We start from the raw sequence: 55254 nt of genomic DNA on the forward strand, positions 1-55254 counted from the left end.
CGCCGACCAGCCGCTCGGCGTGCAGCAACGGCAGGTTCACCCCTGGCCGCACCCCGCGCAGGCAGGCGGCGGCCTGCTCGTCGATTTCCACCACCCGCCGGTTGGCCAGCACCAGTTGCGCCCCTTCGTGGCGGGTATGCAGGCGCGATGGATCGCCGCTGCCGATGATCATGCCCTGGGCATCCATCACATTGATGTTGTGCGGCAGGATCGCCATCGCCCGATCGACGATGTGCTGCGCCAGCGTCGAATCCAGTTCGAACATGGAGGACTCAGGGCGCCAGGCGTTCGCGCGACCAGCCGCCGTCCTGGCGTCGATAGTCGAGACGGTCGTGCAGGCGGCTCGGCCGCCCCTGCCAGAACTCGATGCGCTGCGGCAGGAGACGGTAGCCGCCCCAGTGCTCGGGACAGCTCGGCGGCTGGTCGGCGAAACGCCGCTCGGTGTCCGCGAGCAGCCGTTCCAGCTCGGCGCGATCGGCGATGACCCGGCTCTGCGGCGAGGCCCAGGCGCCCAGGCGACTGCCCAGCGGACGCACCTGGTAGTAGGCGTCGGATTCCTCGGGAGTGACCTTCTCGACGTTGCCTTCGATGCGCACCTGGCGCTCCAGCGCCGGCCAGAAGAAGGTCATGGCCGCCCGCGGATTGGCCGCCAGTTGCTGGCCCTTGGCGCTTTCGTAGTTGGTGAAGAAGGTGAAGCCGCGCTCGTCGAGGCCCTTGAGCAGGAGGATACGGCAATGCGGATAGCCGTCGGCGTCGACGGTGGCCAGGGTCATGGCGTTGGGTTCGACCGGCAGGCGCTCGGTCTTCACCGCGTCGTCGAACCACTGGCGGAACAGGCTGAAGGGATCGCTAGGGGCGTTGGCCTCGCTGAGGCCATCGCGGGTGTACTCGCGGCGCATATCGGCCAGGGACTGGGTCATGGCGCATCTCCAGGGGGAAATGCGCCATAGCTTAACCGCAGACTCCGCCTCGCGCTTGATCCGGGACAATGGCGCCAAGCGCCCTGCCCCGGTTCGGCTCAGTTGCCCTGGGCCAGGGACAGCAGGCTGGCGCGCTGGGTATAGAGCACTTCGACGCGACGGTTCTGGGCACGGCCGGCGGCGCTGGCGTTGTCCGCGCGCGGCATGTCGGAACCGACCCCCTTCAGGCGCAATTGGTCGCCTTTCAGGCCGCTGAGGCGGAAGATCGCCGCCACCGACTGGGCACGCTCGAAGCTCAGCTTGTCGTTGACCGCCTTGCTGCCGGTGCTGTCGGTATGGCCGAGTACCAGGATACCGCTCTGCGGATCGGCCTGGGCCATCTTGGCGACCTTGCCCAGCGGGTTGAGGGTGATCGGCATCAGCATGGTGTGGCGCTTGGGATTGAACGAGTAGTCGGCGGGGGCGATGACGATCAATGCGTTGTCGCGGCGTTCGAGGGTGAACTCGCTACCGGCGATCGCTTCGCGCAGGGCTTTCTCATGAGTATCCAGCCACTCCTTGGTGACCTTCTGCTGGACCAGTGCCGGCTTGCCCGACGCCTTGCTCGCCGAGCTGGCGCCGAACGGCCACCACCAGGGGTTGGCGGCCTTCGGCTCGGCTGCGGCGGCGACTTCTTTCTTCGCCGCGGCGATCTCGGCCTTCTGCTCCGCAGCCTTGGCGGCTACGTCCCGACCGCCTTCGTCCTTGCCGAACGGCCACCACCAGTGGCTGGAGCCGACATGCTCGGCTTCGGCCTTCTGTTCCGTGGCCTGCTTGGCGACGGTCTGTCCGTCGTCCTTGCCGAACGGCCACCATGAATGGCTGGAAGCCTGCTCGGCCGGAGCCTTGGCTGGCTGCGAGGAAGCATCCTGGGTCTGGAAATAGCTGCAGCCGGAGGCGGTCATGCAGAGAAGAAGCGTCGAGGTCTTAAGCAGTTTCATACGTCGGGGTCCGTTGGAAGTGAAAGAAGGCGAGCCCGATGGAACATTCGGCTCAACCGCCGGTCACATCGCAGCGATGCCGGAGTCGATCCACTGCCCCGGCAACGCCCTATCTCATACGACGCTTTAGATTGTGTCGCTAAGCCATTATTTGGCAATGAAATTTAGCGTCGAGCCGACAAGCGGTTAAAAGTTAACCAACGGATTACAGACACTCCCCCGCGACACGCGCCAGCTGTTGCGCCCGCGGATCCATCAGCACGTACGGCCCCAAGGCGTTGCTGACAAAGGAAAAAGCCAGGTCGCGCTCGGGATCGGCGAAGCCGATCGAGCCACCCGCCCCAGGGTGGCCGAAGGCCTTGGGGCCGAGTCCGTAGGTCGCATTGGCCACGCCCGGTTGGTCGAGCATGGTGCCGAGGCCGAAGCGGGTCCGGGTCAGCAAGGTCCGATCCTCGCCTACCGCGTGTTCGTGGGCCAACTGGCCCAGCAGTTCATCCTCCAGCAAACGTCCCTGCAACAGGCCGCTATAGAAGCCGGCGAGCGCGCGCGCGTTGCCATGGCCATTGGCGGCCGGCTGCTGCATGCGTCGCCATTCCGGCTTGTTGGTGCTGGTGAGGATCGACGGCGGATTGGTGAAGGCGCGGGTGGTCAGCGCCAATGGCTCGCTCATCATGGTCTTCAGCATGCGCTGGGCGGCAGCGTCGCCGAGGCTGCCCTTGCTCCGCGCCATGTGGGCGACGCGGCCGAACTGGCTGTCGTCCAGGCCGATATGGAAATCCAGGCCCAGCGGTGTCGCGGTACGCGCCACGATGGCCTCGCCCGGCTCGCGGCCGTCGACCCGGCGGATCACCTCGCCGAGCAGCCAGCCGTAGGTAATCGGTGCATAGCCGTGCGCTTCGCCGGGCGTCCACCAGGGCTCCTCGACGGCCAGTGCCGCGGTCATCGCCTGCCAGTCGTAGAGTGCCTCGGGCGGCATCTGCTTGCGCAGCGCCGGCAGGCCGGCGCGATGGCAGAGCAACTGGCGCACGCTGATCGCTGCCTTGCCGGCCGCGGCGAACTCGGGCCAGTAGCGTGCCACCGGCGCGTCCAGTTCGAGCTTGCCCTCGGCCACCAGTTGCAGCACGGCAACGGCGGTGAAGGTCTTGGTGCAGGAGAACAGATTGAGGATGGTGTCGCGCTGCCAGGGCTGCTCGCCGTCCTTGTCCTCGACGCCGCCCCAGAGGTCGACCACCGTCTCGCCACCGACCTCCAGGCACAACGCCGCGCCACGCTCCTGCGGATTGTCGAAAAGCCGGGCGAAGGCCTCGGCAAGCGGGGCGAAACGGCTGTCACAGTGGCCTTGGGGCGTCATGGGCAAGTTCCGGTGGGAAAGTGGTCGGAGCATTCTTCCAGCCCTCGGCGGCCTTGTGAACCCTGACATAAGAGGGGTTCGCCGCAAGCGGGCGGCGGTGAATGCGCGCTCATGAACCGGCTGAATCCTCGCGCGGCGGCGGAGGCTCGACGGCAGGCATGGAGCTGGCCATCGCCGACAGTCGCGACAAGGCGGCAAGGTTGCTTCGGCGCACCGTGTCGACGAAACCGGCGAACGGCAAGCCCGTGATCCCGACCAGGCCAATATGACCGTTCTCGCCGTCCAGCAGGCGCCCGCTGGCCGGTTGGTCGAGGTACTGGAACCAGTGGGCGCCGACGATATACGGACTCTTCAGCGCCGCCTCCAGGAACGTTCGGTAGGAGTCGCCGCGCGCCCGCTCATTGGCCGCCTCGCTGACGCCACCCCAGAACGGACCGCGATCCCGCGAGCCGAAGTGGAACTCGCTGATCAGCACCGGCTTGTCCAGCCGCGCCAGCAGGGAGTCGTCCAGGCCCTGCCCGGGCAACGGCGTATAGAGGTTGAAACTGAGCAGGTCGCAATACCGGGCGCAGGAGGTGATCGCCTCGGGATTGCTGACGGCGAAGCGGCCGCCGAGCAGGAGGTGGTTCGGTGCGTGCCATTGCAGGGCGTCGCGCAGGGTCTTGAAGTAAGCGTCGGCATACAGCCGGAGGAAGGCGCTGTAGTCCTCGGCGATGGCCGGATGCCCCTCGCCCGGCAGCGGAGCCGCGTAGCCCGGCGCCTCCAGGGCCTCCCAGGCGGCCAGCTCGATGCCCCAGGCCTGTGCCAATGCCTCATGGCGCAGGTACTTGGCTTTCAATTGCTTGACGAAGGCGCGCTTCGCCGGACTGTCCATGGACAGCCTCAAGGCTCCGAAAGCGAGGCCGTAGCGCGCCTGGGCCGAGCCGTCGCGCCCGGCCCAGGCCAGTTCGTTGTCGGCGTAGTAGCCGAGCAGCCAGGGATCGTCGCGGTGGTCGCGAGCAGCGATGGCGATGACGCGCTCGGCGGCCATGGCGAAGCGCGGGTCGAAGGGATCGGGCATGGCTCCCCACCAGTCGAAACCGCTGCTGACCGTGGCGTAGTCGCCGGCGATCGACAGCGGCAGGCTGTAGGGCATCCGCGCCTGTGCGGCGAGCGCCGGATCGCTCCAGTTGCCGAGGCTGTTGAAACCCCATGCCGAGAGGCGCTCCAGGGTGCGCTGGCGCCATTCGCCGGCGAGCTGGTCGGCGCTCGCCTGGGGAGCGATGCGCTGGCGATTGGCACCGAGGAAATCGAACCAGCGGCCATGCCCGAAGCGCCGCCCGGCCTGCGCGGCGACGCCGCGGCGGTCGTCGCCCTCACCGAAGAATGCGGCCAGCGGCTCACCCTCCGCCGGCAGTTCGGCGAACATCGGCTCGCGTCCTTCGACGTAGGTCCGGCTGCCGTCGGCGGTCACCGCATTAACGCCCAGCGACCAGAACGGATGTCCTTCCGGAGTAACCAGCCACCAGCGCCCGCCACGTTTTTCCGTGCGGAAGAAGCCGCTGGCTTCGAACACCGGCCCACCCAGCAGGCCGCCGAAACGGTCGCGCGCCGGTGTCTCCCGTTCCCAGTCGCGGAGCTGTGCGGCCTCGGCCGCATAGGCGCTGCGCAACTGTTCGTCGGAACGAATCTTTTCCGGCCAGTCGGCGCGGCTGTACTGGCCATAGCGATCGATCAGGCCGGTCAGGATGCTCCGCTCCACCGCCCTCCCTGCGCGTATGCCGAAACGTCCGAGCAGGATGCTCTGGGGAGCTTGCGGCGAGCGCAGGGACAGGCTCAGCGCCCCGACCCTGGCGCGGTCCAGCGAGCCCTCCACGCGTGGCGCCAGCAGCATCCGCTGGCCTTCGACCATCTGCGGCATCGGCGGCCCCGCACGCATGCCCAGAGCCTCTGGCGAAACCGCCCGCAACGGCACCAGCAGGGTCTGCGGCGGGCCTGCCGGAAGCTCTATGGATGCCTGCAACCCCGGCGCGCCCTGCTCGCCCTCGATCGCGACCTCCAGGGTCATGTCCCAGCTCATGGCGTTCTGGATGCGCAGGCTCACGTAGTCCGCTGCGGACCAGTCCCAACGGCCCTGCGCCGGACTCATGCGCAAGGTGGGCCGTTGCGCCGGGCTGAAGGTGACGCGACGGAGAATGTCGCCCTCCGGGGTGGCCTCCGCCGTCACGCTGGGCAGGTCGGCATCCTCCAGGGTGATGCCGACCACGGCCATCGGCTTGACGAAGTTGAACAGCACCTGCTGGGTGTCGTTCGCCGCCAGCGGCGCGGCCACCGCGAGCAGGCCGAGAAGCAGGGGAAGATGCCAACGCGAACGGATCATGAAGCCTGTTTTCCTTAACTCCATCCCGGCATGGACAAATGCCGGGAATTTCCCGATGCGGCTCGGACGTGAAGGCTGGAGCCCTCCGCGCAGATCAGCGCGTCAGGCGATTTCCCGCCGGAACGGCGGCAATGCATTGAGGATAGCCTTGCCGTAGCGCTGGGTGACCACTCGGCGATCCAGCAGGGTGATGGTGCCGCGGTCCTGCTCGGTGCGCAGCAGCCGCCCGCAGGCCTGGACCAACCGCAGCGAGGCGTCTGGCACGGCGATCTCCATGAACGGATTGCCGCCGCGCGCCTCGATCCACTCGGCCAGCGCCGCCTCCACCGGGTCGTCGGGTACCGCGAAGGGAATCTTGGCGATCACCACGTGTTCGCAATAGGCCCCCGGCAGGTCCACGCCTTCGGCGAAGCTAGCGAGGCCGAAGAGCACGCTGTCCTCACCGTCGTCGACTCGCGACTTGTGCTTGTTCAGGGTTTCCTGCTTGGACAGGTTGCCCTGGATGAACACCCGCTTGCGCCAGTCGCGGTCGAGACCATCGAAGACCTCCTGCATCTGCTTGCGCGAGGAGAACAGCACCAGGCTGCCGCGCGCGCCCTTCACCAGTTCCGGCAGCTCGCGAATGATCGCCGCGGTGTGCTCGGCGGCGTTGCGCGGATCCGCCTTGAGGTCGGGAACCCGCAATACCCCGGCCTCGGCATGGTGGAATGGGCTCGGCACCACCGCGGTGACCGCGTTGCGCGGCAGGCCGGCGCGCATGCGATAGCGGTCGAAGGTGCCCAACGCGGTCAGGGTCGCCGAGGTCACCAGCACGCCATAGGCGACGTTCCACAGGTTGCGGCGCAGGGTCTCGGCGGCGAGGATCGGGCTGGCGTTGGCTTCGATGTCGTAGAAGCTGCCGCTCTCGGCGAGGGTCAGCCAGCGCGCCATCGGCGGGCTGTCCTGCGGGTCCTCGCAGGTGAAGGCGGTCCACAGTTCCCAGTTGCCCTGGGCGCGCGCCAAAAGACTACCGAACAGCGGGTACCACTCCTCCGCCTGGTGGCTGGCGATGCCGCCGGCGCCTTCGCCGTCCATCGCCTCCTTGAGGATATCGGTGAGGCGGGTGAACAGGTCGGTCAGCTTGGAGAAGCCTTTCTTCAGCTCGACGCCCATCTCGCGGATATGCTCGGGGACCACCCCGCCGACGAAACGGTGACGCGGCCGCTCGCGACCTTCCATATCCTCGCCGGCGCGGAAATCGCCGATCTCTTCGCAGGCGGTGAACATGAACTGCTGCTGGGTCTTGATCTCCCGGGCCAGCTCCGGCACCTGTTCGATCAGGCGGCCGAGGTCACCCGGCAGCGGGTGCTGGGCGAGCAGCTTGGTGAGGTTCTTGGCGATCTGCTCCAGCCAGTCGGCGGTAGCGCGCAGGCGGGTGAAATGGGCGAAATGGCCAATCGCCTTGTCCGGCAGGTGATGGCCCTCGTCGAACACGTAGAGAGTCTCGCGCGGATCGGGCAGGATGGCGCCGCCGCCCAGGGCCAGGTCAGCCAGGACCAGGTCATGGTTGGTGACGATCACATCGACCTTGGTCATCCCTTCGCGCGCCTTGTAGAAGGCGCACTGCTGGAAGTTCGGGCAATGTCGGTTGGTGCACTGGCTGTGATCGGTGGTGAGCTGCGCCCAATGCGCGTCGTCGATCGCCTCCGGCCAGCTGTCGCGGTCGCCGTCCCAGCGGTTGCCGGCCAGGCGTTCGATCATCTGGTTGAACAGCTTGCTGCTGGTCTCGTCGACGTCGATGTTGAAACCGTCGTCGGCGAACAGTTGCGCCGTCGCGCTTTGCGCCTGGCCTTCCTGCAGCAGCACGTCGAGCTTGGACAGGCACAGGTAGCGCCCGCGGCCCTTGGCCAGGGCGAAGCTGAAGGCCAGCCCGCTGTTGCGCAGCAGGTCGGGAAGATCCTTGTGGACGATCTGCTCCTGCAGGGCGACGGTCGCGGTGGCTATCACCAGGCGCTTGCCACTGGCCTTGGCGCAGGCGATCGCCGCCAGGCTGTAGGCCACGGTCTTGCCGGTACCGGTTCCGGCCTCCACCGCGACCACCGCCGGCTCGCCCTCGCGGTGCCCCTCCTCGTCCTCCTTGATCGCGCCGAGGGCCTTGGCCACTTCGGCGATCATCAGGCGCTGGCCATAGCGAGGCTTCAGCTCCTTGGCTTCGAGAAAGCGGGTGTAGGCACCCTGGATCTGGGACTTGAGTTCGGCGCTGAGCATGGAGTTCCTGGGCCCGGCGCGCAGCGGAAGGCGAATCCGCCGGCGCGCCATAGCTGGATAAATTTTCAGTGGTTCGACAGGGCGGCTATGATAACGCGCTTCGTCACAACCGCCAGCGGAGATCGCCGAATGACCCCCTACGCCCTCGTCTACGCCCTGCATGTTCTGGCCGCCCTGGTCTGGGTCGGAGGCATGTTCTTCGCCTGGACGATTCTTCGTCCGGCGGCCGTCGCCGCGCTGGAGGCCCCAGCCCGCCTGGGCCTGTGGCTGGAGGTGTTCCGCCGTTTCTTCCATTGGGTCTGGGCGGCGGTGATCCTGCTGCCGATCAGCGGCGTCGGCATGCTGCACCTGAGCTTCAACGGTTTCGCCGGCGCGCCGCGCTACGTACAGGTAATGATGGGACTCTACGTCGCCATGCTGGCACTGTTCCTGCGGGTGCAGGCGCTGCAAGTGCCGGAACTGCGCCGCGCGGTGCAGGCCCAGGACTGGCCGGCGGGCGGGCAGGCGCTGGGGAAGATCCGCCGCACCGTCGGCTTCAACCTGTTCCTCGGCCTGTTGCTGATAGCCCTGGTAGCGGCACGCCCGAGCCTCTGAACCGGCGATGCGCCGGCAGCTGTGCTGCCGGCCTCTCCTCAGAAGCGCACGACGTCCAGGCTGCCATCACTGCCGTTGGTGCCGTTCGCGCCGTCCTCTCCGCTGCGCCCCGCACGACCGGCATCCACCGAGTAGATCCAGCAACCGGTGGCGTTATCCGCCGCACCCGGTTTGCCGGCCTTGCCTCCGGCGCCGCCGACGCCGCCTTGCAGACGGGTTTGCAAGCGCTCCAGAGGAAAATCGCCCGGCACTTCCAGACGAATCCGACCACCCGCCCCGCCCGGACCGCCGTCGCTTCCGGATTGGCCGTCGCCACCTTTCAGCGCGCTGCCCCAGAGGCAGCCGGAGGCCTTGCCGGAAGCCCCGTCCAGGCCATCGTAACCCGGCGCGCCGACGCCGCCGCGGGCATCCAGCAGCAGGCTTTCCACCTCCACCGCCTGCAGGCGCAAGGTCAGGTCGCGGCCGTTACCGGCGCTTTGCCGGAAGGTGCCGGTCGCGCCGGGCGCGGAAATGATGCTGCCATCGGCCAGGCGGCCGCTGACGACTTCGATGCTGATTCGCTCCTCGCCCGGCGCCACGCCGATCCGGGCGTTCTTCGCCATGTGCAGTTCCTCGATGCGCAGGACGCTGACCTCCAGCGGAATCAGCAGGGCGGCATCCTCGCCGATCTCCACTCTGCGCAGGCGCAGCTCCTGAGCCCGCTTGGGCAGGCGCATCACCGAGTTCGCCTGAACCTTCACGGTTCCGCCGATACCCTGCTGGCGTGCCGACGGCGCCTCGGCCGAAAACGCGGCGCCAGCCCAGGCCAGGGGAACGACCAGGAACAATCCGAGCATGGCCTTACGCATGATCGTCCTCCTTGTCCTGCGGCAACTCGCTGGCCGGGCTCAGCGCCGGCAACGCAAGCATGTGGAAGACCCCGAACAGCAGGACCTGGAGACGATCCAGCCAGGGATGCGCGCGCGCTTTCAGGCGTCGTCCGAGGACGAGAATCTCGATCAGGTGGATCAACAGGATCAGGCCGCCGGCTATCGACAACAGCCAGTTCAGCGGATAGGCGAACGGATGCAGCAGATTGACCAGCACCGCGCCCCAGAACACCAGGGTCACGAGCTTGCCCAGCCCGAGAAACGCTTTCATGGAACTCCCCCCAAGACATCGTGTGCGGGGGAACATACTCGCCAGCCCGCCGCGGCGCCAGCCATGAACGAAAACGGGGGCTTCGACGCCCCCGTTCTGCTCCGCGCCGCCAGCGTCATTCGCGCTTGATGAGGATTTCCACCCGGCGATTCTCGGCCCGCCCTTCGCGAGTCTTGTTGTCGGCGACCGGCTGGCTTTCGCCCAATCCCTGCACGCCGACGATGATGCTCGAAGGCACCCCGGCATCGATCAGATAGTTCGCCACGGCATTCGCGCGCCGTTCCGACAGCTTCTGGTTGTAGGCATCGGAACCGACGCTGTCGGTATGCCCGGTGATACTCAGGCGCGTACTGGCCGCCTCGCCTTTCAGGCGTTCGGCGATGCCGTTGAGCTTCTCGCTGTCGGCGGCGTCCACCTTCGACGAATCGAAGGCGAAGTGCAGGTCGCGCACGACAATGGTTTCTTCCTTGACGACAGGAGGCGGCGGCGCGACTTCCTCGACCGGCTGCGGAGGCGGCGGTGCGACCTGTTCGCCGGCACCGTGCACCCAGCAATAGGCAGCACCGACGCCACCACCGATCAAGGCGCCCCAGCCGGCCCAGCTGCTGCTTTCGATCGCGCCCAGGCCGGCGCCGGTAACACCACCGACCGCCGCACAGGTCGGCCAGTCGCTTTTCTGCAACCCTGCGCAACCGGTCAGCAAGCCGCTGACCAGAATCAGGGGTAAAGCGGTCCTCGTGATGCTCATTGGAACTCTCCTCGTGGATCGGTTGTAACCGACAAATAGGGAGTAAAGACCCCAGCCGAAAAAAGCGCCAGCACTAGGCCATGCAGGCGCTTCAGGCTAGTCTTGGCGAATCCCAGGAGAGTGTTTTCCCATGAGCGAACCGATTTCTCCCCGCACCCCGCAGCAGGCCCTGGCCGCGTTGCTCGCCCGCTACGCGCCGAAGCGCTTGCTGCTGGTCGGCGCCAGCCGGCTGCCGGCGGTGGAGGCCTTCATCCACAACCATCCGCAGTGCCAACTGGCGCACAGCCCGGCGGCGGCATTGCCCGCCGAACTGGCCGGCCAGCGCTTCGACCTGGCGCTGTTCGTCGATTGCCTGGAACACCTGCCGCAGCGCACCGGTCTGCAGTTGCTCGCGGGCGTGCGCAACCTGAACGCCAGCCGGGTCGCCGTACTGGTCGACCTCGAGGCCAGCGACTGGCAGGAAACCGACTTCTTCGCCCTCGCCATGCAGAACAGCGAACGCTTCCAGCGCGAAGGCCAGACGCTGACCCTGTACACCTACGACCTGTACGAATACAAGCAGGTCCCCGATTGGCTGAACGCCAAGTTCTGGGCCAACCCGGAAAACTTCGGCAAGTACTGGTGGTAACCATGACCCAACCCTCCTGTCCCTGCGGCAGCGGCGACCCGCTCGACGATTGCTGCGGCCGCTATCACCAGGGACATCCCGCGCCCACCGCGGAAGCCCTGATGCGCTCGCGCTACAGCGCCTATGCCCTCGGACTGGTGGACTACCTGCGCGACACCACGCTGCCGGCGCAACAGGCCGGCCTCGATCTCGACGGCATCCGCGCCTGGAGCCACGGCAGCACCTGGCTCGGCCTGGAGGTGGAAAACCACGAGGTGCTCGGCGGTCAGCCGGAGCATGCGCGAGTCACCTTCGTCGCGCGCTGGCACGACGCCGACGGGGAACATGCCCATCGCGAATGTTCCGGCTTCGTCCAGCGCAACGGTCGCTGGTACTTCCTCGATCCGACCGTGGCCCTGAAACTCGGCCGCAACGATCCCTGCCCCTGCGGCGCCGGCGGCAAGCTGAAGAAATGCTGCGGTCCATGGATCACCTGATGCATTCGCTCGCCAGCTATATCCGCGCCATCCATGCCCTGCCCTCGCCAGTCTCGATAAGCGATGCGCAGGTCGAAGAGCAACAGCGCTGCGAGGACGGCGTCGAGATCCACAGCTGCGAAGCGCTCTACCGTTTCGACAACGGCGTGCGCCTGCGCCAGCACTGCGAGCGCGACCTCCTGCCGAGCAGCGGGGCCTGCGAGGAATGCTGGATCGGCTACGAAGTGCTGGATTCCGCCGGGCGGGAAATCAGCCCACGCTACAAGCACTTCGTCAACGCCTGCCAGGAACGCTTCTGGTTGCGCATGCACGCCTGAGATGCTGCGCCAGGCGGCGCGGTTTGGGCGTTGACGAGCGCTCGGGTAGAATGCGCAGCCTTTTCATCCGGGCCCCATCCCCATGCTGCTGACCGTGCTCTACATCATCGCCATCACCGCCGAAGCCATGACCGGCGCGCTGTCGGCCGGCCGGCGCAGCATGGACCTGTTCGGCGTGGTGCTGATCGCCTGCGTCACCGCTCTGGGCGGCGGCTCGGTACGCGACATGCTGCTGGGCCATTACCCGCTGACCTGGGTCCGTCACCCGGAATACCTGGCGCTGACCGCAGTCGCCGCGCTGGTCACGGTGTTCATCGCGCCGCTGATGCGCCACCTGCGCTCGCTGTTCCTGGTACTCGACGCGGTCGGCCTGGTGGCCTTCACCCTGATCGGCTGCCAGGTCAGCCTGGAAATGGGCCACAGCCTGCTGATCGCGGCGATCAGCGGGGTGATAACCGGGGTGTTCGGCGGCATTCTCCGCGACATCCTGTGCAACGACGTACCCTTGATCTTCCGCCGCGAACTCTATGCCAGCGTGTCCTTCGCCAGCGCCTGGTGCTACCTGATCTGCGTGGAGCTGGAACTGCCCTCCGAACAGGCGATGCTGATCACCCTGTTCAGCGGCTTCCTGTTCCGCCTGCTGGCCATCCGCTTCCACTGGGAAATGCCCAAGTTCGTCTACCAGGACGATTTCGACCACTGAGGCAAGCGCCTGCCCCTGGTCGACGCGTTCCTCCAACCCCGCGCCTGTCCCCGATGCCACGGCCCGCGACGCGGTTATCCGCCCCACGCCCTGGCTTGTCGCAGGCCGCTGCCCGCCTCAGTCCTGCAGGCGCAGGTGGCTGGTGTCCGGAGCCGGAGCCGCTGGCTCGGAGCGTGCCTGGCCCATGTCGCTACCGACCGGGGCGACGCTGAAGCGGCTCAGGTCGAGTTTCGGCGCCTCGGCTTCGGCCTTGGCGTCCTGTAGGTCGGCGCCTACCGGAGCCAGGCCGAAATCCGGCGCATCGACCTCGGCGAACGCCGCCATGTAGCCGTCCCGCGGCGCTACCTGCAAACGCCCGGAGGGCGCGCTGTCCCGCGCAGCGACGCGGGCCTGTGGGGCTTCCACGGCGGCCTGCTGCGCAGGCGGCGGCGCCATGACCACCTCCTCGATCTCCATCTCGGCGACCACGGCGATCGCTCCCGCTCGCTCCAGCACGCTGCGGTATTTTTCCGCGGAGGCGGCATCAAGGTTGTTCTTGATCACCACCCGGCGGCCGGAGAACAGCAGCTCGATACGCTGCGCGTCGGCCTGGAACAGCTTGGCCAGGTTGGCCTTGACCACCTCGGGCCGGGCGCCGGCGACCAACTGGCCGGAAAAGGCGATTTCAAAGCGGCTCATTGGCATCTCTCCGAGTGAAGGGCCGCTCGGCATGGCGGCCCTGGCGTTTCGTCGAACGATTGTACCCATCGACAGCCACGCGTGGAGTGACTGGGTCCGGCAAATTGGCCGGCGGGTCCGTTCAGGTTAGCCGAGCCGGTCACGCCAGCCGACGGGAAGACTTGCACGGGCGTACGCGCTTCTCCATGCTCCCCCGACTGCGCTACGGGAAACATATGGACACAGGCCTGTACCTGAAACATCTTTCCTCTATACAACAATAAGTTGCAGCACAATCACTGCTTGTTAAACTGGGGCGTCTCGGGGGGAATAGCATGAATTACCAGGCGCAAATGATAAGAATTATCAGCCTAATAATGGCGTGGGGAGTTCTCTCCAATCTCTCGGGCTGCAGCTGGATGACCGGCAGCTTCGAAGACCCCGACGTCAAGCTGCTGAAGGTGGAAGTGGTCAAGGCACGCTTGCTGGAACAGGAGTTCGTGATGCGCTTCCGCATCGACAACCCCAACGATTTCAGCCTGCCGGTACGCGGCCTGCAGTACGCCGTGCAACTGAACGACATCCAGCTCGCAGAAGGCGAGTCCGGCCAGTGGTTCACGGTTCCCGCCCACGGCCACGAGGTATTCGACGTGCCGGTGCGAACCAATCTCTGGCGCCACATGAAATACATCGTCAAGCTCCTTGAACGTCCCGAGGAGCCGATCCGCTACCGCCTGCAGGGCGAAGTGAAGACCGGACTGATGTTCGGCCGCAGCGTGCACCTGAGACGAAATGGCGAGATAATTCCCGGCGATTTCATCCCAGAATAGGTCCACCATGAGTCAGGAACCCCACGTACACGGCCCGAACTGCAACCACGACCACGATCATCATCACGATCATGGCCATGGTCATGTCCATGGTCCGCACTGCAACCACAGCCACGAGCCGGTGCGCAATCCGCTCAAGGCCGTAGGCCGCAACGATCCCTGCCCCTGCGGCAGCGAGAAGAAATTCAAGAAGTGCCACGGCGCCTGACCCTTCGCACGCGCCGGCATCCGAAGGCCCGCTGAGCAGCGGGCCTTTTCGTTGGCGCGCCACCAGCCCCGCCGGGGCGTCATGCGCGACAGCGGTTTGCATCGAACCTAGGTTCCTGGCGTAGAGTCTTCCGTTCGTAGCCCATCGACGAGCCGGAGACGCACCGATGATCGACCTGTACTACTGGACCACCCCGAACGGCCACAAGATTACTCTTTTCCTGGAAGAAACCGGCCTGCCCTACGCCATCCATCCGATCAATATCAGCCAGGGCGACCAGTTCCAGGCGGATTTCCTGAAGGTGTCGCCGAACAACAAGATTCCCGCCATCGTCGATCGCCAACCAGCCGACGGCGGCGCTCCCCTGTCGCTGTTCGAGTCCGGCGCCATCCTGCTCTATCTCGCGGAAAAGACCGGACGCTTCCTCGCCAAGGACCTGCGCGCGCGCCAGGAAACCCTGCAGTGGCTGTTCTGGCAGATGGGCGGGCTGGGGCCGATGGCCGGGCAGAACCACCATTTCAACCGCTTCGCCCCGGAGAAGATTCCCTACGCTATCGACCGTTACGTCAAGGAAACCGCGCGCCTGTACGGCGTTCTCGACCAGCGCCTGGCGGACCGCGCCTTCGTCGCCGGCGACGACTACAGCATCGCCGACATGGCCATCTATCCGTGGATCGTCCCGCACCAGTGGCAGGAGCAGGATCTCGCCGACTTCCCACACCTGCAGCGCTGGTTCGAGAGCATTCGCCAGCGTCCGGCGACGCAACGCGCCTATGCTTTGGTGGAGCGCATCAATCCGCCGCAGTAGCGGGTCCCGAGCCGGCCTGCGGACGTCCTCGCGGACGATCGCAGGCGGAGCTTGCGCAGCCCTGCGCTCCTCACTAACGTAGCGCCTCTCGACGCGACCACTCCCGCAGGAGCCCCCACCCCATGGCCTCGCCAGCCTTCATGCGTTTTCTTCCCCGTTGCGGCGCCGCCGCGGCCTTCGGCACCCTCCTGGGCCTGGCCGGTTGCCAGTCCTGGCTCGACGATCGCTACGCCGACAGCCTGCCGCCGACCTCCGGCGTGCAACCGATCAAGGGCCTGGCGCAAAACGTATCGATCCGGCGCAACGCGCTGGGCATGCCACTGATCGAAACCGGCACCTTCCATGACGCGTTGTTCGCCCTGGGCTACGTACACGCCTCCGACCGCCTGAGCCAGATGGTCAGCCTGCGCCTGCTGGCCCAGGGACGGCTGGCCGAGATGGTCGGCCCCGGCGCGCTGGAGATCGACCATTTCATGCGTACCGTGAACCTGCGCCAGGCCGCGGAGATCCAGTACAGGAACGCCTCGCCGCGCCTGCAACGCTTCTTCGAGGTCTACGCGCGCGGGGTCAACGCCTACCTGTATCGCTATCGCGACAAGCTGCCGATGGACCTGGCCCAGTCCGGCTACCGTCCGGAATACTGGAAGCCCGAGGACTCGGCCCTGGTCTTCGCCCTGCTCAACTTCGGCCTGGCGGTGAACCTACAGGAAGAAATCGCCTCGCTGACGCTCGCGCAGAAGGTCGGCAGCGACAAGCTGGCCTGGCTAACGCCGACCTATCCCGACGAAAACCTGCCGTTCGACGAGGCGGAAAAGCTCAAGGGCCTGCGCCTGGACGGGCAGGTTCCCGGCCTCGCGGGCGTCGAGGGCGCGGCGCGGCAGGTCGCAGCGCTGAGCATGCTCGGGGTCGCCGCCTCGAACAACTGGGCTATCGCGCCACAACGCAGCCGCAGCGGCAAGAGCCTGATGGCCAACGACACCCATCTGCCACTGAGCATGCCGTCGGTGTGGAACTACGTACAGATCCGCTCGCCCAAGTACCAGGCCGCGGGCGTTTCCATCGCCGGTCTGCCGGGCGTGGTGGCGGGCTTCAACGGCAAGCTGGCCTGGGGCATGACCATGGTCCTGGGCGACAACCAGGATCTCTACCTGGAACAGTTGCGACGCCAGGGCAACCGGCTCTATTACCTGGCCGACGGCAAGTGGCAGCCAACCCGCGAACGCCAGGAAACCTTCTTCATCAAGGGCCAGCGGCCGATCCGCGAGGTCATCCACGAAACCCGCCATGGCCCGCTGCTCAACAGCGCCCTGGGCGAACGCAAGAACATCCTCCAGCCGCTGCCGCTGAAGAGCGGCTACGGACTGGCCTACCGGAGCATCCAGCAGGAAGCCGACAAGACCCTGGACGGCTTCTTCGACCTGTCGCGGGCCAAGACCATCGAGCAGGCCTTCGACGCCACCCGCGAGATTCGCGCGATGCCGCTGAACATCGTGTTCGCCGACGAAAAGCACATCGGCTGGCAGGTCACCGGACGCTATCCGAACCGCAAGGAGGGTCGCGGCCTGCTACCCTCCCCTGGCTGGGACGGCCGCTACGACTGGGATGGCTATGCCGACCCGATCCTCCACCCCTCCGACCAGGACCCGCAGCAGGGCTGGCTGGGTACCGCCAACCACCGCACCGTGCAGCCCGGCTACGGCGCCCAGTTGTCCAATTCCTGGTACTACCCGGAGCGCGCCGAGCGCATCGCCCAGCTCGCCGGTGCCAGCAAGAGCCACGACACCCAGAGCATGATCCGCATGCAGTACGACCAGACCTCGCTGTTCGTCGCCAAGCTGCAAGCCATGTTCGACAATCCCGGCATGGCGGCGCCGCTGCGCCAGGCCATCGACGCCTTGCCGGAGGCGCAACGCAGCCGGGCGCGGGAGGCCTACGACCGGCTGATGGCGTTCGACGGCAAGCTGACAGCCAGCTCCAGCGACGCCGCGCTGTACGGCGCCTTCCTCCACGAGAGCGCCAGGCAGATATTCCTCGACGAGCTAGGACCGGAAGACGGCCCTGCCTGGAAAGCCTTCGTCGAGACCGCCAACCTCTCCTACTCGGCGCAAGCCGACCACCTGCTCGGGCGCGACGACAGTCCGTTCTGGGACGATACCCGCACTCCGCAGAAGGAGGACAAGCCGGCAATCCTCGCGCGCAGCCTCGCCGCCGCCGTGGAGTTCTGCGAACAGCGACTGGGGAGCGAGCGCAAGGCCTGGCAATGGGGCAAGCTGCACACCTACGAATGGCGGAGCGACAGCTCGAAAATGGCCCCCTACCTGGGCGCCGGCGAGCGCGCCGGACTCGGCGCGATCAAGGGCTATCTCGATCGCGGGCCCTATCCGGCCGGCGGCGACCACACCACGCTGGACGTATCGGCCTACGGCTGGGGCCAGGACTTCGACACTTGGCTGATCCCGGCGATGCGGCTAATCGTCGACTTCGGCCAGAGCGAACCGATGATCGGCGTGAACAGCAGCGGCCAATCCGGCAATCCGGCCAGCCCGCACTACGCCGACGGTATCGACGCCTGGCTCAAGGGGCGCTACGTCAGCTTCCCGTTCCAGCCACAGAACCTCGATCGCGTATACGGCAACAAGCGGCTGACGCTCACTCCCGCTCGCTGAACGGACGGCGCGGAACTTTCCTCCGCGCCGTGGCTCTGAACAGCCGACTTACTCCATGATCATCTTCAGGGCGTCCTTCCGGACGCCCTTCTTTTATCCCCCTCCCGGAAAGCCTCCGTTTTCTCGAAAGCCCGGGCACGGGATCGAACTGATCTCACTCCTCTCCGGCCTCTTCCACGGGCGCCACCAGCGCCCGGTCCAGCCAGTCCGTCGGCAGGCTCTTGCTGGCGCGGGCACCGAGCAGCTTGAGTTGCTCGCTGCGACTGATCAGGTTGCCACGTCCCTCGGTGAGCTTGTTGCGCGCCGCGGCATAGGCCTTGTCCAGTTGCTGCAGGCGCGAACCGACCTCATCGAGGTCCTGGACGAAGAGCACGAACTTGTCATACAGCGAACCGGCACGTTCGGCGATTTCCCGCGCATTCTGGTTCTGCCGCTCCTGGCGCCAGAGGCTGTCGATTACCCGCAGGGTGGCCAGCAGGGTGGTCGGGCTGACGATCACGATATTCTGCGCGAAGGCGTCCTGGAACAGGTTCGGCTCGGCCTGCAGGGCCGTCGAGAAAGCCGCCTCGATCGGCATGAACAGCAGGACGAAGTCGAGGCTGTGCAACCCTTCCAGGCGTCGATAGTCCTTGCCGGAGAGGCCTTTCACATGGTTGCGCAACGACGTTACGTGCTGCTTCAGCGCCTGCTGGCGCAGCAGATCGTCGTCAGCGGCGATGTACTGCTGGTAGGCCGTGAGACTGACCTTGGCATCCACCACCACCTGCTTGTCGCCGGGCAGGCGGATCAGCACGTCCGGCTGGAAGCGTTCGCCCTCGGCGCCCTTCAGGCTGACCTGGGTCTCGTATTCCCGGCCTTTTTCCAGGCCTGCATGCTCGAGCACCCGCTCCAGCACCAGTTCGCCCCAGTTGCCCTGGGTCTTCTGGCCCTTGAGCGCGCGGGTCAGGTTGGTCGCTTCCTCGCCCAGGCGCAGGTTGAGCTGCTGCAGACGCTCCAGTTCCTTGCTCAGGGAGAAACGCTCGCGCGCTTCCTGCTGGTAGCTTTCCTCCACCCGCTTCTCGAACGCCTGGATGCGCTCCTTGAGCGGATCGAGCATCTGCCCCAGGCGCTGCTGGCTGGTTTCGGCGAAACGCTGTTCGCGTTCGTCGAAGATCTTTCCCGCCAGTTCGGCGAACTGTGCCCGCAACTCGTCGCGGGCCGACTGCAGGTCGGTCAGGCGCTGCTGGTGGCTTTCCTGCTGCTCGCGCAGTTCCGCAGCCAGCGCAGCCCGTTCGGAAGCCAGGCGACGCAATTCCTCTTCCCGGCCCTGGCGCTCGCTGGCCCAACGTGCCTCCGCCTGGGACGCCCGTTGCCGCTCCTCCCCCATCAACTCGGCTTCCCGACGCAGCGCGGCGACCTCGCCGGCGAGCCTGGCATGGCGCTCGCCGAGTTGCTGGTAAGCCTCCCTGCTGGTCTCCAACTGCGCATTCAGCCCGTCCTGGGCCAGTTGCGCGGTCGCCAGTCGCTCGCCGAGCAAGGCTATCTCGCGCTCCGCCAGGCTGGCCCTTCTCTGTAGCTGCCATGCCAGGCCGGCCAGGGGAATCGCGGCAGCCAGCAGGCCAAGCAACAGGTTCGGTAGATCGACGGGCATGGGGCACTCCAGCGGAAAACGACGCAACACCCGCCTGGCAGGCGCGCGTGCAGCGGATTCTAGGTTCTTGGGAAAAGACCGTCGAGCGAATAGCGCCGCGCCGAACGAGCACTCCGCTTCCGAGCTGTGCGTAACCCCATGCGCAGGACATTTCAGATACTTCCGTAACGGAAGCCATCGCCCTGCGCCCTTCGCCGCCGGGACATTTCTGCTTCCACGGCATTTTTGTCGCGGCTACAGGGCTTGCCTTGGAGCGTGCGATGTGCTGTCGAGCAAGCGCTTGGGAAATCCACAGATCCTGTGGATAACCCAGTGGAAAAGCCCCTAAAAAACTGCCGAACCCCCGATGGAGTGGGGCTATGGGACAGATTGACGATTTTTTCACCAACTATTTTTATCGTTATTTTTCAATAAGTTACGTTTCAAACATGAAAAATCAAGCGTTTAGAGCCTAACGCTCTCAACCCTTGACAAGCTGCTTTCCATTTGTGCACAAATTTTCGCCGAAGCCTCTTGCCGCCCCATTGCAGGGCAATGCCGTTCGAAATCCCCAGCCACTCTTTCCCTCGGGGCATGCAGGCCAGCCCCGCCCAACCAGCAGGTTGCGGCCTCCAGACGGCGAGCCCGGATCGCTGACAACCGTGCGACCCTCCACTCACGCCGGATGCGGCAACTTTCCGTCCACCAGGAACAGCTCCCAGGAGAAGATTTTCGGCGACCCCGGCACATGCGCCGGCTTGAAGGCCACGTAACCGGCCGTGGTTTCGCACAGCCAGGGCGTCAGGTTGCGAGGACGCTTTTCGGTGAAGGCCGCGGGCGTGAACAGGGCGACATTGCAGCCGCGCTCCGGGCAACGCGCCGAACGGTATTCGAATGCCTGCACCCCGGCGCTGCGCATGGCACTCCCCAGTTCCTGGGGAGCGCGGTAGTCGGCGATGTCGGTCAGCGCAGCCTCGTGATCGGAGAAAGGCGGCGCCTGCAGACGGATTCCCCGCTCCACCTTCCAGCCCGCCTCGAACGAAGCGTGCTCGGACAGAATCCTCCCGCTCGGTGGCGGCACCGCCATGCCACTCCACAGGACACAACGGTAATACGCGCTTTCGGCCATGGCCGTTTCCAGCTTCAACGCGGCGTAGAACAGGCTTGGCTCGTGACGACGGCCAAACCGCGACCCCCAACGCAAGGGCGGATAACGGAACGGGGTCTTCAACAGGTAATGCAATGGCTCGGCATCCGCCGGCACCGGCGGCTTGCTCGACTCGAGCAGTTCCTCGAGCAACGCCTGTTCTTCCAGGGTGTCGACCAATTGCAGGGTCGCCACCTGCTCCTGGCTCTCCACCAACCGCACCAGCCGCCCCTGGAGCGGTCGGACATGCCGCTCACCCTTGCACTGTCGCCAGATCTCGCTCACCTTCCGCCCCTCGCTTCCTGTGGTGTCGGATGCCAGCGTAGCGGCACCGCAGTCTCCATTCAGCCAGGCGTGTCGCCTCTGGCTGCCAGCCTTTTCCGTGACAGGCGTAGGCCCCCGTACAGGCGCGCCGGGCATCAGACCTTGCCGCGGATCGCATCGAGGTATTCCAGCACATGAACCAGGCCCTGCACCTGTCCCATCAGTGCCAGCGGCTCGCCCGCCAGGTGATGGTTGGGAGTGCGCAGGAAGTGGCGCATGTCCTCCTGCTGCCCGCCGAACAGGGCATACAGTGCGCGATAGACCCGCACCAGCAGCAGAGCCAGCTCGCCGGTCTTGCTGTCCACCCGCAGGCCCTGGGTCTTCCAGCGGCTGATGGCGCTGCGATCGACGCCGACGATGCCGGCCAGTTCGAGCTGCGTCAGCCCCAATTGCTCGCGCGCGGCCAGGACGGCCTTGGCCAGGACAGCATCGGCGCTGGGACGTTCCTTGATGAGAGCGCTCATGACGACCTCCTCATGTGTGTTTACAACAAACTATCATTATTTTGCTGAAAACACACCTTGATTCGGTCGAACCTAGAGAACCACGCGCAAGCATTGACCGGCGTGATAGAGAGAAAAACCCATCTCGTAGGCGCAACTGCGCAGCCTGGCCGCGGGGACGGGCTTCATGTCACTGAACGGCAACGGCAATATCGCTCGCTCGCCGCTCAGCAGGTAGTCGGCGAACGCCTTGCCCACTACCGTACCGGTGGTCACGCCGCGTCCGTTGTAGCCGGTCACCGCCAGCAAGCCTTGCGCAGGCTCGAACAGGCGCATCAGATGATCGGGGGTAAAGGCGATGCAACCCGTCCAGCTGTACTCCCAGTTGACCTGGCCCAGGTCGGGAAAGTAATGGCTCTGGATTCGATCGGCCCATTGCCGCAGGAACCAGGCGGGCTTGTTCGCGCCATTGCCGAGGCTTCCCAGCAACAGGCGGCCCTGGGCATCGCGACGGATGCTGCTGAGCACCGTCCTGGTGTCCCAGGAACCCTGGCCGTGAGGCAGGATGCGCTCGGCCGCGGCGCCGTGCAGCGGCGCCGAAGCCACCTGGTAGTAGTAGCCGGGAAAGAAGTGCCGCCTCAGGTTGGTCCACTCGCCCTCGGTATAGGCGTTGGAGGCGATCACCACCTGTTCCGCCAGTACCGCCCCCGCGGCGCTGCGCACCGCCCACAGCGCGCCCTGCCGCTCCAGGGCGAGCACCGGCGAGCGCTGGTACAGTTGCCCGCCACGCTGTACGACGGCAGTGGCCAGTCCGCGCGAATAGGCCATGGGATTGAGAGTGCCGGCGCGTCGGTCGAGCAACGCCGCGCTGATTCGCCGGGTGCCGCAGGCCTCGTGGCAAGCCGCGCCGGTCAGCAACTCCAGCGGAGCGCCGCGGCGCGTCCACTGCGCGTGACGGCGTTGCAGATCGGCCACGCCGCTGGCGTTGTGCGACATGTGCAGGGTGCCCTCGCGGCGCAACTGGCAATCGATGCCGAGGCGTTCGATGGTCTCCATCACCAGCGCCGGCGCCCGCCCCAGCACGGCGTTGAGCTTTTCTCCCTGCTCGGCGCCGAGGGTGGCGACCACCTCGTCCGGGGGAATCCAGGTGCCGGCGTTGATCAATCCGACATTACGTCCCGACCCGCCGTGGCCGACCTCGTACGCTTCCAGCACGCACACCGAACGGCCCGCCTCCAGCAGGTGGAGCGCCGCCGAAAGCCCGGTGAAACCGGCGCCGATCACACATACGTCGGCGCGCTGCTCGCCGTTCAGGCTCGCCGCTCCGGACAGGCGAGGCGTAACCACTTCCCACAGACACCGTTGCTGCAAACCGCCCATGCGCGACTCCGCTGCCAGCCTCATTGCCATGCGGCGGGAGCCCGCCGCGCCCCGTTCAATCGAAGGTGATGCCCTGTGCCAGCGGCAGCTCGCGGGAATAGTTGACGGTGTTGGTCTGCCGTCGCATGTAGGCCTTCCAGGCGTCCGAGCCGGACTCGCGACCGCCGCCGGTCTCTTTCTCGCCGCCGAACGCCCCGCCGATTTCCGCCCCGCTGGTGCCGATGTTGACGTTGGCGATCCCGCAGTCACTGCCCGCCGCGCCCTGGAACAGTTCCGCCTCGCGCAGGTCGGTGGTGAAGATGCACGACGACAGTCCCTGGGGAACCTCGTTGTTCAGGCGCAGGGCCTCGTCGAAATCGCGGTAGCCGACCACGTACAGGATCGGTGCGAAGGTCTCCGTGCGCACCACTTCGGTCTGTCCCGGCATCTCGACGATGGCCGGCGACACGTAGTAGGCATCCGGATAGCGCTCCTGCAATTGCCGCTCGCCGCCGAACACCCGCCCCCCCTGCTCGCGGGCTCGCGCCAGGGCGTCCTGCATGGCCAGGTAGCTGCGTTCGTCGATCAGCGGCCCGACCAGGTTGCCCTCCAGCGGATGACCGATACGGACCCTGGAATAGGCTGCCTTGAGGCGCTCGACTATCTCGTCCTTCACCGACTCATGGGCAATCAACCGGCGCAAGGTGGTGCAGCGCTGCCCGGCGGTGCCCACCGCGCCGAACAGGATGCCGCGCACCGCCAGGTCGAGGTCGGCGCTTGGCGCCAGGATCATCGCGTTGTTGCCGCCCAGTTCGAGGATGCAGCGAGCGAAACGCGCCGCCACCCGCGGCGCCACTTCGCGCCCCATGCGAGTGCTGCCGGTGGCGCTGACCAGGGCGACGCGACGGTCGTCCACCAGCGCTTCGCCGGCCTCGCGGTCGCCGATCAGCAATTGGCTCAGGTGCGCCGGCGCATCGCCGCCGAAGGCCCGCGCGGCACGCTCGAACAGCGCCTGGCAGGCCAGTGCGGTGAGGGGGGCCTTCTCCGAAGGCTTCCAGACCACGGAATTACCGCAGACCAGCGCCAGCGCGGTATTCCACGACCACACCGCGACTGGGAAGTTGAACGCGCTGATCACGCCTACCACGCCCAGCGGGTGCCAGGTCTCGCGCATGTGGTGGCCGGGACGCTCGGATGCGATGGTAAGACCGTACAACTGGCGCGAGAGGCCCACCGCGAAGTCGCAGATATCGATCATTTCCTGGACTTCGCCGAGGCCTTCCTGGGTGATCTTGCCCGCCTCCCAGGACACCAGTTCGCCGAGTTCGGCCTTGTGCCGACGCAATTCCTCGCCGAACAGCCGCACCAGTTCACCACGGCGCGGCGCCGGCACCTGGCGCCAGGCGCGGAACGCCTGTTCGGCGCGCTCGACCTTGGCGGCAACGGCGGCGCGCCCCTCCAGTCGCACCGCAGCCAGGCGACTGCCGTCGATGGGGGTATGCACGGCAAGCTCGCCATCGCGAAAAGCATTGGGGTCGAGGCCGAGACTGCGCAGCAATCCGTCGATCATGTGAGGTTCTCCTGGCTGTTCGTTTCCGCTCGTTTTAGTCGGTTTGCCCGGGAGCGACAAACGACCTTTATTCGCCACGTCATTCCGAGTTTTCATACTGGCTCCGAGCTGTCGCGATCCGCCGTCTTTCCCGTACCATGCACGCCTTCGCCGGCCAGCCCTCGCCTACCCGACATGGACAAGAAACAGCTGTTGCGCCTGATCACGGAAAAGCTCGCCGCGGACCTGGAAGTCGCCGTCCGCGCCGCGCAGACCGCCCATGAGACGGCAACCCACGAAGAGAACGTCGCCGAGAACAAGTACGACACCCTCGGCCTGGAGGCGGCCTACCTGGCCGCCGGGCAGTCGCGCCGGGTCGAGGAGATCCGCCAGGCGCTGGGCCTGTACCGCAACCTGGTGCTGCGCGATTTCGACGAGGAACAGGGCATCCAGCTCACCGCGCTGGTCACCCTGCTGAACGCCGACGGCAGCCGGCGAACAGTGTTCCTCGGCCCCGAGGCGGCCGGGCTGAAGATCGATTGCGAAGGTCGCGAGGTGTTGGTCATCACGCCTCGCTCGCCACTGGGCCAGAGCCTGATCGGCAGGCACCCGGGCGACGAGACCGGGGCGAAGGACTCCCCCCTTGCGGTGGAAATCCTCGCCGTCGACTGAGGCTACTGCTGCGGCGCACCGCAGGCGCCGCAGAACTTCGCGCCCGCCGCGAGATCGGCGCTGCAGGCGATACAGCGCAGCGGCGCCAGGGCGCCGCCGCAGCCCTGGCAGAATCGTGCCGTCGCCGCATTCGCGGTGCGGCAGGCGGGACAGGCCATTCCCACCGCGACTGGCGCCGGCGGATAGCCGCCCTGACCGCGGTGATGACCGCCGCCGTGATGACCACCGCCCTGTCCATGATGACGCCCACCCATCAACAACCGTTCGAAGAACCCCATGGCACAACCCTCTCGTCTGGATCTGACGGCTTCCAGTGAAAAGGCTGTAGCCACTACAGGGTCAATGGCGCGGAAACATCGGGAAACTCAAGTCCGCTTCACCACAGCGGCAACGCGTAGCTGACGATCAGCCGGGTCTCGTCGATGTCGTTGCCGAAATCGCTGCGGAAGGTGCCGTTGCGCAACTTGATCCCCAGGTTCTTCAACGGCCCCGATTGCACCAGGTAGGCGATATCGGTGTCCCGCTCCCATTCCTTGCCGCGCCCACCGCCGTCCAGAAGGTCGATGTGTTCGCCACGCAGGTAGCGGCTCATGAATGTCAGGCCGGGCAGGCCGATGGCGGCGAAGTCGTAGTCGTAGCGCAACTGCCAGGAGCGCTCGTCCTTGTTGGCGAAATCGCCGATCTGCACGAAGTTGACCAGATACGGATCGGTCCCGCCCAGGTAGGCGAAGCCGGTGTCGCCGGACATGCGCTGGTAGCCGAGGCCGAAGGCGTGGCCGCCCAGGCGATAGGTGAACAGCGCATTCAGCGCGCGATTGTCGACGCGGCTGCCGCCCTCGTCGGTGGAACGCGCCCAGCGGATGTCGGACTTCAGCGACTGGTCATCGGCGAGCGGCAAGAGGTGCTGCACGCCGAGATAATGCTGGCGGTAGAAATCCTCCAGGTTGGCGTAGTGGTAGCTGCTGCTCAGGCGCTCGCTCCAGCGGTAGGTACCGCCGGCGAAGTCGAAGCGGTCGCTGCCGGGGTGCCGGCCCGCCAGTACGTTGCGCTTGTTGCCGCGGGTGATGCCGAGGTCTTCGGCGTTGGTCGAGTCGCGCTGCTTGACCTGGCGCAACTGGCCGAACTGCAGCGCCAGCCCGTCGATCTCGTTCACTTCCAGCAGTCCACCCTGGAAGGTTTGCGGGTGCAGGCGCGTGTCGTTGAACTGCACCACCGGCAGCCTGGGCATCAGGCTGCCGATCTTCAGCGTACTGTGCGAGACCCGTAGTTTGGCGGTCAGGCCCAGGCTGGAATAGTCGTGGGCGGCGCGCCGGTCGCTCGTCGAATACGGCAACAGACCACTACCGGATCGCTCTGGCGAGGAGTCCAGCCTGACGCCCAGCAGGCCCAGCGCATCGACACCCAGGCCGAAGAGCCCCTCGGTGTAGCCGGACTCGTAGCGCAACAGGAAACCCTGCGCCCACTCCTCCGAATAGGACTGGCTGGTGCCGGGCTGGCGATAGTCACGATTGAAATAGAAATTGCGCAGTTCGAGGCCGGCCTTGCCGTCGGCAAAAAACTCCGCCTGGGCGAACGACGGCAGCAACGCCAGCCCCGCGGCCAGCATCGGAACGGGAAGAATTTTCATTGTTGTTGTCTCTTCGTCGTCAGTGGATAGACACGGCGCCGCGGCCACTCCCTGCCGCGACCGCCGTGGCGGAGCGGATCAGACCCCGGCGAGCATGCCCTCCAGGCGTTGACGCACCAGTTGGCGCGCCTGCTCGACGATGTCCCTGAGCAACTCGGCGCAGGCCGGTTCGTCGTCGATCAGGCCCTGGACCATGCCGGCCGACCAGATCCCCAGGTCGGTATCGCCCTGCTGGTACACCTGGTGACCGCGCTGGCCGCTGACCAGCGCGGCGATATCGGCGTAGCCGGCGCCGCCGCGTGCCTCGATCGCCAGTACTTCCTGGCTGATCGCGTTGCGCGCCACCCGCGCGGTATTGCGCAGGGAACGCATGATCAGGTCGGTGGAACGCTCGTCGGCCGCACGGATCGCCGCCTTCACCGCAGGGTGTATCGGACATTCGCGAGTGGCCAGGAAGCGCGTGCCCATGTTGATCGCGTCGGCACCCAGCGCCAGCGCCGCGACCAGGCCACGTCCATCGGCGAAACCGCCGGAGGCGATGATCGGCACGCGTAGCCGGTTGGCCGCGGCCGGCAGCAACACCAGGCCGGGGATGTCGTCCTCGCCCGGATGGCCGGCACACTCGAAGCCGTCGATGGAGACGGCGTCCACGCCCAGTCGCTCGGCCTTGAGCGCATGGCGCACGGCGGTGCACTTGTGGATCACCTTGACGTCGTGTCGACGGAATTCGGCGATGTGCTCGCCGGGGTCGTTGCCGGCGGTTTCGACGACGGGGATTCCCGCCTCGATGATGGCTGCGCGATATTCGGCATAGGGCACCGGCTTCTGCGTCGGCAGCAAGGTCAGGTTGACCCCGAACGGCCGATCGGTCAGCTCGCGGCAGCGGGCAATCTCCGCAGCCAGTGCCTCCGGGCTCGGCTGGGTCAACGCCGACAGCGTCGCCAGGCCACCGGCGTTGGCCACCGCCGCAGCCATCTCGGCACGGCCGACCCACTGCATGCCGCCCTGCATGATCGGGTGTTCGACGCCGAAGGTCTCGGTGAAACGGGTCCTGAACACGCCCATGGATTGCCTCCTCGGTCAAATCGGGTCCCAGGAGAACACGTCCGGGCTGCGCGCCAGGTCCATGAAGCTGCCGCGCAACGCCGGCATGCCGTGCTCGGCGATGCTCTCCGGGGTCCAACCGTGCTCGCTATGCACACTGCGCAGCGGCCGGCTCTGGCTCATCAGGAAGAGTTCGTGGTGACGCGCGGCGAACACCTGGCCGGTGACCTCGCGGGCGGCGTCGGACGCCAGGTAGACGGCCAGCGGCGCGTTCTTCTCGGGGGTCATGCGCTGCAGCTTGTCGACGCGGGCCTTCTGCTCCGGGGTTTCGGCCGGAATCGAGTCGGTCATCCGGCTCCAGGCGAACGGCGCGATGCAATTCGAACGCACGTTGTAGCGCTGCATGTCGAGGGCGATGGATTTGCTCAAGGCGACGATGCCCAGCTTGGCCGCGGAATAATTGGCCTGGCCGAAGTTGCCGATCAGCCCGGAAGTGCTGGTCATGTGTACGAAGGCGCCGGCCTGCTGGGTACGGAAGCGTTCGGCGGCGGCCCGGCTGACGAAGAAGCTGCCGTTGAGATGGACATTGATCACCGACAGCCAGTCGTCGGCGCTCATCTTGTGGAAGATCGCATCGCGCAGGATGCCAGCGTTGTTCACCACGATATCCAGACGCCCGAAACCGTCCATGGCGCATTCGACGATACGCCGCGCGCTGTCCCAGTCGGCGACGCTGTCGGTGTTGATCAGACCTTCGCCGCCTCGCTGGCGGATCAGGCCAAGGGTCTCTTCGGCCGGCGAGGCCGACCCGCCCTCGCCCTGTAGCGATACGCCGATATCGTTGATCACCACCCGTGCCCCGGAATCGGCCAGGGCCAGGGCGATCTCGCGGCCGATGCCGCCGCCCGCGCCGGTAACGATCGCGACCTTGCCTTCATTGAGTCTGCTGCTCATGGGTAATCCTCTTCGTCCCGTGGATGTCGTTCGGTTGCGCTCAGCCCGGCAGGCCGAGGACGCTCTTGGCCAGGATGTTGCGCTGGATTTCGTTGCTGCCGCCGTAGATGGTGGTCGGCCGCGACTGGATGAAGATCCCCGCCGGATGCAGCTCGGGGTCTTCGGCGAAGGGCTGTAGCAGGGCCGAGTCCTCCCCGGCGACCTCCAGGCCCAGCTCGCTGATGCGCTGGAACAGTTCGGACTGGAATATCTTCAGCATGGATACCTCCGGGCCGAGGCTCTTCCCACACCGCAGGCGTTCGGCGAAACGCTCGTAGAGCGCCTTGTGGCTGTCCAGGTCCATGCTCAGCGCGGCGAAGCGGCGCGCGAACAGAGGGTCGTGCCACAGTCCCAGGTGCCGGGCCAGGCGCTCCAGGCGCTGGAGGGCGAAGGTGGACTGCTTGGGCGAACCGAGGAAGATCCGCTCGAAACCGAGCAGCGCCTTGGCCATGCTCCAGCCCTGGTTGATTTCGCCGACCAGGCTGTCGTAGGGCACCCGCACGTCGTTGAAAAACACTTCGCAGAACTCGCCGTGCAGCTCCAGGTTGAGGATCGGCCGCACCTCGATGCCCGGGCTGTCCATCGGCACCAGCAGGAAGCTGATGCCGTGCTGCGCCTTGGCGCTGCGCTCGGTGCGGACCAGCAGGAAGATCCAGTTGGCCTCCGAGCCCATGGTGGTCCAGGTCTTCTGTCCGTTGATCACCCACTCGCCGTTTTCCAGGCGCGCCTCGGTGCGCAGGCTGGCCAGGTCGGAGCCGGCGTTGGGCTCGCTGTAGCCCTGGCACCAGATGTCTTCGCCGCTGAGAATGCGCGGCAGGAAGCGCGCCCGTTGTGCCTCGTCGCCATAGCGGATCAACAATGGGCCGAGCATGGTCACGCCGCTGTCGGGCAGGCGCGCGCAGCCGTACTCCTCCATTTCCTCCATCATGATCAGTTGCTTGCCGGCGCTCAGCCCCATGCCGCCGTACTCCCTGGGCCAGCCGGGACACAGCCAGCCCTGGCGCGACAACAGCAGGTACCACTCGCGGGTTTCCTCGCGCCCCAGGCGACGGGGCGGATTGCGGATGCGCTGCGGATAGTTGGCGGCGATCCACTCACGGACCATCAGGCGAAAGGCGTTGTCGTCGAGACTGTCGTAGTCGGTCATCTCAGTTTCCTCTGAATACGGGGGGACGCTTGGCGAGAAAGGCCGCCTTGCCCTCGGCGTGGTCGGCGCTGAGGAACAACTGGCTCTGCAACTCGCTCTCCCGCTCCAGCAATAGGTCAAGGCCCTCGGCGAGCAACGCCTTGGTCATCGCCAGAGGCAAGGGCGCCTGCTGCTCCACCCGCCCGGCCAGCTCCAGCGCCATCGCCAAGGCGCCGCCAGCGGCGCAGAGGCGGTCGGCCAGGCCGATGCGCAGTGCCTCCTCGGCCTCTACCACCTGGCCGAACATCAGGATCTGCCGTGCCCGCCCCCAACCGATGCGCGCCGGCAAGGTATGCAACTGGCCGAGGTCGGCGAGCAGCCCGACCTTGCCGAAGCCGGCGGCGAAGCGGGCGCCGGCGCCGCAAACGATGCTGTCGCAGGCCAGCGCCACGGACAGCCCGGCCCCCACCGCCCAGCCCTCGACCGCGGCGATCAGCGGCTTGCCCATGCGCACCATCTGCCGCACCAGCCGCGCGTTGTCCTGCATTCGCGCCCTGCCGGCGGCCAACTCGGTCACCCGCATGTCGCCCAGGTCGCCGCCGGCGCAGAACACCTCTTCGCCACCGGTCAGCAGCACGCTGCGGATCGATGGGTCGCATTCGGCCGCCTCCAGGGCACGCAGCAATTCCATGCGCAGCGCCGGCGACAGTGCGTTGCGCCGGGCCGGGTTGTCGAAGCGCAGCAGGCGCACCGTGCCGCGCGTTTCCTGCAACAAACCGCTCATCAGGCCACCTCCCGCTGTAGCAGCGCGGCGTAGCGCGCCTTGTGGAACGCCAGCGAGCCGTGGGCATTGAGCAGTACCATGGCGCGGCGCAGGAACAGGCCGATGTCCGCCTCGTCGGTGTAGCCGATGCCGCCGTGCAACTGGATGGCCTGGCGGGTCACCAGCAGAGCCGCTTCCGAGGCCCGTACCCGAGCGCTGGAGACCTGCCGCTGGCGCTCGCTTTCCGACGCCCCGGCATCGATCGCGGCGGCAGCCTGCTCGACCATGGCGCGCGACAGTTCGATCTGGATCCTCAGGTCGACCATGCGGTGCTGCAGCGCCTGAAAACTGCCGATCTCGCGGCCGAACTGGCGACGTACCTTGAGGTACTCCAGGGTTCGCTCGAAGGCGCCATCCATCAGTCCGACCAGATAGGCAGCGCAGGCCAGCGCTGCCTCGTCCAGAACCTGTTCCGTTACCTCGCCGGACAACCACCGTGCCGGCGCATCGCGGAAACGCAGGCGCGCCAGGTGAGCGCCATCCTGGGTCGCCTCGCAGAGCAGTTCCACGCCACCGGCATCGCGCTCGACCAGCGCCAGGCCCTGCTCGCAGGCCACCAGCCAGGCATCGGCGGCACCAGCCAGATGTACGTGAGCGACTTCGCCGTGCAACCGCCCTTCCTGCATACGAGGGCGTCGCCGCCCATCGGGGTAGGCGATGCCCGCCGGCAGGACCAGCCGCTCGGCGGCCAGCAACGCAACGCGCTCGTCTTCCGGCAGCAGCGGCGCCACCAGCCCGGCCTCGATCAGCGGCTCGGGCAGCAGGCCGCGCCCCAGCGCCTCCAGCAACGCCGCGTATTCGCTCATGCCCAGGGCGCTGCCGCCCAACGCTTCATCCAGGCGCAGCGCCGGCCAGCCCATGGCGCAGACCTCGCGCCAGGCCTGGCGGTCCACCCCGCTACCGGTGAAACGACCGCGGCGCACGCGGGTCAGGTCGCCGTCGCGCGGCACCAGCGAAGCCGCGCTGTCGCGGATCATCCGCAGACGCTGCTCGCGCTCGCCGGCCCACTCGTCTTGCTCACTCATCTGTTCGCCCTCCTGTCGATACGCCGTCCGCCCGTCCGTCATCTGCACGGGCGGCGCCGGCTTGTCCGCGCGGAGCGACCGCGCAGGCCGTGGTCCGGACGCGCGACGGATGGCTCCGCTGCCGCGCCGCCGGAACTCCGCTACGGCTTAGCCGCGCGGTACCTGAAGCTGCCCGAGGCCATGGCGATGACCTCGCCGTCCTCGTTGCAGATTTCCGCCGTGCAGAAGCAGATCGTGCGGGTCCGTCGCACTACCCTGCCAACCGCACGAAGCTCGCCGCGGGCGCTACCCATGAAGTGGGTAGCCATGTCGATGGTCACCATCGAGCAGTCCGGCAGGCAGGCACGGATCGCCTGGGCCATGGCGGCGTCCAGCACCGACATCAACACCCCGCCGTGGAACTGTTGCAGGTAGTTCATCAGTTCCGGGCGATGCCCCAGGCGCACCCGCGCCACCCCGTCGGCATCGGTCCAGCGCTCGAGGCCGATGAACTCCTGGAAGCTGGCGGGCCGCTGCTCCGCCGCTGGCTGTCGTGGAAAAGAACTCATGGATGTGCACTCCTTCCGCAGGATCAGGCCTTGGCCGCGCGCCGCTCGGCGGTATCCACGGCACTGCCCGGCGCTTGCCGTCGGGAAGCGCTCTCGGCATCGCGGGACTCGCGGTTCGGGTCGTAGAGCCGGTCCGCAATGAACAGCGCCGGGATCAGTCCGGTGAGCACGTAGGTGATGCCCATCACCAGGAAACCCGCGCCGATCGACACGTGGGTGGCCAGCAGGCCGATGCCGGCGGGCGCCACCGCCGCGCCGATACGACCCAGGTTGTAGGCGGTGCCCACCGCCGAGCCGCGGACGCGGGTGGAGAAGCTCTCGGTCATGTAGGTGGCCAGCACCCCGACCGGAACGCCGTAGATGAAGCCGAAGGTGATGAGGATCCAGAGGATGTTGGAGGGCGAGTGGTAGAACACGATCAACGGCATGAAGGCGGCGCTGCCGATGGCCCCGGCGGCGAAGGTCAGGCGCCGGCCGAAGAGATCGGCGCAGACACCGGCGGCGACCTTGCCGAGGATCATCGCGCTGTAGGTGCCGACCATGTAGCCGGTCATCGACTTGAAATTCATCCCCAACTCGCTCTCCAGGTAGGACGGCATCCAGTTGTTGGTGCCGTAGTAGCCGAACAGCAGGAAGCAGGAGGTGAGGCTCCAGAGCAGGAACATGCCGCGCGTTTCCGGATCGCCCAGCATCCGTCCCAGCGGGCCGGCGCCGCCAGCCTCGGCGTGGCTCTGCGGAGCCGCGCCGGGACGCTGGCGCCCGGCCTGGGCCGCGAGCCAGGACGGCGACTCCGGCACCCAGGGCCGCAGGGCCAGGCAGACCAGCGCCGGCGCCACGGCGGTGAAGAACAAGGTGCGCCAGCCGAACTCGGGGATGATCTGCCCCGCCAGCAGGGTCGCCACCAGGTAGCCCACGGTCCAGCCGGCCTGCATGGCGGCGAGGATGGTGGTGCGGTACTTGGTTCCGACGCACTCGGACATCAGGATGTTGCAGGCGACGAACAGCGAGCCGAGGCCGAGCGAGGCGACGAAGCGGATCAGCGCGAACTGCCAGTAGTTCTGGGTCAGCCCCAGCAACGCGGTACCGATGGAGAACAGCACGATGGTCCAGGTCACCACTCGCACCCGGCCGAAGCGGTCGCAGCACCAGCCGCCATAGATACCGCCGACGGCCATGCCGGCGAGAGTCAGGCTGCCGAGGGAGCCGGCTTCGAAGTTGCTCAGGCCGAATTCGGCCTTCAGGCTGTTGAGGCTGTAGGCCAGGAACATCAGGTCGACACCGTCGGCGAGCAGGCCGAGGAAGCAGAAGACGAAGGCGATCAGCATGGTGCGCCGGGAAATGGCCGGCGCCGGGTTCGGGGAAAGCGCGGTTGCATTCATTATTCTTGTTCTCGCAAGCAGGATTTCGGTTGATCTTCACGGCAGCCCGACGGTCGTTCCCTCGCGCCACCGCCCTTCGCTTCAGTCCGGCCGCTCTGGCGGCGGACCTACCCGGCCGTTGTCCAGCACCACCACATCGCGCTCGACGACGCGAGTGCGGAACGAGCCGTCGCTCCACATCTCGGTACGCAAGGTCTCGCCGGGAAACACCGGAGCCGAGAAACGCACCTGCAGATGTCCCAGTTGCTCCGCGCGGTAGTCGGCGAGCCCGCGCAACACCGCGTGGAATGCCACGCCGAGGGTGCACAGGCCATGCAGGATCGGCCGCGGGAAGCCGGCCCGCAGCGCTGCCGCGGGCTCCGCGTGGAGCGGGTTGTCGTCGCCGTTGAGGCGGTAGTACAGGGCCTGCTCCGGACGGGTCGGCAGGTCGAGTCGCAGGTCGGGTGACCGTTCAGGCAAGCGATGCGGCGTTTCCGGCACCTGCCGGGAACCACCGAAGCCGCCGTCGCCGCGAAGGAAGGTGGTGCTGCGGGCGACAGCCAGCACCTCGCCGCTGAGCGCGTCGCTGAGCACCTTCTCGCTGTAGAGCAGCGCGCCCTTGTCGGCGCCCTTGTCTACCAGACCGGTGACCCGGGTCCGACCGATCACCTCGCCTTCCGCCGGCAACGGCCGCCGCCACTCCAGGCGCTGCTCGCCGTGAACCAGGCGCAGCGCGTCCACGCCAGTCGCCGGATTGCCCAGCCAGAAGCCCGGATGACCGAGCACCAGGGCCATGCACGGCAATGCCTGGAGATCGCGGCACGGATCGACGTAGACCAGTTGGCGCTCGTCCAGCGGGTCGCCGCCCAGACCGAGGGTCAATGCATAGAAGGCGCTGTCGCGCCGGCTGTAGCGCTGGCGTACTTCGGGGATCGGGTAGTTCAGGAGCACCTCAGGATCGAGCGCCATCGGCCACCTCCTCGACTTCCAGCACCGCATCCACCGCCCAGGCGCCCTGGCCCTCCGGCAAGGCGATGACCGGGTTGAGGTCCACCGAGCGCAAGCGCTCTCCCGCCTCCCAGGCGAACCGCGAGAGATTCGACAGCAGCCGTGCCAGCGCCGCGACGTCGGCCCGCGGCCGGCCACGCGCGCCGAGCAGGAGCGGCGCGCCTCTGATGCTACGGATCATCGCCTCGGCTTCGTCGACCTCGAACGGGCAGCGGCGGAACACCACGTCCTGCAGCACCTCGACGAAGATCCCGCCCAGGCCGAACAGCGCCACCGGGCCGAACAGCGGATCGCGCTGGATCCCCATGAAGCACTCCACCCCACCCTGCAGCTGACGCGCCACCAGGACGCCATCGAGACGCGCCTGCGGCGCCTTCTCGGCGGCCCGGCGCAGGAGCAGTTGGAAACCGGCGCGTACCGCGTCCGCATCGCTTACGCCAAGCAGCACGCCGCCGATTTCCGACTTGTGCTGGATGTCCGCCGAGGCGAGCTTCAGCACCACCGGGTATCCGATGCCCTCGGCGAAGGCAACCGCCTCTTCGGCACTGCCCAGCACCGCCTCGGCGGCGGACTCGATACCGGCGCGCGCCAGCAGGCGCTTGGCCTCGGCTTCGCCGGGCGTGGAGGCGGGCAACTGTAGCCCGCCGGCAGGCCGGCGCAGGCGCAACGGCCGGGCGAAGGCTTCGCCGAGCCGCCCCATGGCCTGGATCGCCACTACCGCCCGGGTGGGGTCTTCGAACAGTGCGAAGCCGGCCTCCTCGTAGGGTGCCAGCTCCTCCCCCTCGCCCATCACCGAGACCACGAACAGACGCTCGGGATGAGCCTCCTTGATCCGCCGGAACTGCTCGGCCAGACGCGCGCCGATGGAGGCGGCGGTGCCGGCCTGGGTGAAGAAGGCGAGCAGCGAACGGTAGCCACCGTCGACCACCATCGACTCGGTAAAGTCGCGCACCAGCGTCAGATCGTTCAGGGCCTGCGCGGTGCAGTCCACCGGGTTGATCGGCGACGCGAAGGACAGCCGTGCCTTCAGCCGCTCCTGGGCCATGTCCGGCATCGGCGGCATCGGCAGGCCGACCTCCTCGGCGGCATCGCTGACGATGATCCCGGCGCCGCCGCTGACGGTGATCATGCCGAGGCTGTTGCCCACCGGATAGATACGCCGGGTGGCGAGGTAGGCGATGTCCATCAGTTCCTCGGTGGTCCTGGCGCGGATCACCGCATAGTCGCCCAGCACGGCGTCCAGCACCTTGTCGTCGCCGGCCAGCGAAGCGGTGTGGGACAGCGCCGCGCGGCTACCCAGGGCGCTGCGCCCGACCTTGTGCAGGATCACCGGCTTGCCGGCGCGATGCGCTGCCTCCAGGGCGGCGAGGAAGCTGTCGACGTTGCGGATGGATTCGGCGTAGGCCATCACCACGTCGATCTCCGGCGACTCCACCAGCCAGCCGATGCTGTCGCCCAGGGTGACGTCGGCCTCGTTACCGGTGGCCACGCAGATAGGGGTTCCCAGGCGGCGCTGGCGCGCCATGCCGAGCAGGTGCGCGCCGTAGGCGCCGGACTGGGTGGCGATGCCTACCCGGCCGGGCAGCGGTACGCCACGTTCCAGGCTGGTGGAGAAGAACGCGTAATAACCCAGGTTACTGTTGAACGCGCCGAGCGCATTCGGACCGAGCAGGCGCATACCGTGCTCGCGGGCAGCGGCTACCACCGCATCCTGCATCGCCGCGCCGGCCTCGCCGACCTCGCTGAATCCGGAAGAGAACACGATGGCACTGCGCGCCCCCTGGCGGCCTAGCGCCCGGACGGTCTCCAGCACCTGAGGCGCAGGCACCGCGACAATCGCCACGTCCGGTGCCTGCGGCAGCTCCGCAACGCTGGCGAAGGCCGGCAGCCCCTGGATTTCAGCACGATTCGGATTGACCGGGAGGATTTGCCCGGCATAGCCATGGCGCAGCATGTAGGCGATGGGACGGCCACCGATGCGGGTCGGGTCGCTGGAAGCGCCGATCACCGCGACCGAGCGTGGTTCGATCAATGGAGTAAGACTGGCGAAACGGGGAGCGTCGATGAGCTGTTGCGAGTGGTTCGCTGACATGGGTTCACCTGATCCGTTTGTCTGTGGCCGGCACGACAACCTTCTCGCGGGCGAGCGCGCCCGCGGGACGCCGCCACGGCAGCGCCCGGAAGGACTGTCGGCCTGGGGTCTAGAGCGTGTCGCCGGTGCCAAGCAACGCGGTTACCTGGCTGGACAGCGTGCCGCCGTTGCCGTGCAGCAACGCCACGTCGGCCTTGGCCAACTGCCGCTCGCCGGCCTGGCGGCGGAGCTGGGTCACCGCCTCGATGATCAGGAACATCCCGTACATCCCCGGATGCACGCAGGACAGCCCGCCACCGTTGGTGTTCACCGCCAGCTCGCCGCCGGGCGCGATGCGTCCGCCCTGGACGAATGGGCCGCCCTCGCCCTTGGCGCAGAAACCCAGGTCCTCGAGGAACAGCAGGGTGTTGATGGTAAAGGCGTCGTAGAGCATCACCAGGTCGATGTCGGCGTGCCGCACACCGGCCATCTGCATGGCTCGCGGACCGCTTTCCGAGGCCGCCGTCACGGTGAGGTCGGGCATCGACACGATCGAGCGATGCCACTGCGCTCCGGCCGCGCCAAGGAAGTACACCGGCGCATTGGGCAAGTCGCGGGCGCGCTCGGCGCGCACTACCACGCAGGCGCCACCGCCGTCGGTGACCAGGCAGCAGTCGGCGGCGCTCAGCGGGTCGCTGACCATCCGCGCGGCAAGGACGTCATCGACGCTCAACGGCCCGCGGGCGAACGCCTCGGGATTCAGGTTGGCCCATTGCCGGGCAGAGACCGCCACCTCGGCGAGCTGCTCGCGTGTGGTGCCGTACTGGTGCATGTGCCGGCTGGCCGCCAGGGCATAGGCGGTGATCGGGTGGCGCGGCTTGTAGGGCGTCTCGTGCCATTGTGGCTCGCTCATCGATACCAGGCGGCCGCCGGCGCTTCGCTGGTTGGAGCCGTAGCAGATCAGCGCAGCGTCGCAGAGACCGGCCTCCAGTGCCAAAGTGGCCTGCAGCAGGTGCAGCTCGAAACTGGAGCCGCCGATATTGGTGCCATCCACGAATTTCGGGCGGATGCCGAGGTATTCGGCGACCGACAAGGTGGGAAAGGCATGGGAGTTGGTGGCGGCGAAGATCGCGTCGATGTCGGAAAGCTTCAGGCCGGCATCGGCAATGGCCTTGAGCGACGCCTGGCCGAGCAGTTCGACGGCGCTGTAGCCCGGCGCCTCGCCGACGCCGGCGCTACCGATGCCGACGATGGCGGTCTTGCCACGGATGGCCGCGCTCATGGTCGTCCCTCCTGGTGGGGAACGAACACCACGACATTGGCACCGTCCTGCTCGACGATGCGCGCCTGCACACGGGTGCCGATCGGCAGGCTCTCGTGCCCGTCGATCCGCGACATCATGCGCACGCCCTCGTCCAGGTCGACCAGCGCGACATTGTGATTGCCGCCGCGGGAGCGATTGACAGTGATCGCGTAGAGCGTACCCAGGCCGCTGGCGGGAACCCACTCGAGATCAGTCTCGCCGCTACCCGGCACCAACTGGCGCGGGTAGAACACATGGCGACCGCTGGAACGGCTGCGCTGCAACATGAAACGGCCCTGGGCGAGAAACGCAAGGTACTGCGCCTCAGGTCCCGGAGTACTGCCATCGGGAAGATCTGCCACGAGGTTTCTCCTTTGTTCTTGTCGACCTTTGTTGCAAAGTGCATCGCGCTGGACGCCGAACCGGATACTGCTTCCGTCCCCGGTTGTACGTTCCGGAAAGCCAGAATATATTCACTATCGTGAATGTCAATCACAATACTGAATGAAAAGAGGAAAAATGACCAAGGACGCCACAACCAAAGGCACCAGCAGCAAAGATGTCGGCGCGGTAGTGAACGCCATTCAGATACTTCGCCACCTGGCCCACGCCGACGGACCGCAAGGCGTGGCCGCCATCGCTCGCGCCACCGGCATCAGCCCGAGCAGCGCCTTCAATATCCTGCGCACCCTGAGCAACGAACGGCTGACCTCCTTCGACGATGCGGGCAAGACCTACCAACTGGGCCTTGGCCTGTCGGAACTGGCCGTAGGATTCGTCGGACGCAGCTATGCCGACCTGATCCAGCCAGAGCTGGAGCGACTGAGCCTTGCCCACCACATCCTCATCGCCCTGTGGCAAGTCACCGACGATGCGCACATCCGCGTCATCGCCCTTGCCGCACCGCCCGTCGCCCACGTCAACGTCGCCGTCGGCACGCGCCTGCCGGAACTGGTCGGCGCCGCCGGGCGTTGCATTGCCGGCCTGCGCGAACTGCCGGAGGACGAACTGCGCCGCCGACTGACCCGCGTGCGCTGGGAAAATCCGCCGAGCTTCGAGCGCTACCAGGCCGAAGCGTCCGAGGCCGTCGAGCGCGGCTGGGCTATCGACCAGGAACACCTCTACCGCGGCGTGAGCATGGTCGCCAGCGCCATCACCGACCGCGACGGACAACCGCGCTTCGCCATCTCCGCGATCGGCATCAGCGCCCAGCACCAGCCCGACGACCTGGAACGGATCGGCACCAGCCTGCGGGATACCGCGCGCTTCGTGAGCCGCGCGCTATTTCCCCAGGGCGAGGCACTGAAGGAGAAATTCTGAAATGACATTCAACCCAATGAAAGATTAGCCGGCCAGCCGTCATCGACCCTCGACGCCGGTACCACCTTTCAACCCGAGGACCGGCAGATAACGGAGAAAGCGCCAGAATCGCTTCAGCGTCACCCGGTCCCACGCCCGCAGCGGCACCGAGCGGAACAACTGCCAGGCATATCGCCCATCCTGGACAACAGCCTTCTTCAGCGCCTTGTTCAGGATCAGTTGCCGGGCCCGGCGATAATTCGGGTGAGCCCGATAAGGCTCGATGGCTTGCATATCCGCCTCGTAATTGAGCTTGTACCTGCCGGACAGACCGCTTCCATGCCGGCGATAACGCCCCATGTAGGCCGGCAGTCGATGAATTTCATAGCCCTGCGCCGCGATCCTTAGGGTGATCTGGAAATCCTGCACGCGAATCGACGGGTCGAAGAAATCCGCCCGCTTCATCGCTTCCATGCGGTAGAGCGCCGTCAGCGGCATGACCACCAGGGTCTCGGCCAATGCTGCATCGAACCCCCAACGCTCCACACACCCCTCGCTGAAACCGTCTCGCGCCACTTCGTTACCGGCACTGTCGATACAGATATTGAAACCGCCCACGCACCCGACCTCGGGGTGCGCAAGCAAGTAGTCGACGCGCGTGTCGAGCGCTCCAGGCAGGAGAATGTCGTCCAGGTCGGGAGTCATCACGAACTCGCCCCGCGCATGACGCAAACCGTGATTGAGCGCGTCGCTCACCCCTCGGTTAGCCTGGCGGTAGAGCTGGAAACCGTGACGCTCGCGGAGCATGGCGAGACGCTCATAGGTGTCGTCCGTGGATCCGTCATCCACCACGATCAACTCGAGATTGGGATAGCCCTGCGCGTAGATGCTGGCGATCGCCTCGTGCAGATACTTCGAGATATTGAAACAGGCGCAAACGACGGAAACGAGCGGACGCATTTCTTCCTCCCCAGCCCCGTCTCCGGGACTCGGCACAAACCGATATCTTGGCTGTCCGCCGGAGGGAAACCGTGCCATGCAGCTCGGCCACACATCCGCGGCGCCTTCAAGCGCCGGGATACTAAGAAGAACCGCACCGACCATCGAAACCGGCAGGTCGCCCGACCCGGCGCCCGAAGGACAGAAAATCGGAAGCGGTGGAGAAATGCGCGCTCAGCGCACCCACGAAACCCAGGCAGAGCGGGACGACCACCCAGAGGAGAAGGAAGGGCAGAACCAAGGAAGGGCCCGCAGCATTCCTAGGAAAGCTGCACGACCTGGCCGGCACCCGAAACCATGGCACGGCTTTTTCGCCCGCCCGGCAGAGGGGATGCCCGAACGCTCGCCAGAAAAGACAAAGCCCCCGGAACGCCAGGCATTCCAAGGGCTTTGCTCATATGTAATGGCGGAGAGATAGGGATTTGAACCCTAGGAGCCATTGCTGACTCAACGGATTTCGAATCCGTCCCGTTCGACCACTCCGGCATCTCTCCGTGCGGCGCGCATGATACCAGCTTGTACAAAGAACGCGAAGCTTTCTTGAAGATTTTTTCGCGTTCTTTCAGATGGTTGCGCGCGTTCGGAGGTTAAAGCGGCACGCCCAGGCGCTTGGCCACCTCTTCGTAGGCTTCGATCACATCGCCGAGGCCCTGGCGGAAGCGGTCCTTGTCCATCTTCTTGCGGGTTTCCTTGTCCCACAGACGGCAGCCGTCCGGGCTGAACTCGTCGCCGAGGACGATCTGGCCATGGAACAGGCCGAACTCCAGCTTGAAGTCCACCAGCAGCAGGCCGGCGTCGTCGAACAGCTTGTTCAGCACTTCATTGACCTTGAAGGAATAGGTCTTCATCTGCGCCAGTTGCTCGGGAGTGGCCCAGCCGAAGGCCTGGACGTGGGATTCGTTGATGAACGGATCGCCCAGGGCGTCGTTCTTCAGGAACAACTCGAAGGTGGGAGGAGTCAGGGCGATGCCCTCTTCCACGCCGAGGCGACGCACCAGGCTGCCGGCGGCAAAATTGCGCACCACGCACTCGACCGGGATCATGTCGAGCTTCTTCACCAGGCACTCGGTATCCGACAGCAGCTTGTCGAACTGGGTCGGAATGCCAGCAGCTTCCAGCTTCTGCATGATGAAGGCGTTGAACTTGTTGTTCACCGCGCCCTTGCGATCGAGCTGTTCGATGCGCTTGCCGTCGAAGGCGGAGGTGTCGTTGCGGAACAGCAGGATGAGACGATCGGCATCGTCGGTCTGGTAAACCGACTTGGCTTTGCCGCGGTAGAGTTCTTCGCGTTTTTCCATGATGGGCTCCGCTTACGGGTAATAGGGCCTAGGCGATCTCGCGCCAATCCAGGCCTGAATGCTGATCGGCCACCTGCAGCCAGTCCGGATCGCACCCGAGGGTGTCGACGAAGGTTTGCCGGGCCAGCTGCGGCGAGTTGTTCTTTTCGCTGAGATGGGCCAGCACCAGGTGCTGCATGCGGCCCCAATCCAGCTGCTTCACCAGTTCTGCGGACTGATGGTTGTTCAAGTGCCCTCGCGAACCGCCTACGCGGGCCTTGAGAAAATAGGGATACGGGCCACCGGCAAGCATCGTGCTGTCGTGGTTGGCCTCGACCACCAGAGCATCCACCGCACGATAGCACTCCAGCACCTCGGCCGTGGCCATTCCCAGATCGGTGAGCATGCCGAAGCGCCGCTGCCCATCGGACAGCACGAACTGGGTAGGCTCGCGGGCGTCGTGCGAGACGCCAACCACCTGCACTTCCAGCCCGCGGATCGCCAGGCGCTGGCCGGCCCTCAACAGCTCGGCGGGGTGCACCGGGCGGCGCATGCCGCTCAGGGTACCCGCACTGAGATAGACCGGGATTTGGTAATGCCGCGCCAGCAGTTCGACGCCATGGATGTGATCGGCGTGTTCGTGCGTGACCAGGATCGCGTCCAGCTGCGCGGGGCTCAGCCCCAGGCGCGCCAGACGCTTGATGATTTCACGCAGCGGGAAGCCGCAATCGATCAGTATCCGGGTGTCAGAACTGCTCACCAAGGCCGAATTGCCCCGGCTTCCGCTGCCCAGAACCGCGAACCGCATTGCGCATGCTCTCCTGGAGTTTTTCCAGTACGTTTTGCGCGACATCGGCCGGCGCAGAGGTGTTGATGTCCTTGTCGACGGTGACCTGCACGGCGTCGCTGACGGTGGTCAGGCGGACCTGGTAGCGCTGCGCCTTGGCGTCTTCCTCTTCCTTGGTCTTCTCGCCGCCGCCGAACAGGCGACTGAAGAACCCGGGCTTGTCTTCGTCGGGTTTCTTCGCCCCTTCGGCGATGTTCACGTAGTACACGCCAAGGCTGCGGTTGAGGTCGTCGACGCGGATATCGGCGTTATCCAGGGCACGCCCGACGCTGACCCAGGAGCGGTCGAAGTCGGATTGCAAGGTCAGCACCGGGTTGCCGCTGCCGTCCTTGCTCAACTCGAAGGTGCCGGGCGTGTCGTAGATCGAGTTGGCTGCCAGCAGGGAGACCGAGCCGCCCTGCTCGGCGCTGCGCGCCATGCTCGCGACCATCTCGTCGAGCAGCGCCGCGTCGAGGCTCGGCGCCACCGACTTGCTCGGCCAGCTCGGGCTGCTGGTGTCACCGGCAGCGCGGGTCTGGCTGAGCACGTAGACCTCGCTGGTATTGCTTTGCACGCCGGGCTCGATACGCACCCGAACCCGTGCCTGGCCGTCCGGCTCGACGCCGCTCACGCGGCTGCTCAGGCGGCGTGCCAGCGGCGCGGAAAGCTGCGACAGCGATTGCCAGTCGGAACTGAACTCGCCGGTCTGCGGGCGCTCGTCGGCGATGCGGAAACCGTTCTCCTCGAAGAACTGCCGGGCCACCGGCCAGACTTCCGCCGGCGGACGCTGGGCCACGACCCAGCGGCTATCGCCGCTGCGCTGCAGGCTGTAGTCGCTGATGTCGCCGGCGTTGGCCAGCGGCTGCGGACGCGGAACCTCGTACTCACCCTCTTTTTCGTGGGTGGTGGCGACGTTCAGCGGAATCGGCAGCAGCGGATCGAGCGGCTTGCTGTGCACCCCTTCGGGCAATTGCATGGGAGGCGTCTCGCGGGCGCCGAGGTAGTCGTCGCCGCGGTCGCGGAAATAGCCCTCCGGCCCCCACAGCCAGCCGCAGCCGGAAGTGTTGCCGATAACCAGGGCGAGGGCGGTCAGTCCAGCCAGTCGCTTCATTGCGTGGAGCTCCTTGATCAAGCCAATACGCCGGTCTGGCGCATGGCCTGACGCAGCGGCTCGTGGCAACGCGGGCTGAGCCAGGTCAGGGGCAGGCGGATGCCCTCGGGGATCAGACCCATCTCATGCAGGGCCCACTTCACCGGAATGGGGTTGGATTCGATGAACAGCGCCTTGTGCAGCGGCATCAGGCGATCGTTGATGGCGCGCGCGGCTGCGGCGTCGCCGCGCATGGCGGCGGCGCACAGGTCGCTCATGGCGCGCGGCGCGACGTTGGCGGTCACCGAGATGTTGCCCTTGCCACCCAGCAGCATCAGCTCGACGGCCGTGGCGTCGTCGCCGGAATAGACGAGGAAGTCCTTGCCGACGCGCTCGATGACTTCCTTGGCGCGTTGCAGGTCGCCGGTGGCCTCCTTGATGCCGATGATGTTCGGCACCTTGGACAGGCGCTCGACGGTCTCCGGAAGCATGTCGCAGGAGGTGCGGCCCGGTACGTTGTAGAGGATCTGCGGGATCGCAACGGCTTCGGCGATATGGCGGAAGTGCTGGTACATGCCTTCCTGGGTCGGCTTGTTGTAGTACGGCGTCACCAGCAGGCAGGCGTCGGCGCCGCCGCTTTTCGCGGCCTCGGTCAGCGCCACCGCCTCGCGGGTGGAGTTGGCGCCGGTGCCGGCGATCACCGGGATGCGGCCCTTGACCTGGTCGACCACGCGACGGATCACCTGGATGTGCTCTTCCACGTCCAGCGTGGCCGATTCACCGGTGGTGCCGACGGCGACGATGGCGTTGGTGCCTTCCTGCAAGTGGAAGTCCACCAGCTTGGCGAGGCTGTCCCAGTCCAGTCGACCCTGAGCATCGAAGGGGGTGACCAGTGCCACCATACTGCCCGCAATCATGCAACCGCTCCTGCCGCGAAATTAAAGCGGTAATGGTACTGTCGGCGGCAGGCCTTGCACAAGACGAGCGCCACCTCGTCGGAAGCCGCTGACAGGCGGCAGACGTTTCCCTCGGCGGCGCTTTTCGCTACCCTTCCCGCTTTAGGTACGGCCCGTGCCGCCAGCGTATTCCAGGAAAGTTGAATGTCCACCAGCCAACCCCGCGAACAATTCCTTCTGATCAGCGCCCTCGGCCCCAATCCGATGGAGCTGACCACCCTGCTCTGCCGCGCCTGCGTCGAGAGCCGCTGCGCCGTGGTCAGCAGCCGCCTGACCCGCCACGGAGAGTTCAGCGCCCTGGTGCTGCAGATCTCCGGAAGCTGGGATGCCCTCGCCCGCCTCGAGGGCAGCCTGCCGGCCCTCACCAAGCGCGGCGACATCACCCTCAGCATGACCCGCAGCAACGCCCACGTGACCCGCGCCCAGGCGTTGCCTTACGTGGCCTATGTCAGCGCGGTGTATCGCCCGGACATCCTCAACGAACTCTGCCAGTTCTTCATCGACCACAACATCGAGCTGGAGAACCTGACCTGCGACACCTACCAGGCGCCGCACACCAACACCACCATGCTCAACGCCACGATTACCGTGACGCTGCCCGCCGGCACCCAGATCAGCTGGCTGCGCGACCAGTTCCTGGACTTCGCCGACGCCCTGAACCTGGATGCCCTGATCGAACCCTGGCGCCCCCAACACCCCTGAGGAGCCGAGCCATGCCGGTCGCAATCGACAAACCCGTACCCGACTTCACCGCCCCCGCAACCAGCGGCAAGGAGGTGACCCTGTCCGCGCTGAAGGGCAAGCAGGTCGTCCTGTATTTCTACCCGAAGGACAGCACCCCCGGTTGCACCACCGAGGGCCAGGGCTTCCGCGACCAGTACGCGGCGTTCCAGAAGGCCAATACCGAGGTCTTCGGCATCTCCCGCGACGGCCTGAAGTCCCACGAGAACTTCAAGTGCAAACAGGAATTCCCCTTCGAGCTGATCAGCGACAAGGATGAAGCGGTCTGCCAGCTGTTCGACGTGATCAAGCTGAAGAAGCTCTACGGCAAGGAATACATGGGCGTCGACCGCAGCACCTTCCTGATCGACAGGGACGGCGTACTGCGCCAGGAGTGGCGCGGCGTGAAGGTGCCCGGGCATGTCGACGCGGTTCTCGCCGCCGCCCAGGCGCTCAACGGCGCCTGAGCCCCGCCCCGAAAAAAAAGGCCGCATCCGCGGCCTTTTGCATTTTTCATGCGGCCGATGCTATCGCGTGGCTGCCGGAGTCTCGGGAAGGTCCTTGGGCCAGGCATCCAGCACCGCTTTCACCAGGGTCGCCAGGGGGATCGCGAAGAACACGCCCCAGAAGCCCCAGAGCCCGCCGAACAGCAACACCGCGCAGATGATCGCCACCGGGTGCAGGTTCACCGCCTCGGAGAACAGCAGCGGCACCAGCACGTTGCCATCCAGCGCCTGGATGATCGCGTGGGCCACCATCAGGTAGATGAACTGGTCGCTCCAGCCCCACTGGAAGAAGGCGATCATCGCCACCGGTACGCTCACCACCACCGCGCCGATGTACGGCACCACCACCGACAGGCCGACCAGCAGGGCCAGCAGCGCTGCGTAGTTGAGCCCCAGGTAGGCGAAGGCGATGTAGGTCACCGCGCCGGTAATGACGATCTCGATGACCTTGCCGCGAATGTAATTGGCGATCTGCTGGTTCATCTCGGCCCAGACCTGTTTCATCAGCCCGCGCTCGCGCGGCAGGTAGCGGTGGAACCAGGTATGGAAGCGCTTCTTGTCCTTGAGGAAGAAGAACACCAGGATCGGCACCAGCACCAGGTAGATCATGACGTTCACCACCACCGGCAGGCTGGCCAGCGACGAGGTCAGCGCCCACTGGCCGATCTGGCCGAATTCGCCGCGCGCGGTCTCGATGGCCTTGAGCACCTGCTCTTCGCTGATCAGGCTGGGATAGCGCTCGGGCAGCATCAGCAGCACGCTCTGCCATTCGCCGAGCATCCGCGGCAGTTCGTTGAACAGGGTGAACAATTGCTGCCAGAGCAGCGGCAGCAGGACCACCAGGAACAGCGCCAGCAAGCCGAGGAACAGGCTGTAGACCAGCCACACGGCGAACAGGTGCGGCACCCGGAAGCGTTCCAGCATGCCGACCACGCCCTGGATCAGGAAGGCGATCACCATCGCCGCCAGTACCGGCGCGAGCATCCCGCCGAAGGCGAGGATGACGCTGAAGCCGAGCACCAGCATGATCGCCAGCACCACTGCCTCCTCGTCGGAGAAGTAGCGCTGCATCCAGTCGCGTAACACCTTGATCATCGGAAATCCTGAATCGGAACGGCGAAGGCTCCGCTAACGCTTGCGCAGCCAGTATCGATAGACGCCTTCGGCGGCCTCTTCGCGCAGCAGTTCATGGCCGGCGAGCTGGGCGAAGGCCCGGAAGTCTCGCTGCGACCCGGCATCGGTGGCGATCACCTTGAGCACCCCGCCGCTGGGCAGGCGGTTCAGCTCTAGCTTGGCCTTTAGCAGGGGCAGCGGACAATTGAGACCACTGGCATCCAGCTCCGCGTCACATACCAGGGGGGATGAATCGTTATCCGTCATGACAGCCTCTCCCGAAGGGCCGACAAGCATACCCAAGCCTATCCGCCGCTGGCCAGTTGAAACGGCGCTCGAAGTCCAACAGCTTCGGGTCTCGGGCAGATACCTAGGCAGTGCCGATAACCAACGGCTAAAGTAAGGCCTTTGCCAACCTGAGCCTCCTGCATGAATGTACTGCGCCCTGCCCTGTTGACGCTCGCCTGCATGCTCGCCTCGCCGGTCATGTCGGACGATCTGCCCTCCCTGGGCGACGCATCTTCCTCGATCGTTTCGCCGGAGCAGGAGTTCCAGCTGGGCCGCGCCTGGCTGAGCATGCTGCGCAACCAGGTCGATGCGATCTCCGACCCGCAGCTCAAGGACTTCGTCGAAAGCAGCGTCTACCGGCTGGCCGAAACCAGCGACCTGCAGGACCACCGGCTGGCCTTCATCCTCATCCGCGACGCACAGATCAACGCCTTCGCCGCGCCCGGCGGCGTGATCGGTGTCAACGGCGGGCTACTGCTCAACGCCCAGACCGAAGGCGAGTATGCCGCGGTGCTGGCCCACGAACTCGGCCACCTGATCCAGCGCCACTTCGCCCGCGGCATCGAGGCACAGCAGCGCATGCAACTGCCGGTGATGGCGGCGATGCTCGCCGGCATCGTCGCCGCAGCCGCCGGCGCAGGGGATGCGGGTATCGCGGCGATCGCCGGGACCCAGGCGGCGGCGATCCAGAACCAGTTGCGCTTTTCCCGGCAGAACGAGCAGGAAGCCGACCGCGTCGGCGTCACCAACATGGTTCGCGCCGGTTACGATCCGCGCTCGATGCCGAACATGTTCGAGCGCCTGGCGCGGCAGTATCGCTACGACGGCAAGCCGCCGGAGTTCCTCCTCACCCACCCGGTCACCGAATCGCGTATCGCCGACACCCGCAACCGCGCCGAACAGTATCCCCAGGGCGGCAAGGAAGACAGCCTGCGCTACCAGCAGATGCGCGCGCGCACTCAGTTGCTCTTCGAGGAGACCCCGGGGATGGCCGGCAAGCGCTTCCGCGCCATGCTCAACGACAATCCCAAGCTGGATGCCGCGCGCTACGGACTGGCCATCTCGCAGACGCGCATCGGCCAGCTCAACGATGCCCGTGACAACCTCAGGCAATTGCTGGCGAAGGCACCCAACGACGTCGCCTACAACCTGGCCCAGGTCGAGCTGGACATCACCGCCAACCGCCTGCCGGATGCCGACCAGCGGTTGAAGAAGATGCTCGCCCAGTTCCCCAGTAGCTACCCGCTGAAACAGGTGCGCGCCGACCTGATGCTGAAGATGAGCAAGCCGCAGGAATCGGAGAAGATCCTCGACGACCTGAGCAAGGCGCGGCCGCTGGACCCGGATGTCTGGAACCGCCTGGCCGAGGTGCGCAGCCTGACCAACAACGCCATCGGCGTGCACCAGGCCCGGGCCGAGTACCTGTCTCTGACCGGCGACTACCAGGCCGCCATCGAGCAGCTCGATTTCGCCAAGCGCCGCGCTGGCGGCAACTTCCAACTGGCTGCGCGACTCGACGCCCGCCAGCAGGAAATTCGCCAGCAGGAAAAGATGGTCAAGGAAATGTTCCGCTGAGCGGCATATCCGAGGAAAAACGCCCGACGATGCTCGTCGAAACAGGGGGTTGGGCGAACAACCGCACCGCGCTTACTCACCCTACGCAGCGGGACGCCCTCGCCAGGTTCAGGCGTTCCCGGCCTGGCGCAGGCGCGCGGCCTGGGTGAAGTCGAGCATGCGCTTGAGCGGACGGACCGCCCGCGGGATCAACGCCGGGTCGACGAAGATTTCCCCGCTGCCCTCGCGCAGGCAGGCCAGGGTCCGCTCGAGCGTGTTCATCGCCATCCACGGGCAGTGCGCGCAACTGCGGCAGGCGGCGCCGTTGCCGGCGGTGGGGGCCTCGATGAAATCCTTTTCCGGGCACAGCTGCTGCATCTTGTAGAAGATGCCGCGATCGGTGGCGACGATGAAGGTCTTGTTCGGCAGGGTCTGCGCGGCCTTGATCAACTGGCTGGTCGAGCCCACGGCATCGGCCAGCGCGACCACGCTTTCCGGCGATTCGGGGTGGACCAGGATGGCGGCGTCCGGGTAGAGCGCCTTCATGTCTTCCAGCTGCTTGGCCTTGAACTCCTCGTGGACGATGCAGGCGCCGTCCCAGAGCAGCATGTCGGCCCCCGTCTCGCGCTGGATGTAGCGTCCCAGGTGCTGGTCCGGTGCCCAGAGGATAGGCTCGCCGTTGTCCATCAGGTGTTCGACGATCTCCACCGCGCAACTGGAGGTCACGACCCAGTCGGCGCGTGCCTTCACCGCCGCGGAGGTGTTCGCATAGACCACCACGGTCCGTTCCGGGTGCTGGTCGCAGAATGCCGAGAACTCATCCACCGGGCAGCCCAGGTCGAGCGAGCAGGTCGCTTCGAGGGTCGGCATCAGCACGCGCTTCTCAGGGTTGAGGATCTTCGCCGTCTCGCCCATGAAGCGCACCCCGGCCACGACCACCGTCTGCGCCGGATGCTGGTTGCCGAAACGGGCCATCTCCAGCGAATCGGATACGCAACCGCCGGTCTCCTCGGCCAACGCCTGGATCACCGGATCGCAGTAGTAATGCGCCACCAGTACCGCGTTCTGCGCCTTCAGTTCGGCCGCGATCGCCGCGCGATGCTCGGCGCTCTCCTGCTCGCTCAACACGCGGGGTTGCTTGGCGGCCAGGTGGGCCTGGACCAGGAGTCGTTCGGAAATGTGCGTCATAGTCGCTACACCTGAAGGCGCAACAGCGCGTCTCTCGATTTTATACCCGGCGGCAGGCTGGACCGCCGGGAGCTGACGATTGCAGGTTTCGGGCACGGCACCCGCGACACCCTCGAGCGAAGCTCGGGGTATCCGCCTGCAAGGCCGCGGATTCTAACCGCATAGGTCGCGCCAGGGCCATCCCGGCGTCCGTACCGGCCTGGCCGGTGGCTACGCTAACAAAAGACATAGGTTTCGGTCGTTAGACCTACGCGACATAATTTTTTCGTTTCTTAGAACCGTCCCTAGCTCGGCTCGCTCCACGACCGAACACGACATGCCGGCATGCCAGCGTTAATACTTTGGTATTAGGCCCTTGGTATTAGCGTTAAATAACCGGTAAATATCCGGATTTTCTTTTCGTCGAATTTACGAGCAATATGAAACATATTTCGTTGAAATAAGCTCTTCTTTCACATAATTATAAAAATATCCTGAAACAGAGCCGTCATCCCTCACCTCCAAAACGACGACTCCCCGTGCCGTGCGCCCGCCGCGCAGAAAGCGAGCCGGCGGCCGATTCCACCCTCGCACGCCAGCCCTTGCGCTTCACTGACCGACGGGAGGTTTCCCCGATGAAAACGTCATCCAGAAGACAAGTTGAAACACTCGGGCGCTATCTATCGAGTCCTCGACGCTTCTTCCACAGTAGCGGCAACCTGACCCGATCAAGGGAAGCGGCACGCGCCACCCAATAAAAGGAATAAGGGATGCCTATTCATAACCTGAATCACGTGAACATGTTCCTCCAGGTCATCGCCTCCGGTTCGATTTCCTCCGCTGCGCGGATCCTGCGCAAGTCGCACACCGCGGTCAGCTCGGCGGTCAGCAACCTGGAAATCGACCTGTGCGTGGAGCTGGTCCGTCGGGACGGCTACAAGGTCGAACCCACCGAGCAGGCGCTTCGCCTGATCCCTTACATGCGCAGCCTGCTGAACTACCAGCAGCTGATCGGCGACATCGCCTTCAATCTCAACAAGGGTCCGCGCAATCTCCGGGTGCTGCTGGACACCGCCATCCCGCCGTCGTTCTGCGATACGGTGAGCAGCGTACTGCTCGACGATTTCAACATGGTCAGCCTGATACGCACCTCGCCCGCCGATAGCCTGGCGACGATCAAGCAGGACAACGCGGAAATCGATATCGCCATCACCATCGACGAGGAACTGAAGATCTCCCGCTTCAACCAGTGCGTGCTCGGCTACACCAAGGCGTTCGTCGTCGCCCATCCGCAGCACCCGTTGTGCAATGCCTCCCTGCACAGCATCGCGAGCCTGGCCAATTACCGGCAGATCAGCCTCGGCAGCCGCTCCGGGCAGCATTCGAACCTGCTGCGGCCGGTCAGCGACAAGGTGCTCTTCGTGGAAAACTTCGACGACATGCTGCGTCTGGTGGAAGCCGGCGTCGGATGGGGCATCGCGCCGCATTATTTCGTCGAGGAACGCCTGCGCAACGGTACCCTGGCAGTCCTCAGCGAACTCTACGAACCGGGCGGCATCGACACCAAGGTGTATTGCTACTACAACACCGCGCTGGAATCCGAGCGCAGCTTCCTGCGCTTTCTCGAAAGCGCCCGCCAGCGCCTGCGCGAACTCGGCCGCCAGCGTTTCGACGATGCGCCGGCCTGGCAACCGAGCATCGTCGAAACGGCGCAGCGCCGCTCAGGCCCGAAGGCGCTCGCGTACCGCCAGCGCGCCGCACCAGAGTAGAGCGTTCTCCAGCAGACGCTGGCCGTGGGTGGTGAGAATCGACTCGGGATGGAACTGCAAGCCCAGCTGTCGATTGCGCGGATCGGCCATCGCCATGATCTCACCATCGGCATCGGCCAGGCAGTCGAAACCTTCCGGCAGGCGACTGACCACCAGCGAGTGGTAGCGCGCGACGCGCAGGTCAGCGATGCCGTCGAACAGCGGGTGACGCTGATCGAAACGCAGGGACGTGCTCTTGCCATGCAGCGGTTTCCTCGCCTCGCCCACCGCGCCACCGGCGGCCAGCGCCAGCGCCTGGTGGCCGAGGCAGACGCCGAGCACCGGCAAGCGCCCGCGGGCCCAGGCGAGCAATTCCAGCATGCAGCCGGCGTCTTCCGGCCGACCGGGCCCCGGCGACAGCACCAGCAGTTCGCAACCGTCGGCCAGCAATGCCGCCTGGATCGTCGGCAACGGCGTATCGTTGCGCATCACCCGGACCTCCGCGCCGAGCAGGCAGAACTGCTCAACCAGGTTGTAGGTGAAGGAATCGAAGTTATCCAACAGCGTGATGCGCATCGCGCTCTCCCCTTTCGCGTTCGGCAGCGGCCACGGCGGTCAGCACCGCCAGCGCCTTGTTGCGGGTTTCCTCGGCCTCCAGCCGTGGATCCGAATCCAGCACCACGCCGGCGCCTGCCCGGACCCGCGCGATACCTTCGCGGACCTCGGCGGAGCGGATGACGATGCTGGTATCGAGGTTGCCGGCGCTGTCGAGAATGCCGATCGCGCCACCGTAGCTGCCGCGATAGCCATCCTCGTACTGCCGCAGCAACTGCATGGCACGGACCTTCGGCGCACCGACCAGGGTGCCCATGTTCAGGCAGGCACGGTAGGCATGCAGCGCATCCAGTTCGCCATGCAGTTCGCCAGCCACGCGCGAGACCAGGTGCATCACGTGGCTGTAGCGATCGACCTTGAGCATATCGCGCACCTGCCGCGTACCGCTGCGGCAGACCCGCGCCAGATCGTTGCGCGCCAGGTCGACCAGCATCATGTGCTCGGCGATCTCCTTGGCGTCCAGGCGCAACTCCGCTTCCAGGCGATTGTCCAGTTCCGCATCGATGGCGCCCCGGGCATCGCGTCCGCGCGGGCGAGTGCCGGCGATGGGGTAGAGTTCCACCTCGCGACTCTCCGCGTCGTACTTCAATGCCGACTCCGGCGAAGCGCCGAACAGGCAGAAGTCCCCCGCATCGAGGAAGAAGCGGTACGGGCTGGGGTTGCGCAGGCACAACTGGCGATAGGCCCGCCAGGGGTCCGCGCACGGCATGCTGAAGCTGCGCGACGGTACGATCTGGAACACGTCGCCGGCCCTCACGTGGGCCTGCAGGCGCTCTACCTGGCGGGCAAAGCTCGCATCGTCCAGGTCGACCTGGTAGTTGCCGGCCCGTACGCCTGCCACCGGCGACTCGGAAGCCTCCTCCACGGCGCCATGGAATTCGTCGGCACACTGGCGCAGGCTGGCGGCCAACCGGTCGTGCCCGGCCGGATCGTGGACGAACGCCTGCAGCGAAGTCCGGCGCGCCAGGTGATCGATGTCCAGCAGCAACTCCGGCACCAGGAACAGGTAGTCCGGGCAATGCCGCGCAGGTTCGGCCGGCGCCGGCAAGGGTTCGAACTGCTCGGCCAGGTCGAAGCTGAACAGGCCGCCCAGCAGCGCGGGCCCCTCCGCGTCGCCCAGCGTTCCGAGCACGCGGCGCAGCGCCTCCAGGCTGGACAGGCCATGCAGGCGTCGCCACTCGTCCGCATGCGACTCTTCCTGGGGGAAGCGCCAGTGCAGGGTGTCGCCGTCACGCAAGCAGGTGACCTGGGCCGGACAGGCCTCGCTCAACGGTGCCAGCAAGGCGCGTCCGTTGGCGTTCAACGCCCGCAGCACTACATCGCGCCCCCAGCACTCGATGCGCAGGCAGCTGGAAAGGATCGCCACGCTACGCCGCGCAGCCTTGCTGTCCACGTCGAAGCAGTCGAACAGCATCCGGTTGGCGCCGGCCATGCGCCAGATCGACAGCGCCTCCGGCACCAGCGTGCGGTACTCCAGACTTTCTTCCAGTCGATAGCCAACCCCGCTCACGAGCCATCTCCCTGCGCCCATGGGCGACTGGCCTGCGCGACGCTAGCGCGCAACGGCATGTTCATCATCGATAACCCCCTTTTCCCCCAATTGCGACCGCTGCCGTCGGCGGCGATCGCCGCAATGGATGTCCCGCCTCAGTCCAGAGGCAGCGCCTGGCGGGAGAGAATCTCCAGCATCCGGCGCATGCTCCCCAGGTGCAGTTCGCCGGGCAGGAAGTCGACGCTCTGCCCACCCCAGGCGCAGTGCAGCTCCTCGCTCAGTTCGTCGAGGGACTCGCCCATGGACTGGCGCCAGAGCAACCGCCGGCACAGGCGCAGACACTCGGTATAGGCCGACTCGGCCCCATCCGCGGCCAGCCGCCCCCGCAGCAGGCCGCCGTGTCCCGGGATCAGTTGCAGCAGGGTCGGCAGACGCTGCAGACGTTCCAGGGACTCCAGGTAAGCCTCCATGTCGTCGAACACCAGCGGCCGCCACACCCCCTCTGCCTCGTCGAACTCGCCCAGGGCATCGCCGCAGAACAGGCGTCGGCGTCGCACGTCGTAGAAAACCACGTGATCGTCGCTGTGGCCGTGGGCCTCTATGACCTGCAGGCGATGCCGCGGTCCCAGCTCCAGCCACTCGCCGTCGGCCACCGCGCGAACCGGCAGAGCGTCCCAGGCACAGGCCTCGGGCAACCGCTGCTCCGCACGCAACAGTTGCCGGTTCAAGCGCTCGACCACCCGCACCGCGCTTTCCGACTTCCAGGCCTGGCAGGTCCGCTCGGACGCCAGGACCTGTACGTTCGGCAGCCGCGGACACAGGTAGGGCAGCAGGCCGCAGTGGTCGTAGTGCTTGTGGGTGATCAGCCAGTAGTGCACCTGGGACGGATCGGCGACCCAGCGGCACAGGTCCGCCCAAACCAATTCGGCATCCCGGCTGATCCCTCCTTCAACCAGCGCCCAGCTCGCCTCACCGAGACGCAGCAGAAACACCGGCACCTGGACGTCCCCCAACAGGCACAGGTCATCATCCAGTTGACCGGGAGCCGAAAGCCTCAACATGGCCGGTTCACCTCCTCAGGTTTACGGTACAGCGCCGCGCCCCAGGTCGCGCCGGAACCGTAGGTCAGGACCAGCACCCGCTGTCCGGGCTGGATGTCCGGCCAGAACATCGCCAGCGTGACCGGGGTCGAGGCCGAAGCCATGTTGCCCAGACGATCCACGGTCACCGCGAACTTGTGCTGGGGAATGCCCAGTTGCTCCTGCACCGCATCGAGGATGCGCAGGTTCGGTTGATGGCAGATCACATGGTCGATGTCGTCCAAGGTCAGCTCATGGGCCACGAGCATTTCGCCGGCGATCCGTACCAGGGTCTGGCTGGCATGCTCGAACATCGGCCGGCCGCGCATGAGGAACTCGCCCCCGCCCTCGCGCAGGACGTTCTCATCGAGGAAGGTCGGCGAGGCACTACCCGGCGCCGCGGTCATCAGCAGGTCGAAGTAGTTGCCGTCGGCGCCCAGGCGCAGGTCCAGCAGTCCGTCTTCGAGACTCTCGCCGGCGCTGACCACCACCGCGCCGGCACCGTCGCCGAGCAGGATCGACAGGTTGCGGCCGCGGTCCGAACAGTCCATGCGCTTGGACAGCACCTCGCCGCAGACCACCAGGACATGCCGTGCCAGCCCGGCGAGGATCTGCCCGCGAGCCATCTGCAAGCCGTACAGCAACCCGCTGCACTGTGCCCGGATATCCAGCACCGGGATATGCCGCAGGCCCAGCAGCGGCTGGATCAGGCAGGCCTGGGACGGGTCGTGGTGGTCCGGCGACAGGGTGTTCACCAGCAACAGGTCGATGTCCTCCGGCAGCAGCCCGGCAGCCTCGATGGCCTGGCGCGCCGCCGGTACCATCAGCGCGCTGACCGCCTGTTCCGGCTCGACGTGATAGCGG

At 66.2% G+C, this 55254-nt stretch carries 55 protein-coding genes and 1 tRNA gene (2 of these 56 running past the window's edge); 15 read left to right on the plus strand and 41 right to left on the minus strand.

The features are described 5' to 3' along the window. The 6 genes from VQ067_RS20800 to dinG all read right to left on the minus strand — a co-directional run. Nucleotides 1-265, minus strand: the beginning of a protein-coding gene (locus VQ067_RS20800; RefSeq protein WP_003108676.1) for a CdaR family transcriptional regulator. Its footprint begins 848 nt before the window's first position; only the first 265 of its 1113 coding nucleotides appear in the window; it begins with the start codon at nt 263-265; its stop codon lies off the left edge, out of view. A gap of 7 nt (nt 266-272) precedes the next feature. After that, nucleotides 273-920, minus strand: a complete 648-nt coding sequence (gene pdxH, locus VQ067_RS20805; RefSeq protein WP_003108674.1) for a pyridoxamine 5'-phosphate oxidase — start codon at nt 918-920, stop codon at nt 273-275. A 98-nt stretch (nt 921-1018) separates the two neighbouring features. Beyond that, nucleotides 1019-1900 (minus strand): OmpA family protein, encoded by an 882-nt coding sequence (locus VQ067_RS20810; RefSeq protein ID WP_003108672.1) that lies wholly within the window; start codon nt 1898-1900, stop codon nt 1019-1021. 205 nt (nt 1901-2105) lie between these two features. Then, nucleotides 2106-3251 (minus strand): EstA family serine hydrolase, encoded by a 1146-nt coding sequence (locus tag VQ067_RS20815; protein ID WP_033990289.1) that lies wholly within the window; start codon nt 3249-3251, stop codon nt 2106-2108. Between the two features lie 109 nt (nt 3252-3360). Then, a complete protein-coding gene (locus tag VQ067_RS20820; protein WP_074241291.1) occupies nt 3361-5634 on the minus strand; it encodes a beta-agarase in 2274 nt (757 codons plus the stop codon). 78 nt (nt 5635-5712) lie between these two features. Then, nucleotides 5713-7857 (minus strand): ATP-dependent DNA helicase DinG, encoded by a 2145-nt coding sequence (gene dinG / locus VQ067_RS20825; RefSeq protein WP_033990293.1) that lies wholly within the window; start codon nt 7855-7857, stop codon nt 5713-5715. Nucleotides 7858-7986: 129 nt separating this feature from the next. Between dinG and VQ067_RS20830 the strand changes: the two genes are divergently transcribed. Beyond that, the gene (locus tag VQ067_RS20830) at nt 7987-8451 is read left to right on the plus strand and encodes a CopD family protein (protein ID WP_003086349.1); all 465 of its coding nucleotides are present in this window, start codon (nt 7987-7989) and stop codon (nt 8449-8451) included. A gap of 38 nt (nt 8452-8489) precedes the next feature. Here the strand turns inward: VQ067_RS20830 and VQ067_RS20835 are convergent, their stop codons facing one another. The 3 genes from VQ067_RS20835 to VQ067_RS20845 form a co-directional block, all read right to left on the minus strand. Next, the gene (locus VQ067_RS20835; protein ID WP_003086347.1) at nt 8490-9299 is read right to left on the minus strand and encodes a hypothetical protein; all 810 of its coding nucleotides are present in this window, start codon (nt 9297-9299) and stop codon (nt 8490-8492) included. Beyond that, nucleotides 9292-9591 carry a DUF1145 domain-containing protein gene (locus VQ067_RS20840; protein WP_003086345.1) on the minus strand — a complete coding sequence of 100 codons (300 nt, stop codon included), beginning with the start codon at nt 9589-9591 and terminating at the stop codon, nt 9292-9294. The genes VQ067_RS20835 and VQ067_RS20840 overlap by 8 nt, the downstream gene beginning before the upstream one ends. 115 nt (nt 9592-9706) lie before the next feature. Continuing rightward, the gene (locus VQ067_RS20845; protein WP_003082015.1) at nt 9707-10339 is read right to left on the minus strand and encodes an OmpA family protein; all 633 of its coding nucleotides are present in this window, start codon (nt 10337-10339) and stop codon (nt 9707-9709) included. A 130-nt stretch (nt 10340-10469) separates the two neighbouring features. Here VQ067_RS20845 and VQ067_RS20850 point away from each other — a divergent pair, with 130 nt between their 5' ends. From VQ067_RS20850 to VQ067_RS20865, 4 genes are all read left to right on the plus strand, one after another. Beyond that, nucleotides 10470-10967 carry a DUF6231 family protein gene (locus tag VQ067_RS20850; protein WP_003086343.1) on the plus strand — a complete coding sequence of 166 codons (498 nt, stop codon included), beginning with the start codon at nt 10470-10472 and terminating at the stop codon, nt 10965-10967. Nucleotides 10968-10969: 2 nt separating this feature from the next. Further along, nucleotides 10970-11443: a YchJ family protein gene (locus VQ067_RS20855; protein WP_003082003.1), complete on the plus strand. Its 474-nt coding sequence runs from the start codon at nt 10970-10972 to the stop codon at nt 11441-11443. Next, nucleotides 11443-11760: a hypothetical protein gene (locus VQ067_RS20860; protein ID WP_003086341.1), complete on the plus strand. Its 318-nt coding sequence runs from the start codon at nt 11443-11445 to the stop codon at nt 11758-11760. The genes VQ067_RS20855 and VQ067_RS20860 overlap by 1 nt, the downstream gene beginning before the upstream one ends. Before the next feature lie 82 nt (nt 11761-11842). Next, a complete protein-coding gene (locus tag VQ067_RS20865; protein WP_003081997.1) occupies nt 11843-12463 on the plus strand; it encodes a trimeric intracellular cation channel family protein in 621 nt (206 codons plus the stop codon). A 117-nt stretch (nt 12464-12580) separates the two neighbouring features. Here the strand turns inward: VQ067_RS20865 and VQ067_RS20870 are convergent, their stop codons facing one another. After that, the gene (locus VQ067_RS20870; RefSeq protein ID WP_004348538.1) at nt 12581-13141 is read right to left on the minus strand and encodes a hypothetical protein; all 561 of its coding nucleotides are present in this window, start codon (nt 13139-13141) and stop codon (nt 12581-12583) included. Between the two features lie 314 nt (nt 13142-13455). Here VQ067_RS20870 and VQ067_RS20875 point away from each other — a divergent pair, with 314 nt between their 5' ends. From VQ067_RS20875 to quiP, 4 genes are all read left to right on the plus strand, one after another. Continuing rightward, complete coding sequence (locus VQ067_RS20875; RefSeq protein WP_003123186.1) at nt 13456-13950, plus strand: LEA type 2 family protein; 495 nt, start codon at nt 13456-13458, stop codon at nt 13948-13950. A 7-nt stretch (nt 13951-13957) separates the two neighbouring features. Beyond that, the gene (locus VQ067_RS20880; protein ID WP_003081984.1) at nt 13958-14158 is read left to right on the plus strand and encodes an SEC-C metal-binding domain-containing protein; all 201 of its coding nucleotides are present in this window, start codon (nt 13958-13960) and stop codon (nt 14156-14158) included. Between the two features lie 166 nt (nt 14159-14324). After that, nucleotides 14325-14966 (plus strand): glutathione binding-like protein, encoded by a 642-nt coding sequence (locus VQ067_RS20885; RefSeq protein ID WP_003081964.1) that lies wholly within the window; start codon nt 14325-14327, stop codon nt 14964-14966. Nucleotides 14967-15088: 122 nt separating this feature from the next. Continuing rightward, complete coding sequence (gene quiP, locus VQ067_RS20890; protein ID WP_031686396.1) at nt 15089-17632, plus strand: acyl-homoserine-lactone acylase QuiP; 2544 nt, start codon at nt 15089-15091, stop codon at nt 17630-17632. Nucleotides 17633-17786: 154 nt separating this feature from the next. Here the strand turns inward: quiP and rmuC are convergent, their stop codons facing one another. The 5 genes from rmuC to amaB form a co-directional block, all read right to left on the minus strand. After that, a complete protein-coding gene (gene rmuC / locus VQ067_RS20895; protein WP_073647918.1) occupies nt 17787-19148 on the minus strand; it encodes a DNA recombination protein RmuC in 1362 nt (453 codons plus the stop codon). A gap of 769 nt (nt 19149-19917) precedes the next feature. After that, a complete protein-coding gene (locus VQ067_RS20900) occupies nt 19918-20673 on the minus strand; it encodes an RES family NAD+ phosphorylase (protein ID WP_003086331.1) in 756 nt (251 codons plus the stop codon). 134 nt (nt 20674-20807) lie between these two features. Then, a complete protein-coding gene (locus VQ067_RS20905) occupies nt 20808-21176 on the minus strand; it encodes an antitoxin Xre/MbcA/ParS toxin-binding domain-containing protein (protein ID WP_003086329.1) in 369 nt (122 codons plus the stop codon). Between the two features lie 72 nt (nt 21177-21248). After that, on the minus strand, nt 21249-22535 hold the full coding sequence (amaA, locus tag VQ067_RS20910) for an L-pipecolate oxidase (protein WP_031756378.1): 1287 nt from the start codon (nt 22533-22535) through the stop codon (nt 21249-21251). Between the two features lie 55 nt (nt 22536-22590). Further along, entirely contained in the window at nt 22591-24084 is a 1494-nt protein-coding gene (amaB, locus tag VQ067_RS20915) for an L-piperidine-6-carboxylate dehydrogenase (protein ID WP_033990296.1), read from the minus strand. Nucleotides 24085-24258: 174 nt separating this feature from the next. Between amaB and VQ067_RS20920 the strand changes: the two genes are divergently transcribed. Continuing rightward, on the plus strand, nt 24259-24735 hold the full coding sequence (locus VQ067_RS20920) for a GreA/GreB family elongation factor (RefSeq protein WP_003086322.1): 477 nt from the start codon (nt 24259-24261) through the stop codon (nt 24733-24735). Between the two features lie 2 nt (nt 24736-24737). Here VQ067_RS20920 and VQ067_RS20925 read toward each other — a convergent pair whose 3' ends face one another. The 13 genes from VQ067_RS20925 to VQ067_RS20985 all read right to left on the minus strand — a co-directional run bounded on the left by VQ067_RS20925 (nt 24738) and on the right by VQ067_RS20985 (nt 38023). Further along, nucleotides 24738-25013 (minus strand): zinc ribbon domain-containing protein, encoded by a 276-nt coding sequence (locus VQ067_RS20925; protein WP_023098713.1) that lies wholly within the window; start codon nt 25011-25013, stop codon nt 24738-24740. A gap of 98 nt (nt 25014-25111) precedes the next feature. Next, nucleotides 25112-26362 carry an OprD family porin gene (locus VQ067_RS20930; RefSeq protein ID WP_033990298.1) on the minus strand — a complete coding sequence of 417 codons (1251 nt, stop codon included), beginning with the start codon at nt 26360-26362 and terminating at the stop codon, nt 25112-25114. A gap of 78 nt (nt 26363-26440) precedes the next feature. Further along, on the minus strand, nt 26441-27427 hold the full coding sequence (locus tag VQ067_RS20935; protein WP_074241295.1) for an NADH:ubiquinone reductase: 987 nt from the start codon (nt 27425-27427) through the stop codon (nt 26441-26443). Between the two features lie 15 nt (nt 27428-27442). After that, nucleotides 27443-28360, minus strand: a complete 918-nt coding sequence (locus VQ067_RS20940) for an SDR family NAD(P)-dependent oxidoreductase (protein WP_003086302.1) — start codon at nt 28358-28360, stop codon at nt 27443-27445. Between the two features lie 40 nt (nt 28361-28400). Continuing rightward, nucleotides 28401-29546 (minus strand): acyl-CoA dehydrogenase family protein, encoded by a 1146-nt coding sequence (locus VQ067_RS20945; RefSeq protein WP_033990301.1) that lies wholly within the window; start codon nt 29544-29546, stop codon nt 28401-28403. 1 nt (nt 29547) lies between these two features. Next, nucleotides 29548-30309 (minus strand): enoyl-CoA hydratase/isomerase family protein, encoded by a 762-nt coding sequence (locus tag VQ067_RS20950; RefSeq protein WP_033990304.1) that lies wholly within the window; start codon nt 30307-30309, stop codon nt 29548-29550. Beyond that, nucleotides 30309-31373, minus strand: coding sequence for an acyl-CoA dehydrogenase family protein (locus VQ067_RS20955; protein ID WP_033990305.1), 1065 nt, complete (start codon nt 31371-31373; stop codon nt 30309-30311). Before VQ067_RS20955 ends, VQ067_RS20950 begins: the two co-directional genes overlap by 1 nt. Nucleotides 31374-31513: 140 nt before the next feature. After that, a complete protein-coding gene (locus VQ067_RS20960) occupies nt 31514-31921 on the minus strand; it encodes a PaaI family thioesterase (protein ID WP_003158192.1) in 408 nt (135 codons plus the stop codon). A 23-nt stretch (nt 31922-31944) separates the two neighbouring features. Then, nucleotides 31945-33300 (minus strand): MFS transporter, encoded by a 1356-nt coding sequence (locus tag VQ067_RS20965; RefSeq protein WP_003108631.1) that lies wholly within the window; start codon nt 33298-33300, stop codon nt 31945-31947. 81 nt (nt 33301-33381) lie between these two features. Beyond that, nucleotides 33382-34248, minus strand: a complete 867-nt coding sequence (locus VQ067_RS20970; RefSeq protein ID WP_003140643.1) for a MaoC/PaaZ C-terminal domain-containing protein — start codon at nt 34246-34248, stop codon at nt 33382-33384. Next, nucleotides 34232-36379 (minus strand): acetate--CoA ligase family protein, encoded by a 2148-nt coding sequence (locus tag VQ067_RS20975; RefSeq protein ID WP_003086285.1) that lies wholly within the window; start codon nt 36377-36379, stop codon nt 34232-34234. The genes VQ067_RS20970 and VQ067_RS20975 overlap by 17 nt, the downstream gene beginning before the upstream one ends. Before the next feature lie 109 nt (nt 36380-36488). After that, nucleotides 36489-37640, minus strand: a complete 1152-nt coding sequence (locus VQ067_RS20980; protein ID WP_033990307.1) for a thiolase — start codon at nt 37638-37640, stop codon at nt 36489-36491. Then, nucleotides 37637-38023 (minus strand): Zn-ribbon domain-containing OB-fold protein, encoded by a 387-nt coding sequence (locus VQ067_RS20985; RefSeq protein WP_011666727.1) that lies wholly within the window; start codon nt 38021-38023, stop codon nt 37637-37639. Before VQ067_RS20985 ends, VQ067_RS20980 begins: the two co-directional genes overlap by 4 nt. A gap of 157 nt (nt 38024-38180) precedes the next feature. Here VQ067_RS20985 and VQ067_RS20990 point away from each other — a divergent pair, with 157 nt between their 5' ends. After that, complete coding sequence (locus VQ067_RS20990; RefSeq protein WP_033990309.1) at nt 38181-38981, plus strand: IclR family transcriptional regulator; 801 nt, start codon at nt 38181-38183, stop codon at nt 38979-38981. 39 nt (nt 38982-39020) lie between these two features. Here VQ067_RS20990 and wapB read toward each other — a convergent pair whose 3' ends face one another. From wapB to dapA, 6 genes are all read right to left on the minus strand, one after another. Next, nucleotides 39021-40013 (minus strand): 1,2-glucosyltransferase WapB, encoded by a 993-nt coding sequence (wapB, locus tag VQ067_RS20995; protein WP_074241301.1) that lies wholly within the window; start codon nt 40011-40013, stop codon nt 39021-39023. 350 nt (nt 40014-40363) lie between these two features. Beyond that, nucleotides 40364-40453 (minus strand) — tRNA-Ser (locus tag VQ067_RS21000). A 93-nt stretch (nt 40454-40546) separates the two neighbouring features. Beyond that, nucleotides 40547-41257, minus strand: coding sequence for a phosphoribosylaminoimidazolesuccinocarboxamide synthase (gene purC / locus VQ067_RS21005; RefSeq protein WP_003108622.1), 711 nt, complete (start codon nt 41255-41257; stop codon nt 40547-40549). A 28-nt stretch (nt 41258-41285) separates the two neighbouring features. Continuing rightward, on the minus strand, nt 41286-42044 hold the full coding sequence (locus tag VQ067_RS21010; protein ID WP_003120645.1) for an MBL fold metallo-hydrolase: 759 nt from the start codon (nt 42042-42044) through the stop codon (nt 41286-41288). Then, nucleotides 41983-43173, minus strand: coding sequence for an outer membrane protein assembly factor BamC (gene bamC, locus VQ067_RS21015; protein ID WP_003086271.1), 1191 nt, complete (start codon nt 43171-43173; stop codon nt 41983-41985). The genes VQ067_RS21010 and bamC overlap by 62 nt, the downstream gene beginning before the upstream one ends. A 17-nt stretch (nt 43174-43190) precedes the next feature. Next, a complete protein-coding gene (dapA, locus tag VQ067_RS21020; protein ID WP_003086270.1) occupies nt 43191-44069 on the minus strand; it encodes a 4-hydroxy-tetrahydrodipicolinate synthase in 879 nt (292 codons plus the stop codon). A 183-nt stretch (nt 44070-44252) separates the two neighbouring features. Between dapA and VQ067_RS21025 the strand changes: the two genes are divergently transcribed. Both VQ067_RS21025 and VQ067_RS21030 read left to right on the plus strand, forming a co-directional pair. Then, complete coding sequence (locus tag VQ067_RS21025; protein WP_003086267.1) at nt 44253-44810, plus strand: glycine cleavage system protein R; 558 nt, start codon at nt 44253-44255, stop codon at nt 44808-44810. Between the two features lie 11 nt (nt 44811-44821). Further along, on the plus strand, nt 44822-45295 hold the full coding sequence (locus tag VQ067_RS21030; protein ID WP_003086262.1) for a peroxiredoxin: 474 nt from the start codon (nt 44822-44824) through the stop codon (nt 45293-45295). A gap of 60 nt (nt 45296-45355) precedes the next feature. On the opposite strand, the gene VQ067_RS21035 is transcribed toward VQ067_RS21030, so the two are convergent. Further along, complete coding sequence (locus VQ067_RS21035; protein WP_003108615.1) at nt 45356-46429, minus strand: AI-2E family transporter; 1074 nt, start codon at nt 46427-46429, stop codon at nt 45356-45358. A gap of 33 nt (nt 46430-46462) precedes the next feature. Then, on the minus strand, nt 46463-46714 hold the full coding sequence (locus VQ067_RS21040; RefSeq protein ID WP_003086258.1) for a sulfurtransferase TusA family protein: 252 nt from the start codon (nt 46712-46714) through the stop codon (nt 46463-46465). Nucleotides 46715-46876: 162 nt separating this feature from the next. On the opposite strand from VQ067_RS21040, the gene VQ067_RS21045 reads away from it, so the two are divergent. After that, nucleotides 46877-48310 (plus strand): tetratricopeptide repeat protein, encoded by a 1434-nt coding sequence (locus VQ067_RS21045; RefSeq protein ID WP_003086256.1) that lies wholly within the window; start codon nt 46877-46879, stop codon nt 48308-48310. Between the two features lie 108 nt (nt 48311-48418). Here the strand turns inward: VQ067_RS21045 and nadA are convergent, their stop codons facing one another. Then, nucleotides 48419-49477, minus strand: a complete 1059-nt coding sequence (gene nadA / locus VQ067_RS21050) for a quinolinate synthase NadA (protein WP_003086254.1) — start codon at nt 49475-49477, stop codon at nt 48419-48421. Between the two features lie 749 nt (nt 49478-50226). Here nadA and mvfR point away from each other — a divergent pair. Beyond that, a complete protein-coding gene (gene mvfR, locus VQ067_RS21055; RefSeq protein ID WP_003108614.1) occupies nt 50227-51225 on the plus strand; it encodes a multiple virulence factor transcriptional regulator MvfR in 999 nt (332 codons plus the stop codon). Here the strand turns inward: mvfR and phnB are convergent. From phnB to pqsD, 4 genes are all read right to left on the minus strand, one after another. Continuing rightward, on the minus strand, nt 51178-51780 hold the full coding sequence (gene phnB, locus VQ067_RS21060; protein WP_003112548.1) for an anthranilate synthase component II: 603 nt from the start codon (nt 51778-51780) through the stop codon (nt 51178-51180). The two genes, mvfR and phnB, sit on opposite strands and share 48 nt — an antisense overlap. Further along, nucleotides 51758-53350, minus strand: coding sequence for an anthranilate synthase component 1 (locus VQ067_RS21065; RefSeq protein ID WP_033990310.1), 1593 nt, complete (start codon nt 53348-53350; stop codon nt 51758-51760). The genes phnB and VQ067_RS21065 overlap by 23 nt, the downstream gene beginning before the upstream one ends. Nucleotides 53351-53466: 116 nt before the next feature. Then, on the minus strand, nt 53467-54372 hold the full coding sequence (gene pqsE / locus VQ067_RS21070) for a 2-aminobenzoylacetyl-CoA thioesterase PqsE (protein WP_033990313.1): 906 nt from the start codon (nt 54370-54372) through the stop codon (nt 53467-53469). After that, nucleotides 54366-55254: the 3' portion of an anthraniloyl-CoA anthraniloyltransferase gene (gene pqsD, locus VQ067_RS21075; protein ID WP_003086245.1), read on the minus strand. Its footprint extends 125 nt past the window's final position; 889 of the gene's 1014 nt are visible here — the last part of the coding sequence; its start codon lies off the right edge, out of view — the gene reads right to left on this strand; its stop codon occupies nt 54366-54368. The genes pqsE and pqsD overlap by 7 nt, the downstream gene beginning before the upstream one ends.

Source organism: Pseudomonas sp. KBN12P06040 (genome assembly GCF_037574965.1).
GTDB lineage: Bacteria > Pseudomonadota > Gammaproteobacteria > Pseudomonadales > Pseudomonadaceae > Pseudomonas > Pseudomonas aeruginosa.

Excerpts from the sequence above, each read along its gene's own strand:
- pdxH (WP_003108674.1), bottom strand. The coding sequence starts at position 920 with ATGACCCAGTCCCTGGCCGATATGCGCCGCGAGTACACCCGCGATGGC.
- VQ067_RS20810 (WP_003108672.1), bottom strand. The coding sequence starts at position 1,900 with ATGAAACTGCTTAAGACCTCGACGCTTCTTCTCTGCATGACCGCCTCC.
- VQ067_RS20815 (WP_033990289.1), bottom strand. The coding sequence starts at position 3,251 with ATGACGCCCCAAGGCCACTGTGACAGCCGTTTCGCCCCGCTTGCCGAG.
- VQ067_RS20820 (WP_074241291.1), bottom strand. The coding sequence starts at position 5,634 with ATGGAGTTAAGGAAAACAGGCTTCATGATCCGTTCGCGTTGGCATCTT.
- dinG (WP_033990293.1), bottom strand. The coding sequence starts at position 7,857 with ATGCTCAGCGCCGAACTCAAGTCCCAGATCCAGGGTGCCTACACCCGC.
- VQ067_RS20830 (WP_003086349.1), top strand. The coding sequence starts at position 7,987 with ATGACCCCCTACGCCCTCGTCTACGCCCTGCATGTTCTGGCCGCCCTG.
- VQ067_RS20835 (WP_003086347.1), bottom strand. The coding sequence starts at position 9,299 with ATGCGTAAGGCCATGCTCGGATTGTTCCTGGTCGTTCCCCTGGCCTGG.
- VQ067_RS20840 (WP_003086345.1), bottom strand. The coding sequence starts at position 9,591 with ATGAAAGCGTTTCTCGGGCTGGGCAAGCTCGTGACCCTGGTGTTCTGG.
- VQ067_RS20845 (WP_003082015.1), bottom strand. The coding sequence starts at position 10,339 with ATGAGCATCACGAGGACCGCTTTACCCCTGATTCTGGTCAGCGGCTTG.
- VQ067_RS20850 (WP_003086343.1), top strand. The coding sequence starts at position 10,470 with ATGAGCGAACCGATTTCTCCCCGCACCCCGCAGCAGGCCCTGGCCGCG.
- VQ067_RS20855 (WP_003082003.1), top strand. The coding sequence starts at position 10,970 with ATGACCCAACCCTCCTGTCCCTGCGGCAGCGGCGACCCGCTCGACGAT.
- VQ067_RS20860 (WP_003086341.1), top strand. The coding sequence starts at position 11,443 with ATGCATTCGCTCGCCAGCTATATCCGCGCCATCCATGCCCTGCCCTCG.
- VQ067_RS20865 (WP_003081997.1), top strand. The coding sequence starts at position 11,843 with ATGCTGCTGACCGTGCTCTACATCATCGCCATCACCGCCGAAGCCATG.
- VQ067_RS20870 (WP_004348538.1), bottom strand. The coding sequence starts at position 13,141 with ATGAGCCGCTTTGAAATCGCCTTTTCCGGCCAGTTGGTCGCCGGCGCC.
- VQ067_RS20875 (WP_003123186.1), top strand. The coding sequence starts at position 13,456 with ATGAATTACCAGGCGCAAATGATAAGAATTATCAGCCTAATAATGGCG.
- VQ067_RS20880 (WP_003081984.1), top strand. The coding sequence starts at position 13,958 with ATGAGTCAGGAACCCCACGTACACGGCCCGAACTGCAACCACGACCAC.
- VQ067_RS20885 (WP_003081964.1), top strand. The coding sequence starts at position 14,325 with ATGATCGACCTGTACTACTGGACCACCCCGAACGGCCACAAGATTACT.
- quiP (WP_031686396.1), top strand. The coding sequence starts at position 15,089 with ATGGCCTCGCCAGCCTTCATGCGTTTTCTTCCCCGTTGCGGCGCCGCC.
- VQ067_RS20905 (WP_003086329.1), bottom strand. The coding sequence starts at position 21,176 with ATGAGCGCTCTCATCAAGGAACGTCCCAGCGCCGATGCTGTCCTGGCC.
- amaA (WP_031756378.1), bottom strand. The coding sequence starts at position 22,535 with ATGGGCGGTTTGCAGCAACGGTGTCTGTGGGAAGTGGTTACGCCTCGC.
- amaB (WP_033990296.1), bottom strand. The coding sequence starts at position 24,084 with ATGATCGACGGATTGCTGCGCAGTCTCGGCCTCGACCCCAATGCTTTT.
- VQ067_RS20920 (WP_003086322.1), top strand. The coding sequence starts at position 24,259 with ATGGACAAGAAACAGCTGTTGCGCCTGATCACGGAAAAGCTCGCCGCG.
- VQ067_RS20925 (WP_023098713.1), bottom strand. The coding sequence starts at position 25,013 with ATGGGGTTCTTCGAACGGTTGTTGATGGGTGGGCGTCATCATGGACAG.
- VQ067_RS20930 (WP_033990298.1), bottom strand. The coding sequence starts at position 26,362 with ATGAAAATTCTTCCCGTTCCGATGCTGGCCGCGGGGCTGGCGTTGCTG.
- VQ067_RS20935 (WP_074241295.1), bottom strand. The coding sequence starts at position 27,427 with ATGGGCGTGTTCAGGACCCGTTTCACCGAGACCTTCGGCGTCGAACAC.
- VQ067_RS20940 (WP_003086302.1), bottom strand. The coding sequence starts at position 28,360 with ATGAGCAGCAGACTCAATGAAGGCAAGGTCGCGATCGTTACCGGCGCG.
- VQ067_RS20945 (WP_033990301.1), bottom strand. The coding sequence starts at position 29,546 with ATGACCGACTACGACAGTCTCGACGACAACGCCTTTCGCCTGATGGTC.
- VQ067_RS20950 (WP_033990304.1), bottom strand. The coding sequence starts at position 30,309 with ATGAGCGGTTTGTTGCAGGAAACGCGCGGCACGGTGCGCCTGCTGCGC.
- VQ067_RS20955 (WP_033990305.1), bottom strand. The coding sequence starts at position 31,373 with ATGAGTGAGCAAGACGAGTGGGCCGGCGAGCGCGAGCAGCGTCTGCGG.
- VQ067_RS20960 (WP_003158192.1), bottom strand. The coding sequence starts at position 31,921 with ATGAGTTCTTTTCCACGACAGCCAGCGGCGGAGCAGCGGCCCGCCAGC.
- VQ067_RS20965 (WP_003108631.1), bottom strand. The coding sequence starts at position 33,300 with ATGAATGCAACCGCGCTTTCCCCGAACCCGGCGCCGGCCATTTCCCGG.
- VQ067_RS20970 (WP_003140643.1), bottom strand. The coding sequence starts at position 34,248 with ATGGCGCTCGATCCTGAGGTGCTCCTGAACTACCCGATCCCCGAAGTA.
- VQ067_RS20975 (WP_003086285.1), bottom strand. The coding sequence starts at position 36,379 with ATGTCAGCGAACCACTCGCAACAGCTCATCGACGCTCCCCGTTTCGCC.
- VQ067_RS20980 (WP_033990307.1), bottom strand. The coding sequence starts at position 37,640 with ATGAGCGCGGCCATCCGTGGCAAGACCGCCATCGTCGGCATCGGTAGC.
- VQ067_RS20990 (WP_033990309.1), top strand. The coding sequence starts at position 38,181 with ATGACCAAGGACGCCACAACCAAAGGCACCAGCAGCAAAGATGTCGGC.
- purC (WP_003108622.1), bottom strand. The coding sequence starts at position 41,257 with ATGGAAAAACGCGAAGAACTCTACCGCGGCAAAGCCAAGTCGGTTTAC.
- VQ067_RS21010 (WP_003120645.1), bottom strand. The coding sequence starts at position 42,044 with ATGCGGTTCGCGGTTCTGGGCAGCGGAAGCCGGGGCAATTCGGCCTTG.
- bamC (WP_003086271.1), bottom strand. The coding sequence starts at position 43,173 with ATGAAGCGACTGGCTGGACTGACCGCCCTCGCCCTGGTTATCGGCAAC.
- dapA (WP_003086270.1), bottom strand. The coding sequence starts at position 44,069 with ATGATTGCGGGCAGTATGGTGGCACTGGTCACCCCCTTCGATGCTCAG.
- VQ067_RS21025 (WP_003086267.1), top strand. The coding sequence starts at position 44,253 with ATGTCCACCAGCCAACCCCGCGAACAATTCCTTCTGATCAGCGCCCTC.
- VQ067_RS21030 (WP_003086262.1), top strand. The coding sequence starts at position 44,822 with ATGCCGGTCGCAATCGACAAACCCGTACCCGACTTCACCGCCCCCGCA.
- VQ067_RS21035 (WP_003108615.1), bottom strand. The coding sequence starts at position 46,429 with ATGATCAAGGTGTTACGCGACTGGATGCAGCGCTACTTCTCCGACGAG.
- VQ067_RS21040 (WP_003086258.1), bottom strand. The coding sequence starts at position 46,714 with ATGACGGATAACGATTCATCCCCCCTGGTATGTGACGCGGAGCTGGAT.
- VQ067_RS21045 (WP_003086256.1), top strand. The coding sequence starts at position 46,877 with ATGAATGTACTGCGCCCTGCCCTGTTGACGCTCGCCTGCATGCTCGCC.
- nadA (WP_003086254.1), bottom strand. The coding sequence starts at position 49,477 with ATGACGCACATTTCCGAACGACTCCTGGTCCAGGCCCACCTGGCCGCC.
- mvfR (WP_003108614.1), top strand. The coding sequence starts at position 50,227 with ATGCCTATTCATAACCTGAATCACGTGAACATGTTCCTCCAGGTCATC.
- phnB (WP_003112548.1), bottom strand. The coding sequence starts at position 51,780 with ATGCGCATCACGCTGTTGGATAACTTCGATTCCTTCACCTACAACCTG.
- VQ067_RS21065 (WP_033990310.1), bottom strand. The coding sequence starts at position 53,350 with ATGGGCGCAGGGAGATGGCTCGTGAGCGGGGTTGGCTATCGACTGGAA.
- pqsE (WP_033990313.1), bottom strand. The coding sequence starts at position 54,372 with ATGTTGAGGCTTTCGGCTCCCGGTCAACTGGATGATGACCTGTGCCTG.